Here is a 56,860-nt window from a genome sequence, read left to right as displayed (position 1 = left end):
TGAACGCCATCATGTCGCCGCCGCGCATCGCGCCGACGAATTCGAGCATGAATTTTTCCGCCGACATCAGGATGATGTTCGCGGTCGGGTGCGCCGTGGCATAATCCTGCGCCATCGCCTGCAGGAGATGCGTCTTGCCCTGCCCGGTGCCCGAGCAGAGATAGAGCGGGTTGAACTGCGGTGTCTCGACCATCGCCATGCGGCGCGCGGCGTTGGCGGCGAGGATGTTGCTGCGCGCGACGACGAAGCGGTCGAACGACAGGCGCGGGTCGAAGCCCAGCAGCGCGGGATTGGCGGCGGGTGTCGGCGGCGGCGCGTCAAAGCTCGGCAACGGCGAGGCTGCGAGCACCGTGGCGCGATCGTCGGCGGCAGCGCCGCCGCGCACCGTGACGCCGCGCACTGCGGGCAGCTGTTGGCGCCATGCGAGTTCGAGCCGGTCACCGAAACGCTCGTTGATCCAGTTCGCCGAAAAGCGGCTGACGGTTTCGAGCGTCACCACGCCCGACAGCGTGCAATAGTCGGCAAAACGCACGGGCTTCAGCCAATGATCGAAGGTACGCACGCCAAGGTCGCGGCGCAGCCCTTCGGCCACGCGCGGCCAGAGCGTCGCGGCATCACCGCTCATTGCTCCGCCCTTTGCGTCATATCCATGCCGATTGCTGCTTTCTATCACGCCGTGCCGCCCCCTCAGGTCCCCGCGCGCCGCACGATCGGGCGGCCGACCACGCGCCGATTCGTCGCCTGCGCAGGACGCAGGCATACTATCCGGGGCAGATAGCCCGAGAAGATGCGAATCATGTCGATGTGGCGGCCACCGGCGAAGGCCGACGACGCACCCTGTCTAGTCAGGCCGCGCCGAGTCGATCAAGGTCTGGCCGTGTAAAAATACTGAAATAAAAATCTTGACTCACTAGGGGGGCCGGAATCGCGCCAGAACGTCATTTTATGACTGTTTTTCAACAGTTTAAATATGACATTCCGGTGACCAAACAACGAATCGCCGTAAATCCGTCACTTACCGCGCTGCAACACTATTGCCATCGCGCTGTCACAATATCCGACGCAAAAAAGGACCCGCGGGCATGAAGCCAGCGGGTCCTTTTTGTTCCCTTTCGGGACGAAGCGAATCAGGCGATCGCGTTCACGCTCTTGGTCAGGCGCGAGAACTTGCGTGCCACGGTGTTCTTGTGGAGCACACCCTTGGCAACGCCGCGCGCCATTTCAGGCTGCGCCGCCTTGAGTGCGGTCGCGGCCGCGTCCTTATCGCCGGCGGCGACGGCGTTTTCGACCTTCTTCACCAGCGTGCGGATGCGCGAAACGCGATTCTTGTTCACGACGGTGCGCGCGGTGTTGCGGCGGATGCGCTTTTTTGCCTGCGGCGTATTGGCCATAAATTCCTCGGTTTCCAAACGGTCTAAGTCAGTCGGAGCGCAGCGTCACCGGAGCAGCCGAATCGCGCAAACAGGCGAATCAATGTCCGGATACGGCCGGTTCCGGTAACCCGGACCCTGCTCGAAGGGTGCGCGCATAGCCAGCTTGGCCCTTTTGGTCAATGCCTATTGCGGGAAAGCACACGCATTACCGCTGGCATTTCGGACAAAAGAAGGTCGAGCGCCCGCTCTGGACGATCCGCGCGATCGTTCCGCCGCATTCGCAAGCCTCGCCCTCGCGGCCATAGACGCGCCAGTCCTTGGCGAAATAGCCGAGATCGCCCTCGGGGCTGAGGAAATCGCGCAAGGTCGAGCCGCCCGCCGCGATCGCCGCGATCAGCACCTCCTTGATCGCGGGCACCAATGCCGCGAGCTTCGCCCTGGACACATCGGCTGCGGGCTTCGTCGGCGCGATGCGCGCCATGTTGAGCGCTTCGCACACATAGATATTACCGAGCCCCGCGACGAGCGTCTGGTCGAGCAGCATCGCCTTGATCGGCGCGCGGCGCGCGGCAAGCGCCTTCGCGAGATAGGCTGCGTCGAAGGCTTCGGACAAGGGTTCGGGACCCAGCGTCACGAACGCCGGGAACAGCGTCAGCGGATCGCCGCTGACGAGGTCGACCGACCCGAAGCGCCGCGGATCGTGGAGGAACAGCCGGTGTCCCGCGGTTTCGAGCAGCAGATGATCGTGCTTGCCCGCCTCGCCGCCCTCGGTCCGCCAGCGCCCCGACATGCCGAGATGGAAGATCATATGATCGTCGCGGTCGGTCGAGATGACACCATATTTGGCACGGCGTGACAGGCCCGTGACCGTCGCACCGGTCAGCCGCTGCGCAAGGTCGGCGGGAAAGGGCCGGCGCAGATCGGGGCGAAAGGTGGTGACCGCCGTCAGCCGCTGGCCTTCGAGGAAGGGCGCAAGGCCGCGAACGGTGGTTTCGACTTCGGGCAATTCGGGCATATCGCGCATCGGGCTACGCGCCATTTGCCTGCACGGCAAGGCCCGGCTAAAGGCCGACGCAACACACCATCTCCCCGCAAAGGCGCGCACTCCATGGCCACTCCCGACACCGTCAGCTTCGGTTATGAACAGGTTCCCGCGGGCGAGAAGACCGCGATGGTCGGCGAAGTGTTCAGCCGCGTCGCGCGCAAGTACGACATCATGAACGACGCGATGTCGGGCGGCATGCACCGCCTGTGGAAAGACCGCTTCGTGCGCCGCGTGAAGCCGCGCGAGGGCGAGACGATCCTCGACATGGCGGGCGGCACCGGCGACATCGCCTTTCGCATGGAACGGTTCGGCGCGAGCATCACCGTCGCCGATATCAACCCCGACATGCTCGGCGTCGGCGTCGAACGCGCGGCCGAACGCGGTATCGACAGCCTCGTCTGGTCCGAACAGAATGCTGAGAAACTGTCGTTCCCCGACCAGTTTTTCGACGCCTATACGATCGCCTTCGGCATCCGCAACGTCACCGACATCCCGGCGGCGCTCAGGGAAGCGCACCGCGTGCTGCGCTATGGCGGGCGTTTCTTCTGCCTCGAATTTTCGACGAACGAATGGCCGGGCTTCGCGCAGGCCTATGACGCCTATTCGCACCACCTCGTCCCCAAGCTCGGCAAGCTGATCGCCGACGACGAGGACAGCTATCGCTATCTGATCGAATCGATCCGCCGCTTCCCGCCGATGCCCAAATTTGCGCAGATGATCCGCGACGCCGGCTTCACCGCGGTGAAGGTCGAGCCGATCCTCGGCGGCCTCGTCGCGATCCACAGCGGGTGGAAAGCTTGACCCGTCCCGTCATCCACATATTGCGCCTGCTGAAATGGGGCCGCATCCTCGCGCGCCACGGTGCGCTGCGCGGGATCGAAGCTGCGCCCGAAACGCCGGCGGGGGTGAAGCGTCTGTGCCGGATTGCACGGCTGGGCACGATCCAGCCGAAAATCCCTGATTATGCCACCGCATTTCAGGCGATCGGCCCCGCCGCGGTGAAACTCGGCCAGACGCTTGCGACGCGTCCCGACCTTGTCGGCGAAGAAGCGGCGCGCAATTTGCTGAGCCTGCAGGACGCACTCGCGCCCGTCGATTTCGACCGCATCAAGCAGGAAATCGAGGCGGTCTTCGAAACGCCGCTCGAAAGCCTCTACAGCGAATTCGATCCCGAACCCGTCGGCTCGGCCTCGATCGCGCAGGTCCACCGCGCGGTCACGACCGACGGCCGCAAGGTCGCGGTGAAAGTCCGCCGCCCCGGCATCGACAAGCAGTTCGCGCGCGACATCGACACCTATGAATGGGCGGCGGCGCATCTCGAGGCGCTCGGGGGCGAAGCGACGCGGTTGCGCCCGCGCGAAGTGATCGCCAATTTCCGCCGCTGGACCTTGCGCGAGCTCGACCTGCGCCGCGAGGCCGCCTCGGCGTCCGAACTCGCCGACGCGATGGTCGGGGTGCCGACTTATCAGGTCCCCGCGATCGACTGGGACCGCACCGCGAGCCGCGTGATGACGCTCGACTGGATCGACGGCATCAAGATTTCGCACCGCGAGCAGCTGATTGCCGCGGGGCACGACATGGAGGCGCTGTCGGCGAACCTCGTCAACGCCTTCTTGCGCCAGGCGATCGCCGAGGGTTTCTTTCACGCCGATATGCACCAGGGCAATTTGTTCGTGAAAGCCGACGGCACGATCGCCGCGGTGGACTTTGGCATCATGGGGCGGATCAACCGGCAGGCGCGCTACTGGCTCGCCGAGATCCTCTATGGCCTGACCACGGGCAATTACCGCCGCGTCGCCGAAATCCATTTCGAAGCGCAATATGTGCCCGACTATCATAATGTCGAGGAGTTCGCGACGGCGCTCCGCGCGGTCGGCGAGCCCATGCGCGGCAAGCCGGTGAGCGAGCTGAGCGTCGGGCAGATGCTCGACGGGCTGTTCGCGATCACGCGCGATTTCGACATGCAGACGCAGCCGCATCTCCTCCTCCTCCAGAAGACGATGGTGATGGTCGAGGGCGTCGCGACGATGCTCAATCCGAAGATTAACATGTGGGACGTGTCGGGGCCCTTCGTCAGCGAATGGATCCGCGACGAACTCGGCCCCGAGGCCGCGCTCGCCGACGGTTTGCGCGAACAGGGCAAGACGCTGGCGCTGATCCCCGACATCATCCGCCGCCTCGACGCGCAATTGCCGAAGAAAGGCGCCGCGCCGCCCGCCCCGCCGCTGCCCGACATCGCGCTGATGTGGGACGTGGGCGAGAAAAAGCGCTGGTGGCGCTATGCGCTGACCGCGCTCGCGGGCGCCGCGGCGGGCGCCGGCATCCTGAACTGGCTGGGCTGACCCTCGTTCATCGGGCCGGGAATTAGCTGGTTACCGGACATTTACCTTAAATCGTTAAGCGTGGACCTCGACCAACCCGGACGTGAAATCCGGACAGAACCGAGGTTTCATGCGCCACGACATCCTGATTGCCGACAAGATCCTGCCGGTCGACACCCTGCCTCTCGAGGTGGCGGTCGTGGTGCCGACGCTCAACGAAGCCGCCAATGTCGAAAAACTGATCGAAAAACTCTCGGTCGTGCTCGCGGGGCGCGGCTGGGAAGTCGTCTTCGTCGACGATAATTCGCCCGACGGGACGAGCGAACTGGTGCGCCGCATCGGCCGCGGATCGCGGCATGTGCGCATCGTCCAGCGCGTCGGCCGCCGCGGCCTGTCGTCGGCGGTGGTCGAGGGCATATTGGCGACCGCCGCGCCCGTGGTCGCGGTGATGGACGGCGACCTCCAGCATAGCGAGGACGCGCTGCCACGGCTGATCGACGCGATCGCGGGCGGAGCCGATATCGCGGTGGGCACGCGCTATGTCGCGGGCGGCGGGATCGGCGAATGGGACCAGGACCGCGCGCGGATGAGCCGCCTCGCGACGCGCGCCGGACAGATCGCGCTCGGCACCGATGTGTCCGATCCGATGAGCGGATTCTTCGCGGTTCGCCGCGATGCCTTCGAACGCGCGCTGCCGCGCCTCTCGGCGATCGGGTTCAAGATATTGATCGACATATTGGCGTCGAGCCCGGCGCCGCTGAAGGTCGCCGAAATCCCCTATCAATTCCGCACCCGCGAGGCGGGCGAGAGCAAGATCGGCGCGCGCGTGATCGCCGAATATGCCGAGCTGATCGCCGACAAGACGATCGGCCGCTTCGTCCCCGTCCGCCTGCTCAAATTCCTGATGGTCGGCGGGCTCGGCGTGTTCGTCCACCTCGCCGTCCTGCGCACGATCCTCGGCACCGGCAGCGCCTTTGTCACCGCGCAGACCAGCGCCGTGATCACCGCTATCGCGTTCAACTTCTTCCTCAACAACAGCTTCACCTACGCCGACCGCAAGCTGAAGGGCTGGCGCCTGGTCGGCGGCCTTGCCAGCTTCTATGCGATTTCGGCGCTCGGCGCGGTCGCCAATATCGGCATCGGCACCTGGATGGCCGGGCATGACGAGCGCTGGTGGGTGGCGGGGGTTGCGGGCGTGCTGGTCGGTGCGATCTGGAACTTCGCGATGTCGTCGGCGCTGACGTGGCGCAAATGATGGCGAGCGCGCCGGTCTGGAACCGCTTCGCCGGGGTTTCGCGCCCCGTCGCGGCGGCGGTTCTGGGCCTGCTGGCGCTGCTGATGGTCTGGGGCGCGGCGGGCGGCGTCGGCCGCGATCATGTCGCGGTCGCAAAGCCCACGTCGGCGCAATTCGACGGCCTCATCGGCGACCATGCGCTCTACGCGCGCATCTCGGCGCGGGTCGATGCGGGCGAAGCCTATTACGCCGCGGCCGCCGCCGAACACCGCGCCGGCGATTATCCGCTGCGCCCCTTTGTGACGGTCCGTTTGCCGGTGCTGGCCTATATCGTCGCCGCGCTGGGCGAACGGAAGGCGATGCTCCTCTTCGTGATCATCGGCGGCGCGGCGATCCTGGCCTGGTACCGGCGGCTGCGCACCGAGCCCGCGCTCCCCCGCTACGCCGCGATCGGCGCGTTGTTCGTCGCGGCGAACCTGACGCAGCTCGCCGCGCGCGAGTGGCTGTTCATCCACGAAGCCGCGGCGGGCGTGCTCCTCGCGCTCGCGCTTGCGCTCTATCGCCCCGCCCGTCCGTGGTGGACCATGGCGATCGTCGCCGCAGCGCTCGCGATCCGCGAGACGATACTTCCCGTAGCGATGCTGTTCGGGCTTTTCGCGCTGATCGATCGCGACTGGCGCGCCGCAGCGGGCTGGCTGGCAGTCGGGCTATGCTTCGCGGCGGGCCTCGCGGCGCATATCGCGGCGCTGGCGGCGGTGACGACCCCCGCCGACGCCGCGAGCCAGGGCTGGAACGGACAAGGCGGCTGGATCGCCTATCTGTCGTTCGTCCAAGCATCGTCGCTGCTGCGTTTTTTCGCGGGATGGGTCGGCGCGCTGCTCGTGCCGCTCGCGCTGCTCGGCTGGGCGGCATGGCGCTCGCGGCTCGGGCTCGCTATGCTGCTGATCCAGCTCGGCTATGCGGCGCTGCTGATGCTCTTTGCGCGCCCCGCCAATTTCTATTGGGCGATGCTCGTCACGCCGACCTTGTTCATCGGCCTCGCCTTCGCACCCGCCGCGCTGACCGCTTTAATACGATCGTTGCGACAGCCGATGCGCGCGATTCCCGCTGCTGCGATTTAGGCGTCCGCTTGAACTGAAGCGAGGAAGCGCATAACTGATGCGCGAAGGAGACGGCGATGAATCAAACCCAGTCGATCGCCGCCCGCTCGCGGCAGGCTTGCCACCGCTGATGTCCGCTCCGCGCATTCTTTTGATCATCGGCGGCGGTATCGCCGCCTATAAATCGATCGAGCTCGTCCGCCTGCTGCGCAAGGCGGGCTATGTCGTGCGCTGCGTCATCACGCGCGCGGGCGAGCAGTTCGTGACGCCGCTGACACTCGCGGCATTGAGCGAGAACAAGGTCTATACCAACCTCTTCGACCTCAAGGACGAGGTCGAGATGGGGCATATCCAGCTCAGCCGCGAGGCCGATCTGGTCGTCGTCGCGCCCGCCACCGCCGATCTTCTCGCGAAGATGGCGGCGGGGATCGCCGACGACCTCGCGACGACATTGCTGCTCGCGACCGATAAGCCGGTGCTCGCGGCGCCCGCGATGAACGTGCGAATGTGGCTGCACGCCGCAACGCGCCGCAATATCGCGACCTTGCGCGGCGATGGCGTGACCGTGATGGAACCCGACGAGGGCGAGATGGCGTGCGGCGAATATGGCCCGGGCCGCCTGCCCGAGCCGGAGGCGATCAAGGCCGCGATCGAAGCGGCGCTCCAGTCCCCCTCCCGCTTGCGGGAGGGGCTAGGGGAGGGTCTGTCCCGGTCACCCAACCCAACAAGCCCTCCCCCGACCCCTCCCGCAAGCGGGAGGGGAGAAATGGACGGCCAGCCCGACTTCGCCGACGAAAATCACCGCCCGCTCTATGGCCGCCGCATCCTGATCACCGCGGGGCCAACGCACGAACCGATCGACCCGGTACGCTACATCGCCAACCGGTCGAGCGGGAAGCAGGGCTTTGCGATTGCCGCCGCCGCCGCGGAAGCCGGCGCCGAGGTGCTGCTGATCGCCGGCCCCGTGCCGCTGCCGACCCCGCCCGGCGTGATCCGCGTCGATGTCGAGACCGCGGTCGAGATGGCCGCCGAAGTGCAGCAAGGCCTGCCCGTCGATGCCGCGATCATGGTCGCCGCGGTCGCCGACTGGCGCGCCGCCGACACTGCGGTGCAAAAGATCAAGAAGGACGGTAGCGGCGCGGTCCCGCCGCTTGCGCTGGCCGAAAACCCCGACATTCTCGCCGGCCTTGCCAAATCGCCCGAACGCCCGAAATTGTTGATCGGTTTTGCCGCCGAAACCAACGATGTCATCGAACATGCGCAGGCCAAGCTTGCGCGCAAGGGATGCGACTGGATCGTCGCGAACGACGTCGCGGCCGACCCGATGGGCGGCGAAAACAACCGGGTGCATATCGTTAGCAAAGACGGCGTAGACAGCTGGGACCGGCTTCCCAAGCAGGCCGTCGCCCGCAAATTGATGGAAAAGATCGCCGATGAGCTCGAAAAAAATTCACCCCTTGAAAGAGATTGAGATCGCCATCCAGCGGCTGCCCAACGGCGGCGGCCTGCCCCTGCCCGCCTATGCCAGCGATGGCGCGGCGGGAATGGACGTCGTCGCGGCCGAGACGCTGACGCTGCGCCCCGGCGCACGCCACGCGGTCGCGACCGGCTTCGCAATGGCGATCCCGGCCGGTTATGAGGTCCAGGTGCGTCCACGCTCGGGCCTCGCGCTCAAACATGGCGTCACCTGCCTCAACACGCCTGGGACGATCGACAGCGACTATCGCGGCGAAGTGAAAGTGATCCTCGCGAACCTCGGCGACGAGAGTTTCGAGATCAAGCGCGGCGACCGCGTTGCGCAGCTCGTCCCCGCGCCCGTCCAGCGCGCGGCCTTTGCCGAAGTCGAGACGCTTGATGAGACCGTGCGCGGCGCGGGCGGTTTCGGATCGACCGGGGTCGAGAGCGATGCGGTCGACGAGACCGCGGACATGGCGGGCCTCGCTTCGCTGTCGGGCATCAAGCTGCGGCGGCCGGTCGACTAGTTTGCTGAGCGACGCCGAACTCGACCGCTATGCCCGCCAGATCATCCTGCCGGCCTTTGGCGGCGCGGGACAGGCGAAGCTGAAGGGCGCGCATGTCGCGATTATCGGCGCAGGCGGGATCGGCTGTCCGGCGATCACCTATCTGGCGGCGGCGGGCGTAGGCAAGCTCTCGATCATCGATCATGACGTGATCGAGCTGTCGAACCTGCAGCGGCAGCCGCTGTTCACCGATGCCGATATCGGCGCGCGCAAGGCCGATGTTGCGGCAGGCGCGGCGCGGCGGATCAATCCGCATGTCGATGCCATCGCGGTCGCCGAAAGGCTCGATTCGAGCAACGCCGAGACGCTGCTGGCGGGCGCAAGCCTGATCCTCGACGGCTGCGACAATTTCGGCACGCGGCTCGCCGCGAACCGCGCCGCCGTCGCGCTGCACATTCCGCTGCTCAGCGCCGCGATCGGCGCCTTCGAGGGGCAGGTCGCGCTCTACGAAGGCTGGCGCGCGGAGTGCGCCTGCTATGCGTGCCTGGTCGGCTCCGATCCCGACCGCGAAGGCACTAATTGCGCCGAAACCGGCGTGATGGGCGCGCTCGCGGGGATGATCGGCACGATGGCGGCGCTCGAGACGGTGCGCGCGCTCACCGGCCTTGGGTCGTCCTTGACCGGCCGGCTCGCGATCGTCGATATGCTCGACAGGCGCTGGCGCGAGGTTGGCGTACCGAAGGATCCGCTATGCCCGGTCTGCCGAGCCTGAACATCATCGTCGCAGTCGCCGAGGGACGGCGGCTTTACGCCGCGCTCGAAGCGGGGATGGCGGCGGCGGCGCTGGGCCGGCCGGTGCGGATCTTCCTGCAGGGCGAGGCCGCGGCGCTGCTGCGCGACCCGGTGTCCTTTTCGGGCGACGAAGCGCGCCGCGCCGCCGGACAGCCCGATCTCGCCTGGCTCGTCGAAGAGGCGATCGCGATGGAGGTCGACCTTTTCGTCTGCCAGTCGGGCATGGCGCTCGTCGGCATCGCGGCAACCGAACTGGTGCCGCATGTTCGCGCTGCGGGACTGGTCAGCTTTCTCGCCGAGGTCGGCGCCGAGGACCGGCTGATCGTTTATTGATCTGGATCCTCCCTGTGCCGAAGGCATGGGGAGGTGGCAGCGCGAAGCGCTGACGGAGGGGCTAATGGCGCGACGTCGCTGCCCCTCCACCACCGCTACGGCGGCGGTCCCCCTCCCCACGGCTTCGCCGCAGGGAGGATCAAAGCGTCACGGATTATCGCAGACCTTGATCGCATCGGGCTCGGGACGCCTGCCTTCGGGCTCGAAGCGTGCGAGGTAGCCCCCGGCATGCTGCTTGTCGTCGTAGGAGACGAGCTTGTAGCCCACCGCCTCGAACTCGCAGACGAGCAGGCGGAAAGGCGTGCCGTGCTGCGCGATCGGGCGGTCGCCGTCGACGACGAGCACCTGCCCGCCCTTGCGCAGCGCCGGACGCAGCCGCCACAGAAAGGCGTAAGGTTCGCCGATCTCGTGATACATATGGACCATGAACACGCGGTCGAAGCTCGCGGCGGGCAAACGCGGATCGTCGACCGCACCGAGTTTCAGCGAGACATTGTCGAGCCGCTCGCGCGCAACGCGGTCGGCGAGCCGCTCGATCACCTCGGGAATGATGTCCTGCGCGAGCACGCGCCCGCCGACGCCGACGCGCTGCGCGAGGCGCACCGTATAATAGCCGTCGCCCGCGCCGATGTCGGCGACGGTCATGCCGGGCCGCACGTCGGCCGAGTTCATGACGTCCTCGGCCTCGTTGACGCGGTCGCGCGCTTCCTCGGTCGACCATTTGGTCGAGACGGTCGGCGCGACCGGCCGGTCGGCGGGCGGAAACTCCCGCGCGGTCTCGGCGCGGTCGCTGCCATCGTCCCACGGCGCGTCATCGCAGCTGCCGAGCAGCGGCAACAGCGCCAGCGCGGCAAGAGCGGCGACGCGCTTCATCAGTCGATATCTTCCACTTCGACCTTCTCGCCCGTCACCTTCTGCGACAGCGCCGCCGCCATGAAGGGGTCGAGCGCGCCGTCGAGCACGTCGGACGGTGCGGTCGAGGTCACGCCGGTGCGCAGGTCCTTCACCAGCTGATACGGCTGGAGGACATAGGAACGGATCTGGTGGCCCCAGCCGATCTCGGTCTTCGCCTGATATTCGCCCGACGCCGCCGCCTCGCGCTTCTGGAGCTCGGCTTCGTACATCCGCGCCTTCAGCATTCCCATCGCGGTCGCGCGGTTTTTGTGCTGCGAGCGGTCGTTCTGGCTCGCGACGACGATGCCGGTCGGGATGTGCGTGATACGCACCGCCGAATCGGTCGTGTTGACGTGCTGGCCGCCCGCGCCCGAGGCGCGATAGGTGTCGATCTTAAGGTCGCCTTCGTTGATCTCGATATCGATATTATCGTCGATCACCGGATAGACCCAGACGCTCGAAAAGCTGGTGTGGCGCCGCGCCGAACTGTCATAGGGCGAGATGCGGACGAGGCGGTGGACGCCGCTTTCGGTCTTGGCATAGCCATAGGCGTTTTCGCCTTTCACCAGCATCGTCGCCGATTTGATGCCCGCCTGTTCGCCCGCCTGATATTCGACCAGCTCGACCTTCAGCCCGCGCTTTTCGGCCCAGCGGCTGTACATGCGCTGGAGCATTTCGGCCCAGTCCTGGCTTTCGGTGCCGCCGGCGCCCGCATGGACTTCGATATAGGCGTCGTTGGCGTCGGCCTCGCCCGCGAGCAAGGCCTTGATCTTGTCCTCTTCGGCGCGCGCCGCAAGAACGCCGAGCGACGCGACGGCCTCGTCGACCATCGCCTCGTCGCCTTCCATCTCGGCAAGCTCGATCAGCTCGGCGGTATCGGCGCATTCGGTTTCGATCGCGCGCGTCGCATTGATCGCTTCGTCGAGCCGGCGACGTTCGCGCATGACCTCCTGCGCCGCCTTGGCGTCGTTCCACAGCGTCGGGTCCTCGACCTTCGCATTGAGTTCGTCGAGCCGCCGCACCGCGCGGTCCCAGTCGAGAAAGCGGCGCAGCAGCGCCAGCGCGGCGCCAATCTTGTCGATATGATCCTGCGCTTCGGCGCGCATGTCCTTGCTCCTGAAATATGTTGATCCCGCCCTTACGGCTTCAAGCGCCGCAGGGGAAGGTGGTCCAAGCCGTCAGATAATGCCGCCGCGGTCGTCGAGGAAGTCGCTGTCGGTGCGGCCGGTCGATCCCTTTTGCGACGCGCCGCCGGTTGCCCGCCGCTGCGTCTTGATCGGCTTGATTTCCTCTTCGCGGATCGTGCGGCGCGGTTCGCTTTCGGGCTTGAAGGCTTCCCAGATGATCGACGCCTTCGGGTCGGTCCCCGGCCAGCTGCCATAGACGCGGCGCCCCGACTGACGGTCGATGCGGACCATGCGCACGCCCTTCGGCGCCGAGAAGGGAATCGGCTGGCGGTCGGCGAGCGCGGCGAGCGCGAAATCCTTGAAGATCGGCGCGGCATAGCTGCCGCCCTGCGCATAACCGCCCATGCTGCGCGGCTGGTCAAAGCCGATATACATGCCCGCAATCACGTCGGGGGTGCCGCCGACGAACCAGACGTCGTTCGGGCCCGACGTCGTGCCGGTCTTGCCGAACAGCGGCACGTCGAGGTCGCGCAGCCGCACCGCGGTGCCGCGCTGGACGACGCCTTCGAGCATATGCACGACCTGATAGGCGGTGATCGGGTCCATCAGCTGTTTGCCCGACCTCGCGAAGCGCGGCATCGGCCGGCCGTCCCAATCCTTCTTGTTGCAGCCCTCGCACGGTTTCCAATTGGCGGGGAAGACCACCTTGCCGCGGCGGTCCTGCGCATAGTCGATCACGCGCGGTTTCAGCGCGCGGCCGTGGTTGGCGAGCATCGCGTACGCATTGGTGATCTTTTCGACCGTCGTCGTTCCGGCGCCGAGCGCGGTCGAGAGATAGGGTTCGTGCTTGCCGATGCCCATCGTCTGGATCGTTTCGACCACCGGCTCCATGCCGACCTGGCTCGCGGTGCGCACCGTCATCAGGTTGCGCGACTGTTCGAGACCCCAGCGCATCGTATGCTCGCCCGACCCGCCCGCGCCGCCGAAGTTGCGGAAGCATTTGTTGCCGAGGCTCGCGCCCTGATAGACGCAGAAGGGCCCGTCGACGATCATCGTCGCGGGGGTCATGCCATTGTCGAGCGCGGCGGCATAGACGAAGGGCTTGATCGTCGAACCCGGCTGGCGTTCGGCCTGCGTCGCGCGATTGAAGGGCGACAGGCGGACGTCGAAGCCGCCCTGCATCGCGTAGATGCGGCCCGAATGCGGGCTTTCGACGACCATGCCGCCCGAGACTTCAGGAATGTTGCGCAGCGCATAGCTGCTGCCGCCGGTCGATTTGACGACGATCAGCTGGCCGGGGCGCATTGCCGAAAAGGCACTGCCGCCGGTCTTGCGATAGCCCATCGTCGCGGCGCTCGCGGGCAGCGTGCCGGTGTCGCCGTTGGAAAAGCCGATCCGCGCCGCGCCCGCCGACTTCGACAGCACCGCGGCGACGCGCCAATTGTCGTAATCGATACCGATGAAGCTCGACGCGAGGCGGCTCTGCCACTGGTCGTCGGCCTCGATCGTCGCGATCGGTCCCGACCAGCCCTTGCCCGCGTCGTAGCGCTGGAGCCCCTTACGCAGCGCCATCGTCGCGCCTTGCTGCATCTTGCCGTCATAGGGCGTGCGCACCCAGAGGCCGCCGGCATAGACGCTGTGCGGACCCTTGTCGGCGGTTTCGCCGAACTGGGCGATCAGCTGGCGCCGCACCTCTTCCATATAATAGCCGCCGACCTGCGCGATCGCGGTGTTGCCCGTGTTGGTGAGGCCGAGCGGCATCGCGCGCGCCGCGTCGCGCTGCGCGGTGCTGATCCAGCCATTGTCCTGCATCGACCCGAGCACGAAATTGCGCCGCGCCAGCGCCTCGCGCTCAAAGCGCGCGCGGCCGTATTTCTCGGGCGCCTTGGGCAGGATCGCGAGGAAGGCCATCTCGTGCAGCTGGAGCTGGTCGACATCCTTGTCGAAATAGGCGCGGCTCGCCGCCTGCACGCCAAAGCTGCGGCGGCCGAGCGGGATTTCGTTGAGATACAGCTCGAGAATCTGTTCCTTGGTCAGCGCATCCTCGATGCGCATCGCGAGGATCGCCTCGCGCACCTTGCGGCGATAGCTGAGCTCGTTCGTGAGCAGCAGGTTCTTCGCGACCTGCTGGGTGATCGTTGAGGCGCCGATGGGGCGGCCGCTGTTCGTCAGATTGGTGACGATCGCCGAGGCGATCCCCGGATAGTCGATGCCGCCGTGGCTGAAGAAGGTCTTGTCCTCGGCCGCGAGGAAGCTGCGCACCAAAAGCTGCGGATATTCGCTATATTCGAGCTGGACGCGGCGTTCGCGGGCATAGCTGTGCACCGGCTTGCCTTCGCCGTCGCGGACCATCGTCGGCAGCGGCGGTTCATAGTCGCGAAGCTGGTCGACCGACGGCAGGTCGCGCGCGAAAACCACCCAGATCAGCGCAAGAAAGAGAACGCCCGCGAGCGCGAGATAGCCGAGCCAGCGGAACCAGCGCCGCGTCCACATATCGCTCAGCCATGCGATGACGGCATTGCTGTCGCGGCGCAGGCGCAAGCGGAAATCGGGCGGACTGTCAGCGGCCATATGTCCCCGCCTCTAAAGCCTGTGTCGACGAAAGGGAAGCGTGCTTGCGGCGAGGTGCGCGACTAGGCACTTCGGGTCAGGTCGAGCAACGCCGAACGCAGCATCGCGGCCACTTCGCCGTGCACCGCGCCCGCCGAAACGCGGTCTTCCTCATACAGCATTTCGTCGGCGGCAAAGCCAAGCTCGACCGCCAGCCGCAGCCGCGACCAGAGTATTTTGCGCTCGATGCCAGGAAGGTGCGGCGTACAGGCATCGGCGAGCCGGCCGGTCACATGGCGATGCGATTCGAGCCGGACATGCACGAGACGCGGAGTCGCGTGCAGCGCACGCAAGATCCACACCGCCCCCGGTTCGGCGCGCGTCACCGCGGCATTTTCGGCCAGGAGATCTCCGATATGATCCGCCATGCCCGCGACCCCCGCGGGCGCATGACGCGCGATCCAGCTTTCGAGCACGGCGTTCTGGCGCTCCATCAGCCGCCGCCCGAGCGCCTCGATCACCGCATATTTGTCGTCGAAATAACGATAGAGCGCGGGCGGGGTCAGCCCGGCGCGCGCGGCGATCATGTTGGTCGAAATCCGCTCGAGCCCGACCTCGGCGAGCAATTCGCCCGCGACATCGAGCAGGCGTCCCTGCGTCTGCCGCGCGCGATCCTGCTTCGGCGGCTGGCGGGCGGCGGCGATCACCGCGCCCGGCCGCGCGCGCTGACCGGCCAGATGTCGACGAGCGTGTCGCCCGCGACGATATGATAGAAATCATAGAGATTCACCGTCGGGTCGCAGTGCGGCACGGTCAGGCTGACCGGATCGCCGGGCGCAAGCTGCGTTCCGATTTCGGGCGCGATCAGCGCGGCATGCTCGTCGCCCATGAAGGCGAAAAAGGCGGTTTCGGGCGCCCCGCGCTGCACCACAGCGACCCCGCCATCGGTCGACAGCGACTTATATCCGGCATCGATCGTGACGAGCCCGCTGTGATTCGCGCTGACGACGCGCGCGTCGACCGACAGCGAAACCTCGAACGGCGGTTCGGCGCCATCGGCGATGTCGCAGTCGAGATATTGCTTGTCCATGAAGACATAGGAACCCGCCTGCAATTCGGTGAAGACGCCGAGCTCGAGGTCGATCCGGTGCGTGCCGGTGCCCGACCCGGTGATGATCGCGGGCGCGAAACCGGCTTCGGTCAGCGCAGCGATCACCGCCTGCAGATAGGCGGTGCGTTCGACGATCGCGGCGCGGCGCTCGGCGTAGCTTTCGATATGCTGCTGCGACCCGCAGTAAAATTGCACGCCGCGATATTCGAGGTGCGGCGATGCGGCGATGGTCTTCGCCAAGGCCACGGCTGCCTCGGCCGACGCGACGCCGGTGCGCGCGATGCCGGGGTCGATGTCGATGATCACGTCGAGCTTCGCGCCCGCCGCCGCCAGCGCCGCGTCGATGCGCTCCGCAACGCCCGGATGATCGACGACCGCCATCAGCCCATCGTCGGTGACCGCGAGTTTCGCCAGCCGGTCGATCGCGGCGGGAGCGGCGACGGGCGAGGTGATGAGGATGCCGGTTACGCCACCCTCGGCGAGCACCTCGGCCTCGCCGATCTTGGCGCAGCAAACGCCGACCGCCCCTGCCGCGAGCTGGCGCTTGGCGATGTCGACGCTCTTATGCGTCTTGGCATGCGGGCGCAGCGCGACGCCATGCTGCGCCGTGAGCGCGGCCATGCGCTGAATATTGCGGTCGAGGGCGTCGACATCGAGGACAAGCACCGGCGTGTTGAGGTCGGCGCGCGAACCCTGCCGGCCGATCAGATGGTCGTGCAATTCACGGTCGGTCGTCATGCGAACAATGTCTCCAGATGCGGATTGAGGAATTTGCCGTGCGGGTCGGCGGCGCGGCGCACCGCTGTATAGCGCGCCGCCATCGGGTAAAGCGCCGCGACGTCGGCACGGCTCAGCCTGTGGCGCTTCGCCCAGTGCGGGCGCCCACCGGCGCCGCGAAAGATCGCCTCTGCATCGGTGAAAAGGGCCGCCCAGGGCATTTTCGCATATTGGTGCATCGAGATCGCGGCGACCGGCCCGGCGTTCATCGGGCTCATCCAGATATCGTCGGCAGCAACGGTGCGATATTCGAAGGGAAAGGTCACAGGCAGCCGTTTCTTGCGAATCCAGCCGACGACTTCGTCCAGCGTATCAAGCCCGGCGGCGCGCGGCATTTCATATTCCATCTCCTCGAACCGCAGCGTCCGGTCGGACGGGAAAATGGCGTGCGCGGGGCCGCGGCGCCGGCCCGAAATGCCGCTTTTCATCATCAGGCGCTGAAGAAAAGGGGTGAGGAACGGCAGCCGCGCCGAAATGTCGAGGATGCGGCGAAAGGTCGCCTCCTCCATGTCGGTCGTACTCGGCGGCGGGTCGCACGGGTCGCATAGGTCGAGTGTCTTCAGGATCACATGGTCGCTGTACGGAAAGAACCAGAATTCGATATGGCGGTGCCGCTGCGCCAGCTCGTCATAGCTTTCGCGAATCTCGGCCCAGCGGCGCTTTTCGATGCGTTCGGCGAGGTGGAAGGCGGGGACGACCGCGACCTCGATTTCTGTCGCCACGCCGAACAGCCCCAGCGACAGACGCTGCGCCTGATAAAGATCGGCGTTGGTGTCGGCATCACACCAATGCGCCTCACCGTCGGCGCCGACGAGGCGGAAACCGCGTGCAAAAGTCGCGAGCGAGCCGAGGTCGACGCCGGTGCCATGCGTCCCCGTCGCCATTGCGCCGGCTAGCGACTGCGGATTGACGTCGCCCTGGTTGGCGAGCGCCAGCCCCTCGTCCCACAGCGCAGCGGTCAGCCGGCGGATGCTCCAGCCCGCCGGGATGCGCGCGGTCCGGCGGTCGGCGGCGATATGGATCGCACCCGCCATATCGTCGAGGCTGACGATGAGCTCGGCCGATTCGCAGAGCGGCATGAAACTGTGCCCCGCGCCGGCGACGCGCAGCCGGTTCGCGCTGCGAACGAGCGCCGCCAGCTCATCCTCGCTTTGCGGGCGCGCGACCTCGCCGCTTGCGGTGACGCTGCCCGACCAGTTGCTCCACGCCATGCTTCCCTCCCGCAGCGAGCACGTCGAAGCTGTGCGCCGCAACAAAGTTAGTCAAGACTATATTTTAGCAGTCGCGGACCTTCTCTTTCATCGTCACCCCGGACTTGATCCGGGGTCCCGCTTGAAACCCAAGCTGGTCGATGCTCCAAAAAGCGGGATCCCGGGTCAAGCCCGGGATGACGAGAGGGGGTCGCGACTCCCCACCCCGCAACAGACATCGACGCCAACCTACCAATTGGCGCGAAGCGTCGCTCAACGTGCCGTGATCCGCCGCGCGAAATGGATCTGCACCGCGTCGCGCACCCCGCGCGCGACCTTTTTCTGGCCCGCGGGCGAGGCGAGGAATTCGCTATCCTCCTTATTCGAGATGAAGCCCGTTTCGAACAGGACCGACGGCGTGTCGGGCGCCTTCAGCACGATGAACGAGGCGAAGCGGTGCGCTGTGGTGCGGAATTTGACGTCGCCCGACGCCTCGCGCTGGAGCAGCCGCGCGAAATCCGACGCGACATTCATCGTTTCGCGCTGGGTGAGGTCGAGCAGGATCGCCGACACATCGCCGCTGTGTGCGCCCAGATCGACGCCATTGATGACATTCGCCTTGTTCTCGCGTGCCGCAAGCCGCGCCGCCTCGCGGTCGGAGGCGACCTCGGACAGCGTGTAGATCGACGCACCGCTGGCCTGCTGATTCTCGGCGGCATCGGCGTGGACCGAGATGAACAGGTCGGCCTTCAGCCGCCGCGCGATGCCATAGCGCTCCTCGAGCACCAGGAAACGGTCGTCCGCGCGCGTCAGCGCAACGCGCACGCGGCCCGAGGCGAGCAGGTCGTCGCGGATCGCACGCGCGAGCGCGAGGGTAATGTCCTTTTCGCGCTTGCCGCTGTGCGGGCTGATTGCGCCGGGGTCGTGCCCGCCGTGCCCCGCGTCGATCACGACGAGCGGCAGGCGGCTGTTCGCCGGCCCCTCGATGCGCGGCAGCGCCACCGAAGGCTTCGGTTTGCCGATCGGGACGGTGACGCTGTAACGTTTTTCCGGCCGTTTGGCGCGGAACTGGGCGGGCGACTGCAATTGGGGGCGCAGGCCGCGCGATGTGCGTTCGAACCGGTTTACCGAATCGCCGATCGGGCTCGCGTCCGCCTGCCCCGTCAGCGCCGGCGCCGGGGTCGCAATCATGCCAAGCAGGACGAGCAGCGGGCTCATGGGGCGTCTATGCCGCCCGATGCGCGCGATGGTCCAGCGCTTATTCGAAACATGGCGCCCCCGGCCGCAAAACATGGTGAAGATATCGTTAGCCGTGAGGCGTGAAAGGCCGGTTAACTGCCGAATAATGACGTTTGATACGGCGTGCATAATTGCAACACCCCGGCGCCATCCTATCTTTGTACGGTGGTTGTGGTTGCCGTCGGCACATGCCGATGCTAGCACGCCCTCACTGACGGTGTCGTTCCCGGTGCCGTCCGGCCTTTTGAGGGGAGGGCCTGCTCCGCGAATATGCGGAACATGGCCGCCTTGGCGCCGGACTTACGGGGAAGGGCGACCTGCCGCCAGTCCACCCGGTTGACCGGACAGTCGGGGCGTGCGCATCACGCCCGCCCTGCCCGCCCGCTCATCCCGTAACAGGTTGATGCCGCATGAGGCTTGCCATGCCCTCTTCACTCCGCGACGCGGGCGCTTTCGCCCCGGCCGTCGCCGGATTTGAAGACCGCATGCGCGTCCAGGACCGGACGCAGGCTCCTTTCGGCAATAACGTCTTTTTTCTTTTCACCCGTATCCGCCGCGGCCCGCCCTCGGGCAGGTTCGCGGGATTTTTTGATGGCGCGCTGAGGCGCGCTTGGAGTGTATCTAATGACCACGCGCATGTTGATCGACGCGCGGCACCGGGAAGAAACCCGGGTCGCCGTCACCAAGGGCAACCGAATCGAGGAGTTTGATTTCGAGTCCGCCGAGCACAAGCAGCTCAAGGGCAATATCTATCTGGCCAAGGTTACCCGTGTCGAACCGTCACTTCAGGCGGCGTTCGTCGAATATGGCGGCAATCGCCACGGCTTCCTCGCGTTCAGCGAAATCCACCCCGATTATTACCAGATTCCGAAGGAAGACCGCGACGCGCTGCTGCGCGAAGAGGCCGAGCACGCCGCCGCTGCGGCGCAGCGCGCCGAGGAAGACCTCGACGAGCTCGAAGGCGATGTCGCCGACGTCGAATATCACGACGAAGACGATAATGGCGACAATCGCGCCGATCGCGACGATGACCGTGACGATCACGACGATGGGCACGATGACCATGATGATCGCGACGACCATGGCGATGCCGAAAATGGCGACGCCCAAGAGGGCGCCGAGGGCTCCGAAGAAAATAAGGATGGCCGCGGCGATCGCCGGGGCCGCGGGCGCGGACGCGGAAACAACAATCGCAAGGGCGGCCGCGGACGCAGCCGCCGGGGCGACGACGAAGACGGCGAGAACCGTATGTCGCTGCGCCGCCGTTACAAGATCCAGGACGTTATCCGTCGCCGTCAGGTGATGCTGGTCCAGGTCGTCAAGGAAGAACGCGGCAACAAGGGCGCCGCGCTCACCACCTATTTGTCGCTCGCCGGCCGTTATTGCGTGCTGATGCCGAACACGATGCACGGTGGCGGCATCAGCCGGAAGATTTCGAACGGCGCCGATCGCCGCAAGCTGAAGGCGATGATCGACGAGCTCGCGCTGCCGCCGACGATGGGCTGCATCGTCCGCACCGCAGGGATGAGCCGCACCAAGGTCGAGATCAAACGCGACTTCGACTATCTCGCGCGCCTGTGGGACGAGATCCGCGAAAATACGCTGGGCAGCTCGGCACCGGCGCTGATCCATTCGGACAGCGACCTGGTGAAGCGCGCGATCCGCGACATCTATCATAAAGACATCGAGGAAGTGCTCGTCGAGGGCGACGACGGCTACAAGGCTGCGAAGCAGTTCATGAAGCTGTTGATGCCCAGCCACGCGCGGCGCGTGAAGCAATATGCCGACCCCGTGTCGCTCTATCAGCGCTACGGCGTCGAGGATCAGCTCGCGGGGATGCTCAATCCCGTCGTCCAGCTGAAATCGGGCGGCTATCTGGTCATCAACCCGACCGAGGCCTTGGTGTCGATCGACATCAACTCGGGCCGCTCGACGCGCGAGCATAATATCGAGCAGACCGCGCTCAGCACCAACCTGGAAGCCGCGGCCGAAATCGCGCGCCAGCTGCGCCTGCGCGACATGGCCGGGCTTGTCGTGATCGACTTTATCGACATGGATCATGGCTCGAACGTCCGCAAGGTCGAGCGCGCGATGAAGGATGCGCTCAAGAACGACCGCGCGCGCATCCAGGTCGGTCGCATCTCGGGCTTTGGCCTGATGGAGATGAGCCGCCAGCGCCTGCGCACCGGCGTGCTCGAAGCATCGACGCGCCCCTGCCCGCATTGCGAAGGCACCGGCCTCGTCCGTACCGCCTCGTCGGCGGGGCTCAGCGCGCTGCGCCTGATCGAAGAGGAAGCCGCACGCGGCAAGGGCAATAAGATCACTCTGCGCGCCAGCCAGGAAGCGACCTTCTACCTCCTCAACGAAAAGCGCCGCGAACTGCGCGAGATCGAAGAGCTTTACGGCGTGACGGTCGAAATCCTGCCCGACGGCGAGACCGAAGGCGCGCGCATGGCGGTCGAGGTCAGCGGTCCGCCGCCGATCGCGCGCCGCAGCTTCGCCCCGATCGCACCGATCGAAGATGACGACGACGAAGACTATCCCGACGACGAGGAAGAAGAAGCCGAAGAAGAGGCCGCCGAAGAGCGTCCGGCGCGTTCGCGTGACCGCGAAGAAGGTACGCGCGACCGCGAGGAAGGCGATGCCGACGGCGAAGGCCGCAAGCGCCGCCGCCGCCGCCGCCGTGGCCGCCGCGGTCGCCGCGACGACGAAGGCAATGAAATCGCCGAGGGCGGCGAAGGCGGCGACGATCGCGATGGCGACAGCGCCGAGGCCGACGAAGGCGAGACCGCACCGGCCGAAGCCGTCGAGGCTGCCCCCGACGTGGATGCCGAGGAAGCCGAAGCCGAAGCCAAACCGCGCCGCCGCCGTGGCGGACGCGGCCGCAAGAAGGCCGATGCGGTGGAGACGACCGACGACGCTGCGGTCGAAGCTGAAGTCGCTCCGGTAGAGACGGTCGAAGCCGCCGAACCGGTTGCCGAAGAAGCGCCGATCGCCGAGGAAAAACCGAAGCGCAAGCGCGCGCCGCGCAAGACCAAGGCTGCTGCGGCCGCCGAAGCCGAGGCTGCGGATGCCGCCGAGGCGCCGACCGTCGAAGCGCCCGCCGTCGAAGCACCCGCTGCCGAAGCTCCGGTTGAAGCGGAAGCGGAAGCCGAAGCCGCCAAGCCCGCACCCAAGAAGCGTGCGAGCCGCGCGAAAAAGGCCGTCGCCGCCGAGGCGGCAGCACAGCCCGCGACCGCCGGCGAAGCCGAACCGGTTGCGGCCGATGCCGACGGCGAGGGCGAAGGCCCCGACGGCGAACCGCGCCGCGGCTGGTGGCAGCGTACGTTTGGCAATTGATGCCCAGCACTGAGTAAGATGCCGTGTGTCCCCGCGAAGGCGGGGACCCATCTCCTGATGGCTCGAAATAGCACCCACCGGTGATGGGCCCCCGCCTTCGCGGGGGCACGCGGACTTCGCAGACCGCTCCTGATTCTCAAACGCGCGGCCACCCGTCGTAGAAATTGCAAGCTGACCTTGCGTCCGCGCGCACTGATCCCCAATAAGCCCGCATGGCTTCACTCGGGGTTCAGGCGCGCGGCGCAAGAGAGGCGGGGATGACCGCTTTCCCGCCGCAGCCCGCGTTCGGGGCGCACAGTCTGCGCTCCCTTTTCCGTATCGCGCTGACATTGCTTGCAATGTTCGCCATCGCGCTGCGCCCGGCAGCGGCGCAGTCGATCCTGCGCGACGCCGAAACCGAAGCTTTGTTCCAGGACATGATGGACCCGCTGCTCGTCGCCGCGGGGCTCAGGCCCGGACAGGTGCGTGTGCACCTGCTCGGCGACCGCAGCATCAACGCCTTTGTCGCCGGCAGTCAGGACATCTATGTCTTCAGCGGGCTGATCGAGGCCGCCGACAGCGCCGAAGAGGTGCAGGGCGTGCTCGCGCACGAACTCGGCCATGTGATGGGCGGCCACGCGATCCGGGTCAACGAAGGCGCCAAGACCGCAACAGGCATCTCGCTGCTCAGCCTTTTGCTCGGCGCCGCGGCGATCGCGGCGGGCGCGGGCGAGGCCGGCATGGGCGTCATGATGGCGGGCCAGCAGGCCGCGCTCGGCAAGTTCCTCGCGTTCAGCCGCGTCCAGGAATCGACCGCCGACGCCGCGGGCGCGCAATATCTGTCGAAGGCCGGGATCAGCGGCCGCGGCAGCCTCGCCTTTTTCAAGAAACTGCAGAATCTCGAATTCCGCTACGGGGTCAAGCAGGACGACGATCAGGCCTATGGCCGCACCCACCCGATGTCGGGCGACCGCATCCAGACGCTGCGCGAAGTCTATGTCATCGATCCGGCATGGGAAAAGCCCGCCGACCCGAAAATCGAGGCGCGCTTCCAGCGCATCAAGGCGAAGCTGTCGGGCTATATGGCCGAGCCCGAGCGGACGCTGCGCAAATTCCCCGAAAGCAACAGCAGCATTCCGGCGCGCTATGCCCGCGCCTATGCGTGGCACAAAAGCGCCTATCCGCAAAAGGCGCTGACCGAAGTCGAGGGTCTGCTCGCGACCAATCCCAGCGACCCCTATTTCCTCGAACTCGAAGGTCAGGTGCTGCTCGAATCGGGGCGCCCGAAGGAAGCAATCCCGGCGCTTCGCAAAGCCGTCACCAACTCGCGGTCGCAGCCGTTGATCAGCGCGACGCTGGGCCATGCACTGATCGCGACCGAAGATCCGGCGAATTATGCCGAAGCCGAAGAGGTGCTGAAAACCGCGGTCGCGCTCGACAATCAGAACCCGTTCGCCTGGTATCAGCTCGGAATCGTCTATGCGAACAAGGGCGATCAGGCGCGCGCGGCGCTCGCCTCGGCCGAACGCTACAGTCTTGAGGGTGGACAGTCGGGGCTTGCGCTGCGTAATGCCGAAATGGCGATGCAGGGTTTGCCCCAAGGCTCGCCCGACTGGATCCGTGCACAGGATATTTCGTTGGTGGCTCGCGCCGAGGTGGAACGCGAGCGCAAACGGCGTTAGTTTCGGGTGAAGACAGGGGCGACGCGTCGCATTTCCGTGATGCTCGAGGGCGATAAGTGACTGACAAAAAAGACGATTATTACCAGCCATGGCTGCGCGACCCCGCGCCGACGCCGACGGGCGGTGCGCCAGCGCCGGGCGAAGGATTGGCGAAGCCGAAGGACGAGCCTCCGGTCGGCATCGACCTTGCGCGATACAGCGCCCCCGAAAAGCCGCGCGATCCGCTGGTGAAGCCCGAGGCGATCAAGGCCGGCGCGGCGAACCTGTGGGACCGTATCCAGCGCGGCGCCGAAGCCTTTGCCGACTGGACGATCCGTGTCGGCGACCGCGCCGACATTCCGGCGCGCGTCGAAGCGATGGAAATTCCGCGCCGCTCACGCGCACTCGCGGCAAAGACGGGTGCGCTGACCGCGCGCGCCGCGCGCGCGGCGGGGCGCGGATCGGCGCAGGCCGGCCGCGCCGCCGCCAAGGCGAGCGGCGAGGCGTGGGAGAAGATGGCGCTCGGCGACAAGGCCCGGAAGCTATCGAGCGAGGCCGGGCGCGGGCTCGGCGAAGTCGCGGGCAAGACCAAGGCGGGCGTTGTCGACATCGCCAAGGCGAGTGGCGAAAGTCTTCGCGACGGCATCGGCGATGCCGCAAGCAAGCTCCGCCCCGCGCCGCGCGAGGAGCTGGCGCCGCCGCCCTCGGGGCTCGAACAATTGCTCGCGCGCGAGGAAGCCGCTGCCGCGCAGGCGAACGCACCTGCCGCGCCCGACTTGCCGCTGTTCGCCGGCGACGCCGCGATTCCGGCTGTCGCGAAGCCCGCACCGGCGGCGAGCGCGATGGAAGGCGACGATCGCTCGCCGATTGCGCCGCCAATGAAAAAGACCGCGAATGCCAAGGCGATGCCGGCGCAGGGCTTGCCGCAGGTGAAGGGGACGGGAATGGACGGCGTTTCAACGCGCACATGGGGTTTGGCGCTTGGCGGCATATTGCTCCTCGCCATCGTCTTCTGGCTCGGCGGCCGCTTCGGCGGCGGGATGAGCAAGAGCGAGGTCGAAACGATCGTCGCCGATTATATCAAGGCGAACCCGCAGATCATTCCCGCGGCGCTCGAAGCGCAGCGCAATGGCGAAATCGCCAAGGCGATCGACGCGATCCGCCCCGCGCTCGAAAAACCCTATGCCGGGGCGTGGGCGGGCAATGCCGACGGCGATGTGACGCTGGTGGTGTTCACCGACTATGCGTGCGGTTTCTGCCGCGCGAGCGTGCCCGACGTCGACCGGCTGATCCGCGAGGACAAAAGGCTGAAGGTCGTGTTCCGCGAACTGCCGATCATCGCGCCGCAAAGCCGCGACGCCGCGATCATGGCGCTCGCCGCGGCGCGGCAGGGCAAATATGACGCCTTCCACCACGCGATGTTCGCGGCGGGCTCGCTCGACAAGGCGGCAATCGCCGCGGCCGCCGAAAAGGTCGGCGTCGTCACCGACGGCACCGCCGATGCGACCGCGAACGAGGCGTTGTTCCAGCGCGAACTCGACAGCAACCTCGCGATCGCGACCCAGTTGCAGCTCAACGCCACCCCGACCTGGATCGTCGGCAACCAGCTGTTCCAGGGGCAGATCGGCTACGACGCGTTGAAGCAGGCCGTCGCGAAAGCCCGCGCGGCGAAAAGCTGAGGGAGATCGAGGGGGAAATGATCGACAAGGTGCCGGAATTTCCCTCCTCGTCATTCCCGCGCAGGCGGGAATCCCGCTTCTTCCTGTCGTTTCGCAATCGAGCTTCGGTGAAGGGTGCCCGGCCGCAGAGCGGGATTCCCGCCTTCGCGGGAATGACGAAATTTTCGCGATGACCGCGACCGTCTCGCACGATGAAGCGCTCGCCAACGTCCGCCGCCTGCTGAACGGCGAGCCCGGCGCCGCGCTGGCGCAGGCGCAGGCGATCATCGAGGCGGTCCCGACATCGGCGGCGGCGCACCGGCTTGCCGCGCATGCGCTGCGGACGTTGAACCGCGAGGCGGAAGCCCAAGCGGCATCGCTCGCCGCGGTGACCGCAACGATCCACGATGAAGCGATGGTCGACGCCGCGCTCGCGCTCGCCGAGGACCGGCTGCCCGATGCCGAGGGGGCGCTGCGCCAGCGGCTCCGCGAAGATGCGACCGATGTCGCGGCGATCCGCATGCTCGCCGAGGTGGCGGGCCGGATCGGACGTTATGAGGACGCCGAAAAATTGCTGTCGCGCGCGCTGCAGCTTGCGCCCGGTTTCGGCGCCGCGCGCGCCAATCTCGCGACCGTCTATTACAAGCAGAACCGCTTCGCCGACGCCGCCGAGACGCTCGATGCGGTGCTCGGCGACGATCCCGACAACCCCGCGCACGCGAATTTGCGCGCCGCAGCGCTTGGCCGCATCGGCGGCTATGACGAGGCGCTCGCGCTTTATGAAGAGCTGACGCGCCGTTTCCCCGATCATGCCAAGCTGTGGATGAGCTATGGTCATATGCTCAAGACCGTGGGGCGGCAGGACGACAGCATCGCCGCCTATCGCCGCGCGCTTGCCGCCGATCCGGGGCTCGGCGAAATCTGGTGGAGCCTCGCGAACCTCAAGACGATCCGTTTCGACGCGGAGGACCGTGCCGCGATGGAAGCGGCGCTGGTAGCGGCCGAGCCCGACAGCGATGCCCGCGCCGACGACCGGCTGCACCTGCATTTCGCGCTCGGCAAGGCGTATGACGATGCCGCCGAACATGAGCCCGCGTTTCGCCATTATGCCGCGGGCAACGCGATCCGCTCCGACCAGCTCGGCTATCGCGCCGCCGAAACGAGCGCGGCGGTCGACGCGATCATCGCCGCCTGCACCCTCGAATTCTTCGCCGCGCGTGCCGACGCGGGCGATCCGGCGCCCGACCCGATCTTCATCCTCGGCATGCCGCGCGCCGGATCGACGCTGATCGAACAGATCCTTAGCTGCCATTCGGCGATCGAAGGCACGATGGAACTGCCCGACATCCCCGCGCTCGCGCTCGGCCTCGGCCGCGAGGCGTATGACGACGGCCGCCGCTGGATCGAGGCGCTGGCCGAGACGCCGCGCGAACGGCTCGCTGAGCTGGGCGCCGCCTTCCTCCAGCGCACCGCGGTGCAGCGCAAGACCGACAAGCCCTTCTATATCGACAAGCTGCCGAACAACTGGCTCTACACCGCTTTCATCCGCCTGATCCTGCCGAATGCGAAGATCATCGACGCGCGGCGGCATCCGCTCGACTGCTGCTTTTCGAACTTCCGTCAGCATTATGCGAAGGGGCAGGCGTTCAGTTACGGCCTCGCCGACGTCGGCGGCTATTACCGCGATTATGTCCGCCTGATGGCGCATATCGACGCGGTCCAGCCCGGCCGCGTCCACCGCGTGATCCACGAGGCGCTGCTCGATGCCCCCGAAACCGAGGTTCGCGCCATGCTCGCCTTTCTGAACCAGCCCTTCGAAGCCGCCTGCATGGCGTTCCACTCCAATGCGCGCGCCGTGCGCACGGCGTCGAGCGAACAGGTGCGCAAACCGATCAATCGCGACGGCGTTGGGCAATGGCAACCCTATGGAAAATGGCTCGATCCGCTGAAGCAGGCGCTCGGCCCCGTGCTGGGCGCCTATCCCGCTATTCCCGCCGATTTCGGCTAGGCCCACGCGACAAAACGTTGCCTTTCGGCAACAGCCGACGACATTTTCGACCAACGACCGCACCGCCCCGCCAACAATGCTTGCGCTTGCGCGGCGGTGCGTCATGCTCCGTCACATGGCTGTCATGTGAGGGGGATTCCATGCGGAAACTATCGGCAGTATTGACCAAAAGCGGCGCGTTCCTGCTCGGCAGCACGATCCTGTGCACATCGGGAACCGCGCTGGCCCAGCAAAACAACACCAACGACGACCGCGATATCGTCGTCACCGCGTCGAAGCGCGAAGAAAATCTGCAGGACGTGCCGCTCGCGATCACCGCGATCGGGACCGAGCGGCTCGACGAGCTGCAGGTCAAGGAATTCCAGGACGTCGTCAAATTCCTGCCGTCGGTGACGATCCAGACGCTCGCGCCGGGGTTCAGCCAGGTCTATTTCCGCGGCGTCGCGTCGGGCGAGAACGCTAACCACTCAACCTCGCTGCCGACCGTCGGCACTTACCTCGACGAAATGCCGATCACGACCATCCAGGGCGCGCTCGACATCCACGCCTATGATCTTGCGCGCGTCGAGGCGCTCGCGGGGCCGCAGGGCACGCTCTATGGCGCGAGCTCGATGGCGGGCACAATCAAGCTGGTCACCAACAAGCCCGATACCAGCGGCACCTATGGCTCGGTCGGGCTCGAACTCAACAGCGTGACGCGCGGCGGCATCGGCGGCGTTGCCGAGGGCTTCATCAACGCCCGGATCAGCGATCGCGCGGCGCTCCGCCTCGTCGGCTGGTATCGGCACGATGCGGGCTATATCGACAATATCGCGGGGACGCGCGTCTATCCGATCAGCCAGAACACCGACACCGACGGCGACGGCGAGAATGACACGGTCATCAACCTTCCCGGCGACGACATCACGCAGAACAACGCCGATCTGGTCGAAAAGGACTATAACACCGTCGACACCTATGGCGCGCGCCTCGCGCTCGGCATCGAACTCGACGACGACTGGACGATCCGCCCGACGCTGATGGGCCAGATCCAGAAAGCGAATGGCAGCTTCGCGCAGGAACGCTCGTCGGCGGTAACGCGCAGCCTGCAGACGGTGCAGTACAACCCCGAACGCAGCGACGATAAATGGATCCAGGCCGCGCTGACGATCGAGGGCAAGATCGGCAATTGGGACCTGACCGTCACCGGCGGGCATCTGCGCCGCAAGACGCTGACCGACAGCGACTATTCGGATTACGCCTATTTCTACGACGCGCTCTTTGGATCGGCGGTCTATCTTTACGACAATGCCGGCGACCAGATCAGCCCGAACCAGTATATTCAGGGCATCGACCGCTATCGCCGCAACTTCGGCGAAATCCGCGTCGCCTCGCCCGCCGACGCGCGCATCCGCTTCATCGGCGGGCTGTTCTATCAGCGCCAGTCGCACAATATCGAGCAGCATTATATCATCGACAATCTGTCCGACGATCTGCAGGTCCCGGGCACCGTCGACAATATCTGGCTGACCAAGCAGCTGCGCGTCGACCGCGACTATGCGGCGTTCGGCGAGCTCAGCTTCGATATCACCGACAAATTGACGCTGACCGGCGGCGGCCGCCTGTACAAGTTCGACAACAGCCTCGTCGGCTTCTTCGGCTACAGCAACCCCGGCTACAGCAGCAATCCGGTCTACGCGTGCCAGGGACCGGCGGTTGTCGACGGATCGCCTTGCACGAACCTCGACAAAAGGACGAAGAAGACCGACTTCATCCACAAGCTGAACCTGACGTACAAGTTCACCGACGATGTGATGATGTATGCGACCTGGTCTCGCGGCTTCCGTCCCGGCGGCATCAACCGGCGCGGCTCGCTGCCGCCCTATGGCTCCGACACGCTCGACAATTACGAGCTCGGGTGGAAGACCAGCTTCGGTCCGGTTCGGTTCAACGGCGCGGTGTATCAGCAGGATTGGAAAAATATCCAGCTGTCCTTCCTCGGCGCCAACGGGCTGAGCGAAGTGCGCAACGCCGGCATCGCGCGGATCCGCGGGGTCGAAGCCGACGTCAGCTATCGTTCGGGCGGCTTCTCGCTCGGGATGGGCGCCAGCTATAACGACGCGACGATCCGCCGCGATTTCTGCGCCATCGCCAATGCCGATTTCGATTGCACGACAACGGACAACAGCCTGCTCGCGCCGTCGGGATCGCGCCTTCCGGTCACCGCGAAGTTCAAGGGCAATGCCGTCGCGCGCTATGAATTCCCGATCAGCGGCCTCGACGGCCACGTCCAGTTCGCGGTCAACCATATCGGCAAAAGGCGGTCCGATCTTCGCACGCTTGAAAATGACATCGTCGGCAATTTCAAAGCCTATACGACCGCCGATTTCAGCATCGGGGTGAAGGGAGAGGGCTGGGATGCCGAACTGTTCGCAACGAACCTGTTCGACAGCCGCGGCGTGATCAACAGCGCGGTCCAGTGCGGCGAGACGGTGTGCGGCGACGGCGATGGCCTGACCCCGGGCGGCGGGGTCTTCTATGACAATGTCATCCGCCCACGCCTGATCGGCATCAAGGTGAGCAAGGACTTCTGAGCGGCCCATTGAGGGGACGGCGCAACGCGCATCGCGCCGCCCCTCGGCTCTATCCCCCACGCGGGGGATGGACGAACAGACCCCGATCGGACGGTATCGGCACCCGGGTCGATCGCGATCGGGGATAGAGGATGGGAACCAGCTTCGCATGGCAGAAGAGATGACCGCAGGCGTCAGGCCCGCCCAAAAGCTCGGCCTTGCAATGTGCGTCGCGCTCGTCATGGGCAATATGATCGGATCGGGGGTGTTCCTCCTCCCCGCCAGCCTTGCCCCGTTCGGGTGGAACGGCGTCGCAGGGTGGGTCATCACGATCGCCGGCGCGCTTGCGCTCGCGGTGGTTTTGGCGCGGCTGACCGTCGCCTTTCCGCACGCGAGCGGGCCGACCGCCTTCGTCCAGCTCGCCTTCGGGCGCATTCCCAGCTTCATGATCGGCTGGGCCTATTGGGTGTCGGTGTGGACCGCCAATGTGACGCTCGCGGTCGCCGCGGTCAGCTTTCTCAGCCTCTTCGCGCCAGCGCTCGGCGACCATATGGCGCTCTCGACGCTCGCGCTGATCTGGATCGTCACCGCGATCAACTGGCGCGGCGCGCGCGCGGCGGGGCGTTTCCAGATCGTGACCCTGCTCATTAAGCTGATCCCGCTGCTGACCGTAATCGTCCTGATACCGATCGCATTCGGCAGCGAGACCCCCGTCGTCACGACACCCTTTCCGGCCGAGGGACTGTCGCTGACCGCGGTCAGCGGATCGGCGATCCTCACTTTGTGGGCGCTGCTTGGTTTTGAATCGGCGAGCGTCGCGACCGACAAGGTCAAGGATCCGGTCGTCACCATCCCGCGCGCGACGATCATCGGCACGCTGGCGACGGGCATCCTCTACCTGATCGTCTGTTCGGCGGTCGCGCTGATGCTGCCGGCGGACAAGGTCGCGACGTCCGACGCGCCGTTCGCCCTGTTCGCCGAAACCTATTGGGGGCACGGGCCGGCGCTGTTCATCGCCGCCTTTGCCGCGATCAGCGCGATCGGGGCCTTGAACGGCTTCACACTGATCCAGGCCGAGCTGCCGGCAACGCTCGCACGCCAGGGCCTGTTCCCCGCATGGTTCGCGCGCACCAACCGCCACGGTACGCCCGTTGCCGCGCTGCTGATCGCGAGCGGCCTCGCGACCGCGTGCGTCGTGCTGAACAGCAACAAATCGACCGCGGAGATGTTCACCTTCATGGCCATCTTGTCGACCTCGGTGACGCTCTGGCTCTACCTCTCCTGCGCCGCCGCCGCGCTGCGCCTGCGCGTGGCGATACCGGTCGCCCTGATCGGCCTCGCCTATTCGGTCTGGACGCTGTGGGGCGCCGGGCTGAACGTCAGCGCGATGAGCCTGATCCTGATGGTCGCGGGGCTGCCGCTCTATTGGTGGACGCGCGGATCGGCGCCAGCCTCAACGCCATCGGGGAGCGAAGAAACCCCGGTCGCGTAGGATCACCTGCGCCGCATTATGCCCCGGCGCGCCGGTGACCCCGCCGCCGGGATGCGTGCCCGCGCCGCACATATAAAGGCCCTTCACCGGCCCGCGATAGGCGCCGTTGCCGAGCACGGGGCGTGCCGACCATAGCTGGTCGAGGCTCATATTGCCGTGCATGATGTCGCCGCCGACCAGCCCGAACTTGCGCTCGAGCCCCTTGGGGCTGAGGATCTGGCGCCCGACGATCGAGGCGCGAAAGCCGGGGGCATAAGCCTCGACCGTGTCGATGATCGTATCGGCGGCCTTCCCCTCCTCGGCGTCCCAGTCGCGTCCGTCTGGAAGCTCGGGCGCGAATTGCTGGCAGAAGAGGCTGGCGACATGCTGCCCCGGCGGCGCGAGGCTGTCGTCGACGGTCGACGGGATGAGCATTTCGACGATCGGCTTCTTCGACCAGCCGTACTGCTTCGCGTCGAGGAAGGCGCGGTCCATATAGTCGAGCGTCGGGGCGAGAATGATCCCCGACTGATGATGCTCGCCCGGTTCGGGAAGACAGGTGAAGCGCGGCAACTCGCTGAGCGCGACATTCATGCGGAAGGTGCCGCTGCCCGCCTTGAACGCCTTGATCCGGCGGCGGAACTCGGGCGCGATATCGCCCTCGTCGAACATCCGTTCGTAAAGCAGCTTGGGCCCGACATTGGCGATGACGCGCGCCGCGACGATTTCCTCGCCGCTGACCAGCTTGACCCCGACGGCCTTGTTTCCATCGACCAATACGCGCGCGACGGGCGCTTCGAGGCTGATCTCGACGCCGAGCTGGGTGCACACCTTCGCCATCATCTGGGTAATCGCGCCCATGCCGCCGACGCTGTGGCCCCACGCGCCCTTCTTGCCGTTCACCTCGCCGAAGACATGGTGGAGGAGAACGTAAGCGCTGCCCGGCGTATCGGGGCTGGCGTAGTTGCCGACGACCGCATCGAAACCGAAAGCCGCCTTGACCGCTTCGCTTTCGAACCAGCTGTCGAGGAAGGTGCGCGCCGACTTGGTGAAGAGTTCGAGCACGTCGCGCTGCTGCGACAGGCTGAGTTTGGTGAGGCCGCGCCCCTGCCGCGCGGCGTCGAGCAACGTCTTGAAGCCGTCGCCGACATTCGGCGGCGATTTCAATGCGAGGTCGCGCAGCACATCGGCCACGCCCTCGAGCATGTCGTAATATTCGGGGAGGCGCGCGGCGTCGTGCGCCGAGAAACGCGCAAATTCCTTTTGCGTGCGTTCGAGCCCGCCGCCGAGTTTCAGATAGCCGCCATCTTCCTGCGGCAGGAAATTGCTGATCGGCCGCTCGATGACGCGGTAGCCATGATCGGCCAGCTTCATGTCGGCGATGACCTTAGGCTGAAGCAGGCTGACCGTGTAGCTCGCGACCGAATTGCGGAACCCCGGCGCGAACTCCTCGGTCACCGCGGCGCCGCCGACGACGTCGCGCGCCTCGACGATGCGCACCTTCAGCCCCGCCTTGGCGAGATAGAAGGCGCAGACGAGGCCGTTGTGGCCGGCGCCGATAATCAGGGCGTCATAGGCTTTGGTCATTGAAACTCTTTCGCAAGCGGGGATTGGACATGCTGGCGGCCGAAGCCGAGGCCGAGGACGCGGCCGGGGATGCGGCGGAGCAGCGGGAAACGGTCCAGCAATCGGACCGCGAGCGGGACGCGCGTGATTTCGCCGCGCAGCATCGGTTCGATGATATTCTGATGCGCAAAACGCTGGATCGTCTGCATGCGCGTCGTTGGCGCCCAGCGGCGGTCCTGCACCTTGGCGAGCAGCGGATCGGGATTGGCGCCAGCCGCAAGCGGCGAGGCGAGGATATTCGCGGTCGCAACGGCATCCTGCACCGCGAGGTTGATCCCGACGCCGCCGACGGGCGACATCGCGTGCGCGGCGTCGCCGATCGCGAGCAGCCCGGGGCGCGACCAGCGCGTGAGACGATCGAGCGCGACCGAGAGCAGTTTGACATCGTCGAAGCTCTGGATCGCGTCGATCCCGGCGGCGAGACCGGGAGCGATTGCAACGATCTTGTCGCGAAAGGCCGCGATCCCGCGCGCTTGGATCGGCGCGAAGGCGCCCTTTTCGATGATCTGCGCGCATTGCCAATAGTCGCCGCGCGGGATCGCGACGACCATGCCGCCCTTGTCGATCGTGCCGAGCGCGACTTCGGACATGTCCATGCCTGCGGGAACGGGGATGCGGAACCACAGCACGTCCATCGGCGCGCCCAGATCTTCGAGCGGCAATTGCGCGGCATCGCGCAGCACCGAACGACGCCCGTCGGCGGCGATAACGAGCCGCGCGGGCAGGGTCGCGCCACTCGCCAGCGTCACGCCGCTGACGCGGCCGTTTGCGTCATAGGTGAGCCCAGTCGCCTCGGTCGACATGCGCAGATCGAAGGTCGGATATTTCCGGCCCTTCCCCGCGATAAAATCGAGCAGATCCCATTGCGGCATCATCGCCACGAAGCGCGCCGCGACGGGCAGATGTTTCATCGTCGCGATCGTATAGCGCCCGCCGAGCAGGTTGAGCGTCATCGTATCGATGGCAGCGTGCGGTTCCTTGAGCAGCTCTTCGAGCAGACCGATCTCGTGAAACAGTTCGAGCGTCGAGGGATGCACGGTGTCGCCGCGGAAATCGCGGAGGAAATCGGCGTGTTTTTCGAGGATAGTGACGGGAACCCCGGCGCGCGCAAGCAACAGGCCCGCGACCATGCCCGCGGGTCCGCCGCCAACGATGATGACATGGTGAACCTCAGCCATAACAATCTCCGTTCGTGTCGAGCGAAGTCGAGACACCGCGAGGCCGTGCGCTCGCGATGGGCATCTCGACTTCGCTCGATGCGAACGGGGATATTATTGTCATGCCCGGCTCCAACCCGGCGGCGGGGCTCGCTCCAACCGCGCTTCGGGGATGAGCTCGCGCATTCGCGAACAGAAATGCTTGAGGCAGACCTCCTTGTCGCTGAGCGGTCCCATCGTGAAGCTTTTCGACGCCATCCCCTGCTGGACGCGCGTGATCAGTTCGGTGTCCTCGGCGTTGACCTGGCGGTTGATGCGCCAGTTCAAATAGCGTGCGGCCTTTATTTCGCGGCGCTCGTCGGGGAGGACATAGGAAATCTCGCGGATCAGGCACGTCGTCGGCCCCGTCGGCAGCCACTGCATGAAATCGACCTGGTCGGGATAGATGTCGAAGGCGACGTTCGGCCAGAGCTTGAAATAGAGCCAGTGGCGCTGGTTGGCCTCGGGTAGATGCGGGACCGGCGGCAGCAGCCGCTGATACATGCGTTCGGACCAGTTCACCGACGGCCGGTCGATCAGGTCGCCCCACATGCGGTCGACATTGTCCTCGGCTTCGACGCCATAGCTTTTGCCGAACAGGCGCGTCAGCCCGGGGTGCGCGACGGGAATGTGGAGCCCGTCCGAATAATTGTCGCCGACATTCTTCCAGTTCACCTCGCGCGGGCGCAGCGTGACGCGGCCGAGCGCGCCGAGTTCCTCGAAGCGGTAGGGCGCGACCTGCGCTTCATAGGGCGCCATCATCGACGCAACCGACGGGCCGCCGTCATCCTCGAGCCGCACGAACCAGAAGCCGCGCCATTGTTCGAGTCCGACGGGGACGAGCCCCGCCTTGCCCTTGTCGAGCGTCGGATAGCTCGCCGAATCGGGCACCCCGGTCAGCCGGCCGTCGAGCTCGTACGTCCACGCGTGATAGGGGCAGACGAGCTTCTTCGCGCAACCCACCGCGCCGTCGACAAGGCGCGAGCCGCGATGGCGGCAGACATTGGTGAAGGCGCGTACATTGCGGTCGGTGCCGCGCACCAGAATCACGCTCTCGCCGCAATAGTCGATGCTGTGCCAGTCGCCGACGTTCGGGATGTCGCTATTGTGGCAGACGACCTGCCAGCTCGGACGGAAGATCCGTTCCATTTCAGCGGCATAGAAATCAGGATCGCTATAGGTCCAGGCGGGCAGCGACCAGCCATCGAGCGGGTCGAGATTCGAATCGCGAAGGGGTGCAGTTGCCATATCTCGTTCCTTGTTGTACATATGTATAACAATATGACCGCCGTTCGCCAAGCCTTTACGCGCGAAAGCGCCGATGCCCGCCGGGCGGACCTGATCGAGGCGACCGCGGCGTGCCTTGCCGAGCATGGGCTGGCGGGAACCAACGTCCGCGCGATCTGCGCGAAGGCGGGTGTGTCGCCGGGGCTGCTGCGCCACTATTTCGGCGGCATCGACGATCTGGTCGCGGCGACCTATGAAGCGACGAGCGACCGCATGGACGCGATTTTCGCCGCCGCGATGGTGCAGGCGGGCAGCGATCCGCGCGCGCGGCTAACCGCTTACCTCACCGCCAGCTTCCGTCCGCCGGTGACCGATCCCGAACTGCTCGGCGCATGGACCGCCTTTTGGGCGCTCGCACGCAGCGACGCGCGCATGGCGGCGATCCACGCGGAAAGTTACGCCGGCTATCGCGCCCGGCTCGGCGAATTATTGGTCGCGTGCGGCGCGGCCGATGCCGAGCGGCTGGCGATCATGCTGACCGCGATGGTCGACGGGCTGTGGCTCGAGCTGTCGCTCGACGCCGAAAGTTTCGGCGCCGAGGCGGCAGTCGCGATGGTCGAGCGCGCGGTCTTCGCGCTCGTCTGACCCTTATTTCGACAGGTCTCGCAGCAAACTGTCCCAGTGCGCGAGCGCCGGCGCGATCGCATCGACAGGCACGCGCTCGTTGAGGCCGTGCGCGTAGCTGTCGCTCGCTTTCGAGAAGAGACCCGCGACGCCATAGCTCGGCACGCCCTGAATGCGGAAATGATAGCTGTCGGTCGCGCCCGCGCTCATCGACGGGATGATCAGCAGGCCCGGAGCGCGCGCATGCACCGCCTTCGTCACCGCCGCGACGACGTCGGGGCGCAGCGGCGAGGCATCGCTCGCGCTCGCGTCGGGATCGGTCTTCACCTTGATCGCCGGATCGGCGATCGCCTTTTCGAGCTCGGCGCGCACCGTTTCGACCGGCACGCCGGGGAAGATGCGGCAGTTGATGTTCGCGGTCGCACGCTGGGGCAGCGCATTCTCGGCATGCCCGCCCTTGACCAGCGTCGGCACGCAGGTGGTGCCGATCTGGCCGATATATTCGGGGTCGGCGCGGATCGCAGCAATGGCTTTCGCGTCCGACGGGTTCGCGGCAAAGGCTTTCAGCGCCGCGCCGATATCGCCGCCGACCTGGTCGGCGACGATCGGCATGCCGACCTTGGTCAGCTCATTCTGCTGCGGCGTGAAGCGATAGGCGCCCACCTTGGCGAGCGCGGTCGACAGCTGGACGATCGCATTGCTGCCCGACGGGCGCGAGCTGTGGCCGCCCGGGTTGGTGACTTCGAGCGTGAAGTCGGCATAGGTCTTCTCGCCCGCCTGCAGGCCATAATATTTGGGTTTGCCGTCCTCGCCGATCGTCCCGCCACCGCCGTCGCCGTTGAGCGCGAATTCGGCACCCTTATACTTCGCTGCGAGCGCGCGCGTCGTGGTCATCGAGGTTTCCTCGTCGCCCGAGAGCAGCAAGATGATCGATCGCTTCGGCTTGAAGCCGTCCTTCTTGAGCTGCGCCATCGTCGCGACCATCATCGAGACGTCGAACTTATTGTCTTCCGACCCGCGCCCGAAAATATAGCCCTCTTCCTCGACCGGCACGAAGGGGTCGCGCGTCCAGTCCTTGGGATCGGCCTCGACGACGTCCATATGGCCGAGCAGCACGATCGGCTTTTGCTTCGTCGTCCCGTGCAGCGTTGCGGCGAAGGTCGCGGTTTCGCCGATCGGGGTGATTTCGATGTCAGCGTCGGCATAGCCCGCGGCTTTCAGCACGCTTGCATAATAGGCGGCGAGCTTGGGCACCTGTCCGCGCCCCTCGACCGTCGGGATCGCGATGCTGTCCTTAAGGATTTTCTTCGCGGTTTCGGTATCGGCGGGCTTGGCGTGGACGGGCGCGGCGGCGAGCAAGGCGGCGGCGAGGGCGAGCGGAGCGGTAAGGTTGCGCATGGAAACGGACCCTAACCAGCTGTCATCCCAGCGCAAGCTGGGATCGCTATCGTTGTGGCCGGGCGGCAGCGGTCCCAGCTTTCGCCGGGACGACGATTCCTATGCCGCCTTCTTCGCCTTCGGTGCCGGCGTCTTCGGCTTGTAGCGGCAGAGGTCGACGACCGGGCAGCGCCAGCACTCAGGGGTGCGCGCCTTGCAGATATAGCGGCCGTGGAGGATCAGCCAGTGATGCGCGCCGACGCGGAACGGTGCGGGCGTATTCTTTTCGAGCTGTTTTTCGACCGCGAGCACGGTCTTGCCGGGCGCGAGCCCGGTGCGATTGCCGACGCGGAAGATATGCGTGTCGACCGCGAAGGTTTCGGCGCCGAAGGCGCAGTTCATCACGACATTGGCGGTCTTGCGCCCGACCCCGGGCAGTTCGACGAGCGTGTCGCGGTCGGCAGGCACCTCGCCGCCGAAATCGCGGACGAGAATTTCGCTGAGTGCGATGACATTCTTCGCCTTGCCGTTGAACAGTCCGATCGTCTTGATGTGCTGCTTCAGCCCCTCTTCGCCGAGGTCAATCATTTGCTGCGGGGTCTTTACCTCCTGAAAGAGCCGCCGCGTCGCCTTGTTCACCCCGACGTCGGTCGCCTGCGCCGACAGCACAACCGCGACGAGCAGTTGGTAGGTGTTGCCGAACTCCAGCTCGGTCTCGGGACTCGGGTTGAGTTCCGCGAGCCGCCGGTAGAATTCGAAGATATCGGCCTTTTTCATCGGATCAGTTAAGCCCGAGCACCTGCGGCATCGTATAGCGGTCGGGCTTCTGCTGGAGCAGCCACAGCGCCGCGCGCACCGCGCCGCGCGCGAAGATCATGCGGTTTTCGGCGCGGTGCGAGAGGGTGATCATCTCCTCGGGGCCCGCGAAGATCACGTCATGGTCGCCCGCAACCGTCCCGCCGCGCAAGGACGCGAAACCGATCTTGCCATGACCGCGCGCGCCCGTAAGCCCGTCGCGGCCGCGTTCGGAGCAGGTGTCGAGGTTGATCCCGCGCCCTTGCGCCGCCGCCTGCCCGAGCAGCAGCGCGGTGCCGCTCGGTGCGTCGACCTTCATCCGGTGGTGCATCTCGACCACCTCGATATCCCAGTCGGCGCCGAGCCGCGTCGCGGCCTCGCGCACCAGATGCGCGAGCAGCGTGACGCCGAGCGAAGTGTTGCCGGTCTGAAGCACCGCGATATCCTTTGCGGCATCGTCGATCAGATAATGATGGCGTTCCTCGAGCCCCGTCGTCCCGATGACGATCGGCGTTTTCGCCGCAACGCAGGCGTCGAGCGTCGCCTCGAGCGCCGCGGGTGACGAGAAATCGACAAGAACGTCGGCGTCGCTGGCGAGCCTCAGAACATTGCCGCCCCGGTCGACGCCGCAACTGCGCTGCCCCGCTTCGGAGATCGCGGCGGCGAGCGCGACGCCCATCCGCCCTTCGCTGCCGATAATGCCGATGCTGGTCATATGCCGTCCCCTAAATTGCCGCTCCCTTTAGCCGCTCGTGTCGAGCGAAGTCGAGACACCCATCAAAATGACGCAATGCCGATGGGCATCTCGACTTCGCTCGATGCGAGCGGATAGAGAGGAGTCATGCGTGACATCCAGAATATCGTCATCCTGACCGGCGCCGGCGTTTCGGCCGAAAGCGGCATCGACACCTTCCGCGACAGCGGCGGCCTCTGGGAACAGCATCGCGTCGAGGATGTCGCGACCCCCGAAGCCTTTGCGCGCGATCCCGACCTTGTCCTGCGCTTCTACGATATGCGGCGCGAGGCGATCCAGACCAAGGCGCCGAACGCCGCGCATGAAGCGCTCGCGCGGCTCGACGCCGCTTGGCCGGGCGAACTGCTGATCGTCACGCAGAATGTCGACGACCTGCACGAGCGGGCGGGCGCGAAACGGCTGATCCATATGCACGGCGAGCATCTCAATGCCTGGTGTACCGCATGCGACGCGCGAGTGCCGTGGACGGGGCCGTTGCTCGACCGGCCAGCGTGCAGCGCGTGCGGCATCGTCGGCACCCTGCGCCCCGACATCGTCTGGTTCGGCGAGATGCCGTACCGGATGGAGGACATTTACCACGCCCTGAACCGCGCCGACCTGTTTGTTTCGATCGGCACGTCGGGCGCGGTCTATCCCGCCGCGGGCTTCGTGCGCGAGGCGCGCGCATCGGGCGCGCGGACGCTCGAGCTCAATATGGAGCCGAGCCAGGGCAGCTACTGGTTCAACGAGGCGCGGCAGGGTCCGGCGACGCGGCTGGTGCCCGAGTGGGTGGCGGAGATGTTGAAGGAATAACGTCGCCCCTGCGAAGGCAGGGGCCGCCGTGGGCATAGCGCTGAATCTCTCGCGGCCCCTGCCTTCGCAGGGGCGACGGTAGGTTTCTACCGCCGCGCCACGAAGAAATCTCTGAGCAGCGCCGCCGCTTCATCTTCGCCGATGCCGTCGTAAATCTCGGGCCGGTGGTGGATCGTCGGCTGCGCGAAGGTGCGCGGGCCGTGGACGACCGCGCCGCCCTTCGGATCGTCGGCGCCATAATAGAGGCGCGCGATGCGCGCGTGGGCGATCGCGCCGGCGCACATCGCGCAGGGCTCGAGCGTCACATAGAGGTCGCAGCCATCGAGCCGCTCGTTACCGAGCTTGGCCGCCGCGGCGCGAATCGCGACGATTTCGGCATGCGCGGTAGGATCGTGCGATTCGCGCGGGCGGTTATGGCCCTCGGCGATAATCGCACCGTCCTTGACGATCACCGCGCCGACGGGCACTTCGCCCCATTCCGCGGCGATGCGGGCGAGATCGAGCGCGCGGCGCATCGGTTCGGGGAGCGGAAACTGAGCCATAAAAGCGGCCTATGCGCTTGACGAATCTCCTGCAAGCCGATAAGCGCGCGCCTTTCCCGGCTCACTCCGGTTCTGTATTCCCCGTTTTGCGGGAAGTGCCCGGACGCCGACCTGAAATTTTTTGACGAGGACGAAGACCATGTCGCGCATCTGCGAACTGACCGGCAAGGGCCGCCAGGTTGGCCACAATGTGAGCCACGCCAACAACAAGACCAAGCGCACCTTCCTGCCCAACCTGCAGAATGTGACGTTGCTGTCGGACGCGCTCGGCAAGGGTGTGAAGCTGCGCGTGTCGACCCACGGCCTGCGCACGGTCGAGCATAATGGCGGTCTCGACAACTGGCTGCTGAAGGCCGGCGACGACCAGCTGTCGACTTCGGCGCGCAAGGTGAAGAAGGAAGTCGCGAAGAAGCTGGCCGAAAAGGCCGCTTAAGCGCTTTCGAATCGCTAAAAGCAATCAGGCCGCCGGATCACCGCGCGGCCTTTTTGCTGTCCGGCCTCTTTTTCGGCGGCAGGCCCACCAGTTCAAATTGCAGCAGCAGACTGCGTTGCCAGACATTGAAATTATTGTCGGCAACGAGCCATAGCCAAGTCCGCCCCTGCTCGACCGAAATCGCCGCGCCTTCATAATTTTCGGCGAGCGCCGCCGGGACGCGGCCGATCGTCCGTGATCGCACGACAGCGCCCTTCTTTATGTCCGCGGGGTCGACGACAGCGACGATCGTCGTGAAAACGGGGTCGAAGCCGAGCCGCCGGTGCACGATCAGGATGCGCCCGTCGGGCAGCGCCGCGGCATCACTGACCAGCCCGCGCCCCGCCGAATCATAAAAGAAGCGAATCGGCGCGGGACCGGGCGCGGCCGGATCGCCGGTGTAGATCAACGCCTCGCGCCCGCGCGGATCGTCGTTGGCGTCTTCCAGAAAGACCACCGTCCGGCCGTCCGGCAGCCGCGTCATCGCCTCAGGCCCGCGATTCCTGGGCCAGCGCGCCGGTTCGGGCAGCTTGCGTCGCGACTCGATTGCCGAAAGACCGGCATCGAGTCGCCAGATTTCGTTGATCCCCTCGAGCGCGATCCAGCTCTTGCCGCTTTCGGGGGCGACAAACATCGCCTCGGCATCGACCATGGATTTGCGTTGCGGCCGGCCGTCGGGCGTCGGCAGCGCGCGAATCCGGACATCCGAAACCGAACCGCGCGCATCGAGCGTCAGGCGCACTCCATAACCATTGTCGCCGATCAGCTGAAACCGGTCCGGCCCCATCCGCGCGAGCGCCGAAAAGCCGCCGAACCGGCTGTGCGGGCTGACGAGATGCCAGCCGCGGACGAACCGCATCGCACCCGAAGCCTCGGGCGCGAAAACCAGCGGACGCGCGGCGGCGCCTTCGGTCATGTCGCCCTTCGGAAAGCGCATGACGGTGCCGGGCACCGGACCGACGGCAAGAAAGATCAGGGCAGCGAAGAGCAAGCGGCGCATCGCCGCGGGTTAGGGCGGCGATACGCGAAAGGGAAGCGGTTCGCCGCAGAAAGCTGAACATCAGCCAACAACCATGTTCAGGCTTCGCTCAATGCGAATCAGGCAAAACCTGTTTCATCGACAAAGCCCAGTCGGGCCAATGACGACGAAGGAGAACGACAATGAAAAAGATGGTGACCCTCTCGATCGCCGCCCTGATGTCCGCCGCGACGCTGGGCATGGCGGCTCCCGCCGCGGCGCAGAACGGTTATTATGACCGCGACGGCTATTCGAGCTATTACAGCGGCTACGACCGCGACGATCGTCGCTACGACCGCTATGACCGCCGCGACTATCGCCGCGACCGCCGCGATTACCGCAATGATCGCCGCTATTACCGTGGTGACCGCCGCAACTATCGCCAGTGCGACAAAGGCACCGGCGGCACCGTGATCGGTGCGATTGCAGGCGGCCTTGCCGGTCATGAAATCGCCGGCCGCGGCGACCGCACGGTCGGCACGATCATCGGCGGCGCTGTCGGCGCCCTCGCCGGCCGCGCGATCGACAAGGGGAATGACGGCTGCCGTTAAGGGCTGTCCCGACCCCCAATAATTTCCTTCCCTCCTCCACCCCGCCCGGCCCCGCGCCGGGCGGGGTTTTCTTTGCGCCCAGCAGGCCGGGGAGGAGGCCTTGCCATAATGGCCGGGAAAGCCTAGGTTTGCTGCCAAGTGCACGCCTGCGGTCTTGCGGGCGCGTGAGCAGAACAGGTTACGATAGCCATGCGGCAAATGGCAGCGCCATCAGGGCGACCGCCGCGGCCAGGCCCGGCGGTAAAAGGACGAAACAAGGCGGGTGGCGAATCGCGTCCGATGCCGATCACGCGGCCGCGCAGCTATGCCGCGATCGACCTTGGCACCAACAATTGCCGGCTTTTGATCGCCCGCCCGCAAAATGGCGAGCTCGTCGTCATCGACGCTTTTTCGCGCATCGTCCGCCTCGGCGAAGGCTTGCACGGCAGCGGCCGCATCAGCGACGCGGCGATGGACCGCACCGTCGCGGCGCTGTCGATCTGCGCCGACAAGCTGCGCCGCCGCCACGTCTCGCTGTCGCGCGCGGTCGCGACCGAAGCGTGCCGCCGCGCGAGCAACGGCGAGGAACTGGCCGAGCGTGTCCGCCGCGAAACGGGCATCGTCCTCGACATCATCTCGGCCGCCGAAGAGGCGCGGCTCGCGGTGCTCGGCTGCCACAATCTGATGGAGCCCGGCGAAGGCCCGGCGCTGATCTTTGACATCGGCGGCGGTTCGACCGAGCTGATGCACGTCGATGTGTCGGACCATGACGTCAAGATCCACGACTGGATCAGCGTGCCGTGGGGCGTTGTCTCGCTGACCGAACATGCGCCGCTTCCCGACGACAGCCTCGCCGGCCGCCAGGCCGCCTATGCACATATGCGCGAAGTGACGCGCGAAGCTTTTGCCGCCTTTGCCGGGCGCGCCGAACGCTTTGCCGGTCAGAAGCTGCGCCTGCTCGGCACCAGCGGCACCGTGACGACGCTCGCCAGCGTCTTCCTCGACCTGCCGCGATACGACCGACGCGCGGTCGACGGGCTGGTGGTCCCATCCGATGCGATGCGCGACATCAGCCGCCGCCTTGCCGACGCGAGCATCGCCGATCGTGCCGAAATCGCATGCATCGGCCGCGAGCGCGCCGACCTGGTCGTCGCGGGCTGCGCGATCCTCGAGAGCATCATCGACCTGTGGCCCGCCGTGCGTGTCGGTGTCGCCGACCGCGGCATCCGCGAGGGCATCCTGCGCACGCTGGCGATGCAGGGCCGCGACATCCCCGTCACCCGCCGCGAGTATCGCAAATGAGCGGTGCCGGCGGAAAGGGTGGCAGCGGCCGCGGCGGTCTCCATGTGCGCGTCAAAACCGCGCGCAAGCGCAGCGTCTCGTCGACGCGCTGGCTGCAACGCCAGCTCAACGATCCCTATGTGCGCCGCGCGCAGGCCGAGGGCTATCGCTCGCGCGCCGCATACAAGCTGATCGAGCTCGACGAGAAATTCGGCTTCCTCAAGAAATCGCGCGCGGTCGTCGACCTTGGCATCACGCCCGGCGGCTGGTCGCAGGTCGTACGCAAAGCGAACCCCCGCGCGCGTATCGCGGGGATCGACCTGCTCCACTGCGAGCCGATCGAGGGCGTCGAAATCCTCGAAATGGACTTCATGGACGATGCGGCGCCGGGCGCGCTGATCGAGGCGCTCGGCAGCGCCCCCGACCTCGTCATTTCGGACATGGCGGCGAACACTGTCGGCCATCAACAGACCGACCATCTGCGCACGATCGGCCTTGCCGAAACCGCCGCCGATTTCGCGGTGCAGAATCTGCTGCCCGGCGGCGCGTTTGTGGCCAAGGTGTTCGCGGGCGGGGCGGATCACACACTGCTGACTCTACTAAAACGTCACTTCACAACGGTAAAGCACGCCAAACCGCCGGCGAGCCGCAAGGGGTCGCCCGAACTTTATGTCATCGCCCAAGGCTTCAAGGGCCGGAGCAAGGACGCGGAATAAACAGTGTAATGGGTCGATCCGGGGGAGAATTTTGATGGCCAAGTCGGGGCAGTCGGTCGCGGCTGTGACGCTCGCCGCGCTGATGCTCGCATCGTGCGGCGGCGGGGGTGGTTCGAGCACCCCCGGAAGCGGCGGCGCCGTCACGGTCACCCCAACGCCAACCCCTACCCCGACCCCGACCGCCACTTGCGCGCTGGCGTCGCGCCAGGCTTTTGCGAAAGCGGTGATCGACGAATGGTATCTGTTCCCCAGCGACATCGCGAACGTCAGCGCGGCGAGCCATAGCAATGTCGAATCCTATATCGACGCGCTCGTCGCCCCGGCGCGCGCGCTGAACAAGGATCGTTTCTTTACCTACATCACCTCGATCGCCGAGGAGAACGCCTTCTACGCCAGTGGGTCGAGCGCGGGGTTTGGCGTCCGCATGACCTATGATGCGGCGGGTCAGCGCATCCTCATTGCCGAAGCCTATGAGAGCGCGCCGGCTTTTGCTGCCGGGATCGACCGCGGCACCGCGATCGTCGCCATCGGCACGAACAGCGGAAATTTGCGTAGCGTGGCGAGCATCGTCGCCGCCGAGGGGACCGCGGGCCTCACCAATGCACTCGGCCCGAACGACCCCGGGGTCAGCCGCGTGCTGCGCATCACCGACGCGGCCGGAACGCGCGACGTCACCGTCGCCAAGGCCGACTATTCGCTCGATCCGGTTTCGGACCGCTATGGCGCAAAGATCATCACCGAGGGCGGCCGCAGTTACGGCTATCTGAACCTCCGCACCTTCATCTCGTCGGCGGACGACCAGTTGAAGGCGGCCTTTGCCGATTTCGGCGCACGCGGCGTGACCGACATCATCATCGATTTCCGCTACAATGGCGGCGGCCTCGTTTCGACGGCCAATCTAATGGGCGACCTGATGGGCGCAAATCGCGCCGGGCAGCTCTTCTCGCAGACCCGTTTTCGTCCGAACAAATCCGCAGAGAATGACGAGCATCGCTTCGCACCAGTGGCGCAGTCGATCGCGCCGACGCGCATCGCTTTCATCGGCACCGCGTCGACCGCATCGGCGAGCGAACTCGTGATCAATTCGATGCTGCCCTATCTCGGCACCAATATGACGCTGGTCGGCGGCAACACCTATGGCAAGCCGGTCGGCCAGATCGCGCTCGACAAGGCCGAATGCGACGACCGCATGCGCGTCGTCGCATTCGCGACGGCCAATTCGACCGGCGCGGGCGACTATTATGACGGGCTCGCCCCGAAAATCACGAACAGCTGCGCCGCGAGCGACGACCTGACCGTCCCGCTCGGCGACCCGCGCGAGGCATCGATCCGCGCCGCGATCGGCTTCCTGTCGGGCACCGCCTGTACCACGCGCATCGCCGACGCCAGCGCGGGTGCGGCGGCGCGGAGCCGCAGCGCCCGCATGCTCGCCGAGCCCGAGATGCTCACCCCCGAGCGGCCGAGCGCGGCGCAGCGCGAACTGCCCGGACTATTCTGATCGCCCCCTGCTGCATCGCAGCAATTGACCGCGGCCCGAAAAAGGGGCTAACGGCCGCGGCAAGCGACAGGTTCCCCGGCGACGGGGACTAAGAGGGAACGGGAAAACCCCGGCTGCCCCTGCAACTGTACGCGGCGAGCCATCGGCCACTTGCCATTGGGATTCCGGTCCCGAGAAGGCGGCCGACCGGCGCTGACCCGCAAGCCAGGAGACCTGCCCGTCGCCGTCGTCTTTCGCGCGGACAGGGTGTGCCGGGCGGACGGGGGTGAACCCGCATGACGACAAGCTTGGCTGCGCATGGGCGCGGGCGATGTCGTGTGTCCCCGGGACAACCGCATCGACCGTGTTCGTGAGCGGCATTGTCGAGGGGTTATCCTGTGTTTAAAGTGTTTTTCCGAAGTTCGATCTGCCTCGCCGCCGTTGCGGCATCCTCCGCTGCGTTCGCCGACGAAGCGTCGACCGCGCACGCTGTCGCCGCCGACGGCGACAGCATCATCGTCACCGCGACGCGCGCGCCGCTGACGCTCGACGAAGTGCCGTCGTCGATCGCCGTGCTCGACAAGGAAGCGATCGATCGCGCGCAGGATATCGGCGTCACCGAACTGCTGCTCCGCACGCCCGGCATCAGCATTGCGCGCAACGGCGGCTACGGCACCTCGACCTCGCTGCGCATCCGCGGCGCCGAATCGGAGCACACCGTCGTCGTGATCGATGGGGTGAAGCTCAACGATCCGTCGTCGACCGGCGGCGGCTTCAACTTCGCCAACCTGCTCATCGGCGATATCGACCGGATCGAGGTGCTGCGCGGCCCGCAATCCATCCTGTGGGGCAGCCAGGCGATCGGCGGGGTTGTCAACGTCGTCACCGCCTCGCCCGAAAAATCGCTCGAAGGCAGCTTCGACCTCGAGGCCGGGTCGCGCGAGACCGTCAGCGCGCGCGCGGCGATCGGCGGCCGTACCGGCCCGCTCGCCTGGCGCCTCGGCGGCCAGCGCTTCACCACCGACGGCATTTCGTCGCACGCCAAGGCGTTCGGCGGGGTCGAGCGCGACGGCTATCGCAACACTAATCTTTCGGGCCGCGCCGAACTGGCGCTCGCCGACAATGTCAGCACCGAGGTCCGCGGCTATTATTCGAGCGGCCGCGTCGAATTCGACGGCTTCAATACCGACAGCAACGACTATGGGTTCAACAAGGAATTCGTCGGCTATGCGGGGCTCAATTTCGACCTCGTCGACGGGCGGTTCCGCAACCGCGTCGCTTTTGCCTATACCGACACCAACCGCGATAATTTCAACCCCGACCGCGCACGCCCGCAGAGCTTCGAGGCCGACGGCCAGAACAAGCGCTGGGAATATCAGGGCAGCTTCGATTTTACCGATCGCATCACCGCGATCTTCGGGGTCGAGAATGAACGCTCGGACTTCCGCAGCCGTTCGCCCTCGGCATCGCTGGCGACCCCGCTTCCGGCGTTCGTGCGCGGCAAGGCCGAACTCACGAGCGCCTATGGTCAATTGAGCATCGAGCCGATCGACGGCCTGACGCTCAATGGCGGCGTCCGCTATGACGATCACGACCGCTACGGCGGGCAAACCTTGTTCGCGGCGGGCGGCGTCTGGCGTCTCGCCACCGGCACCGTGCTGCGCGCCAGCTATGGCGAAGGCTTCAAGGCGCCGTCGCTTTATCAGCTGTTCAGTGAATATGGGAATGTCGGGCTCGATCCCGAAGAAGCGCATGGCTGGGAAGCCGGGATCGAGCAGCATCTGTTCGACCGCAAGCTCGTCGTCGGCGCGAGCTGGTTCGACCGCACGACGACGAACCAGATCATCTTCAACAGCTGCAGCTTTCCGACCTCGACCGATCCGCTCTGCACGGTGCCCGGCAGCAGCCCGGCGACCCCGCGCTTCGGCTATTATCTGAATGTCGCGCGCAGCGAAGCACATGGCGTCGAGGCGGCCGCGGCGCTCACGCTCGGCGGGCTGACGCTCGACGGCAATTACAGCTGGATCGTCGCCGAGGACCGCTCGGAAGGCACCGCCAATTTCGGCAAATGGCTGCCACGCCGCCCGCGCAACACCGCCAACGCCTCGGCGAGCTATGCCTTTGGCTTCGGACTCGAACTCGGTGCGGCGGTGCGCTGGTCGGGCAAGAGCTATGACAATGCGAGCAATGCGACGCGGCTCGACGATTATACGCTCGTCGACCTGCGCGCCGAATATGCGCTGTCCGATGCGGTGAAGCTGTTCGCGCGCGCCGAGAATATCTTCGACGAGCAATATATGACGGCGTTCCGCTATGGCTCGCTCGGCCGCAGCATCTACGCCGGCATCCGGGGTCGCTTCTGATGGCCGCGCTGTCGGACCGGGGCGCCTCGGCGCTCTGGGTCTCGCTGCTGACGGCAGCGAGCACCGCGACGACACTCGCGCTCGCCTGCGCGACCCCCTTTCCGGCGCTTGCGGCGCTCGCGGCGGTCCATATGCGCCGCCGTGACGGCGTGGCGCTGATGCTGCTCGCCTGGGCCGCGAGCCAGTTCGTCGGCTTCTTCCTGCTCGGCTATCCGCGCGATGGAAGTACCCTCGGCTGGGGCGCCGGGCTCGGCACCGCCGCGGTGGGATCGGCGCTCGCAAGCTATGCGGCGCTGCGGGCGCTCCCATACCGCTCGGTCGCGGCGCGGCTCAGCCTCGCCTATGCGGCGGGGTTCACGGCGTTCAAGGGCATCATCCTCCTATGGGCGCTTGTGCTCGGCGGGCTGCACACCGCGATGGCACCCGACCTGCTCGCCGAACAGTTCGTGCGCAACGGTGCGATCCTGATCGGGCTTTACGCCCTGTATCGCGCGCTCGTCGCGGTTGGCGTCCCGGCGCCGCCGCAACCGGCAACGGCGGCATAATGCTGACGCGCGTCGACCCGGGGCCCGCGGTCGTGGTGTGCAACACCTGCCGCCACAGCCGCGAGTCCCGGGACGACGCGACAGGCAAACGCGGCGGCGCGCGGCTCGTCGAGGCGCTGAAACAGCATAAGGAAGGCGATCCGCGCTACGCCGGCATCGCGGTGCAGGAAATGGCGTGCCTGTTCGCATGCCAGGACCATTGCACCGTCCACCTGCGCGCGCCCGACAAGGTCGGCTATGTCCTCGGCCGGTTTCAGGGCGATGAAGAGTCCGCGCGCGCCATCCTCGACTATGCGGTCCATTATGCGACAAGCGAGCATGGCCGCGTCCCCTTTTCGCTTTGGCCCGAAGGCGTCAAAGGGCATTTCATCACCCGCACCCCGCCACCAGGATTTGTCGCCGAATGACCAGCTTTGCCTCCGTCCATGCCTTCGAGGCCGCGCTTGCGAACCTGCGGGATCCCGATGCCGGGGCCGCCGCCGACGCGCGGGTAAGACAAGGCGAGTTGACCAAACCCGCCGGATCGCTCGGGCGGCTCGAGGATCTGGCGATCTTTTTCGCCGGCTGGCAGGGCCGCGCGCGACCGCGGATCGCCCGCGCCCGCGCCGCGATCTTCGCCGGCAACCATGGCGTCACCGTCCATGGCGTCAGCGCCTTTCCGCCGAGCGTCACAGCACAGATGGTCGCCAATTTCGCGAACGGCGGCGCCGCGATCAACGCTTTGTCGGGCGCGGCGGGGCTCGAACTGACCGTCGTCGCGCTCGATCTCGACCGGCCGACCGCCGATTTCACCGTCGATGCCGCGATGAGCGAGGCCGAATGCCTCGATGCGTTGAACCGCGGCGCGGCGGTGGTCGACGCCGACCTCGACCTGATCGTCCTCGGCGAAATGGGGATCGGAAATTCGACCGCCGCCGCCGCGCTGTGCGCGCGCAGCTTCGCAGGCGGCGTGGCGGGATGGGTCGGGCCCGGCACCGGGGTCGACGGCCACGGCGTCGCGCGCAAGGTCGAGGTGATCGAGCGTGCGCTCGCCTTTCACATCGATGCGCCGCGCTCGGCGTTCGAGACACTGCGCCGCGTCGGCGGGCGCGAGATTGCGGCGATCGCGGGCGCGATCGTGCGCGCACGCCAGCTTGGCGTTCCGGTGTTGCTCGACGGCTTCATCTGCACCTCGGCCATCGCACCGCTTGCGGCCGAGAATCCCGCGATCGCGGACCATATCATCGCGGGCCATTGCTCGGCCGAGCCGGGACACAAGCGTCTGCTCGACCTGCTCGGCCTCGCCCCTCTGCTGTCGCTCGACATGCGGCTGGGCGAAGGCAGCGGCGCGGCGGTCGCCGCGAACATCATTCGCAGCGCCCTCGCCGCGCACGACCAAATGGCGACCTTTGCCGAAGCGCAGGTTTCAGCGTCGCTGTGAGCGGCTTCGCGCTCCATCTGCTGCGCCACGGCGCGCCCGAAGCGCCGGGTTTGCTGATGGGACGCACCGATGGCGCGCCGACCCCCGAAGGCATCGCCGCTTGCGTGGCGCAAGCCGAAACCCTCGGCATCGAACGCCTGATCGCATCCGACCTTCGCCGCAGCCGCGCGGCCGGCGAAGCGATCGGCGCGGCGATCGGCGTGCCGCTCATCATCGATCCGCGCTGGCGCGAACTCGATTTCGGCGACTGGGACGGCCAAGCGGCGAGCACCATCGACCGCGACGCGCTCGGCCGCTTCTGGAGCGATCCCGACGCCAATCCCCCGCCCGGCGGCGAACGCTGGTCGGTGTTCGCCCGGCGCGTGTCCGCCGCCATCGCCGACCTTGCGCCGGTTCCAACATTGATCGTCACCCACGGCGGCGCGATGCGCGCCGCGCTCCATGCGCTGTGCGGGTTCGACCAGCGCCAGCTCTGGGCGTTCGACCTGCCCTACGCCGCGCTGCTCTCGCTCTGCGTCTGGCCGGGCGAACCGCCCAGCGCGCAGATCGCGGGGCTCTATCGATGAAGGGGCTCATCGTCGCGATCCAGTTCCTGACGCGCCTCCCCACCCCGCACATTTCGGTGTCGAGCGACGAATTCGCGGCGTCGATGCGCTGGTTTCCCGCAGTCGGGCTGATCGTCGGCGCGATTGTCGCTGCAGGCGGCTGGGCCGGCGCGCGGATCGATCCGTGGACCGGCGCCTCGTGCGCGCTCATCCTCTGGGTCGCAGTGACCGGTGCGCTGCACCTCGACGGGCTCGGCGATATCGCCGACGCAAGCGGGGCGGCGCACAAGGACCGCGAACGCCTGCTCGGCGTCCTCTCCGATCCGCATGTTGGCAGCTTCGCGGTGGTGACCATCGCGCTGCAACTGATCGCCAAGCTGGTGCTGCTCCACGCGCTGCTCGATCGCCAGATGTTCGCCGCCATCGCGCTCATACCCTTTGCCGCGCGGATCGGCCCGCTCGCATGGTCGCGCGCGCTGCCCGACCTTCACGCGGGACTCGGGTCGCGTTTCCGCAATGCCGTGCGACCAGTGGACTTCGTCATCTGGGGCTTGGCTCTCGCCGCTGCGGCGTGGGTATCACCCTCGCTGCTCATCGCACCCCTGATCTTCCTCCTCTGTGGCTGGTGGCTGCTGCGCAGGATCGGCGGGATTTCAGGCGATGGCCATGGCGCGGGAATCGAGATCTCCGAAAGCCTGCTGCTCGCCGCGGCGCTGCTGCTGGCGCATCTTGCATGAGCAGCCCATGGACCTGGCACGGCGGCGGGCTCGAAGCCGCGAAGCGCGCGTTCGGGAATGGCGACTGGATCGACCTGTCGACCGGGATCAATCCGCACCCCTGGCCCGGCGCGGCCGCGATGGTTTTCGACTGGCACCGGCTGCCCGACCCCGACGCACTCGCGCAGCTCGAAGCCGTCGCCGCCGCCTGTTTCGGTGTCGACGCCCGCCATGTCTGCGCCGTGCCCGGAAGCGAGATCGGCCTGCGCCTGACCGGGACGCTGATCGAAGGCCTCGCACGGCATATCGCGCCGAGCTATCGCACCCATGGCGAAATGGTCGCGGGAAGCACGCCGATCGCCCCCGAAGCGGCATGCGGCCACGACGGCACATTGATCCTCGCCAACCCCAACAATCCCGACGGCCGCGCGACCGGCGCCGCGGCGATGCAGGCGCTGCTGGACGGGCGCGGACCTGGCGGCTGGCTGTTGGTCGACGAAGCCTTTGCCGACACCGATCCGGCCACGAGTATCGCGCCGCTGGTCGATGACGGCAGAAGGCTGATCGTCTTTCGCTCCTTCGGCAAATTTTTCGGCCTCGCGGGCATCCGGCTCGGCTTCGTCGTCGCGCCGCAAGCCATCGTCGCGGCGCTGCGCGAACGGCTTGGTGCATGGCCCTTATCCGCGGCCGCGATCGCGATCGGAACCGCCGCCTATGCCGACCGCGACTGGATCGCCGCCGCGCGGCGCCGGCTCGCCGATGAAGCCACCGCACTCGACACCCTGCTGGTGCGCCAGGGTCATCGGCCGACCGGCGACTGCCCGCTCTTTCGCCTGATCGAAACCGGCGACGCGCATGCGCTGTTCGAACGGCTCGCGCGGCGCGCGATCCTGACGCGTCCCTTCGCCGACCAGCCGCGTTGGCTGCGGATCGGCCTCCCCGCCCACGCCGCCGCGCGCGCGCGGCTCGAAGCGGCGCTAACCGATGGCTGAGCCAGTCGCGCTCACCGCACTCGCGCTCGACGCAGCGTTCGGCTGGCCGCGCGCACTCTATCGCCACATCGGCCACCCCGTCGGGCTGTTTGCGCGGATCATCGACAGTTGCGAGGGGCGGTGGAACCGTCCCGAATATAGCTTCGGCGCACGGCGCGCGCTCGGCGTCCTGACCCTGCTCGTCCTGCTGACCCTCGTTGCCGGCTCCGGCTGGGCGCTTCAGCGCCTGCTACTCGCGTCGCTCGGCGGCTGGGGCTGGATCGGCGTGGCGATCCTTGCCTGGCCCGCGCTCGCGCAGCGCAGCCTGTTCGATCATGTCCGCGCGGTCGGCGAGCGGATCGATGCCGGCGACCTCGCCGGCGCGCGCGGTGCGGTCGGCATGATCGTCGGCCGCGACACCGCCGCGCTGGGCGAAGCTGGCGTCGCCCGCGCCGCGATCGAAAGCCTTGCCGAAAGCTATTGCGACGGCGTCGCGGCACCGCTCTTCTGGCTGCTCCTCCTCGGCCTGCCGGGCGTGTGGGCGTATAAGGCGGTGAACACCGCCGACAGCCTGATCGGGCACCGCGAGGAGCGCTGGCGCGCCTTCGGCTGGGCGGCGGCGCGTTTCGACGATCTTCTGAACTGGATTCCGGCGCGGCTGGCCAGCGTGCTCATCTGCCTGGCGGGCGGTGGCGGCTGGCGTGTATTGTGGCGCGACGCGCGGCGCCACGCTTCGCCCAACGCCGGCTGGCCCGAAGCGGCGATGGCGGGCGTACTCGGGCTTCGGCTGGCGGGCCCGATCGCCTATGACGGCGTGATGCACGACAAACCATGGATCGGCGATGGGACCAGCGACGCGGGCGGCGACGAAATCGACCGCGCGCTCACCATCTATATCCGCGCCTGCCTGCTGCTGTGGCTGATCGCGGGGGGCGCCCCGTGGCTGCGCTGATGTTGCAGGGCACCGGCTCCGACGTCGGCAAGTCGGTGCTCGTCGCCGCGCTGTGCCGCGCGCTGACCAATCGCGGCCTTCGCGTCCTTCCCTTCAAGCCGCAGAATATGTCGAACAATGCAGCTGTGACGACCGACGGCGGCGAGATCGGGCGCGCGCAGGCGCTGCAAGCCGTCGCGTGCCGCGTCGAACCGCACAGCGACATGAATCCGGTGCTGCTGAAACCGCAGGCCGATCGCACCTCGCAGCTGATCGTCCACGGCCGCGTGCGCGGCACGCTCGGCAGCGGCAATTTCCGCGAGGCGCGCGGTGCGCTGATGGCCGAAGTGCTCGAAAGCTATGAACGCCTCCGCGCCGCCTCGGACATCGTCATCGTCGAAGGCGCCGGATCGCCCGCCGAGATCAACCTGCGCGCGGGCGACATCGCGAACATGGGTTTCGCGCGCGCCGCGAACGTGCCCGTCGTGCTGATTGGCGACATCGACCGCGGCGGCGTGATCGCCTCGCTCGTCGGGACGCGCGCGGTGATCGACGTCGAGGACGCCGCGATGATCCGCGGCTTCCTGATCAACAAGTTTCGCGGCGACCCCGCGCTGTTCGAGGACGGCTATCGCGAGATCGAGAAGCGCAGCGGGTGGCCGGGGTTCGGCGTGATCCCGTGGCTGAGCGCCGCCTCGCGCCTGCCGAGCGAGGATGCGGTGATCCTCGAACGCCCGGCCGACCCACGCGAGGGGCGTAAGATGATCGCCTGCCCGATCCTTCCGCGCATCTCGAATTTCGACGATCTCGATCCGCTGAAGCTCGAGCCCTGGGTCGAGATTGTGATGGTGCCGCCGGGCCGGCCGATCCCAGCCGAGGCGGCGATCATCGTGCTGCCGGGATCGAAGGCGACGATCGCCGACCTCGCGGCGCTGCGTGCCGAGGGCTGGGACATCGACATCAAGGCGCATCACCGGCGCGGCGGGATGATCGTCGGGCTGTGCGGGGGCTATCAGATGCTCGGGCGCCGGATCGCCGACCCGCTGGGGCTCGAAGGCGCGCCGGCCGAAGTCGAAGGACTCGGCCTGCTCGACGTCGAAACGATTCTTTCGCCTGCAAAGACGTTGCGTCACGTGCAGGGCACCGCATTGGGTGCAGCGGTGGAGGGATATGAAATGCATATGGGCGAAACCAGCGGCGCCGGCACTGCGCAGCCATTCGCCGTTCTGGAGGACGGTGCGCGGGATGGGGCGATCAATCGCGAAGGCAATGTCATCGGCTCCTATCTCCACGGCCTGTTCGCTTCGTCCGACTTGCGCCGCGCGTTGCTGGCGCGGATCGAGGTAGCGGGCGGCGGGCGCGACTATGCCGCCGACGTCGATGCGGCGCTCGACGACATCGCAGCCGAGTTTGCGGGGCATGCCGATATCGATGCGATGCTGCGCATCGCGGGGATCGGCGCATGAGCGGATCGTCGCTGTTCGTGCTCGGCGGCGCGCGATCGGGCAAGAGCCGCTATGCGCAGGCGCGCACCGAAGCTGCGGGCGGCAGCCCGGTCTTCGTTGCGACCGCCGAAGCGTTCGACGACGAGATGCACGAGCGGATCGCGCGCCACCAGGCCGACCGCGACGCGCGCTGGCGCACGGTCGAGGCGCCGCGCGACCTGCCCGCCGCTATCGATGCGCTGGATGCCGAAGATGCGGTCGTGCTGGTCGACTGCCTGACGCTCTGGGTCTCGAACCTGCTGCTCGCCGACGCCGACATTCCGCGTGCGGGCGGCCAATTATGCCATGCGATCAACCGCTTCAAAGGGACGCTGATCCTCGTCGCGAACGAAGTGGGCCTCGGCATCGTGCCCGACAATGCACTCGCACGGGCGTTTCGCGACGCAGCCGGGCAGCTCAACCAGTCGGTCGCGGCGACGGTGGACGAAGTGGTGCTGCTCACCGCCGGACTGCCCCTGACACTCAAGCCGCGCGGGGCATAGCCCTCGCTTTCCGAAACGTGCTGAAGGCTGTGTTTACTATCGTCATGAAGCATATCCTCACGCCGCCCCGGCAAATCGGGCCGCATGAGAAAGCATGCCCATCTTGTCGCTGGCGATTCGCGATGGCTTCCTGTCTCCATCGCGCTTGCCGCCGCAGCGCTGACGCCGTCGGTCGCGCACGCCTCGTCGAAGCTGCTCAACGCCAAGGCGTTGGCGGGCAGCAAGACCGCATGCCCCGTCGCGGCGAGCTATGCGCCGCCGGCCAGGGCCGACATCTCACGCGCCATATTGGGCGGAGCGCCGAGCGCGCTCGAGCGCATCCGGGCCGACCAGCAGGGAATCGCGGCGTCCGAAGCCGCTGCCGCTGTACCGATCACCGCCGGCCTCGCCGCTTTCCCGGTTCGGCAGGCGCTCGAGCCTGCCAGCCGCACCCCGATCGCTTTCCCCTCGTCCGAGGACTGCGGTGCGCCGTCGATTTTCGTACCGCTCGTTGAAACCGCCGAATATGATCCGGCCGCCGAACTCGGCACCCGCGCGATCCCGGTCAAACGCACGCGTTTCGACGACCGCTGGGATCATGTCCGCCGCGCCGCGCCCGCCGGGCTGATGCAAAGCAAGCTACGCCGCGCGAACGCTTCGCCGGGGCTGGCCGAGCAGGACCTGCTCGCGCGGGTCAATCAATGGGTCAATCGCGAGATCGCCTATGTGAACGACGACCGCAATTACCGGCAGCGCGATTTCTGGGCGACCGCCGAGCAAACGATCGCGCGCGGCAAAGGCGATTGCGAGGATTTCGCGATTCTGAAAATGCAGATGCTGCGCGCCGCGGGAGTCGACGCCGACCGCATGAAGCTCGTCCTCCTTCGCGACCTCGCCGCGAACGCCGACCATGCCTTCCTGCTCGTCCAGACCGACGCCGGGAAGGTCGTCCTCGATAATGTGACCGACCGGCTTTACGACGGCAGCCGGGCCAATGCGGTGCGTCCGGTGTTGTCGTTCAGCGAGAACCGCCGCTGGGTCCACGCCTATCGCGGCACACAGCCGTCGGCGAATTTCGCGGCGATCCCGGCGTCGCAAAAATCCTACGCGCTGGCGCTGAACAATCAGCGTTCGGTAAGCGCCGATCCGCTGACCTTCAAGACGGGCTTGAGCAAATAACTCAGCACCGACTTTTTCCCGGTCACGATTTCGACGTCGCATAGCATGCCGGGGGTGATCGGCAGCCGCCGACCGTTCGACG

52 protein-coding genes and 1 riboswitch (2 of these 53 only partly in view) are annotated in these 56,860 nt (G+C 66.7%); of the genes, 33 read left to right on the top strand and 19 right to left on the bottom strand.

Features of this window, described 5'->3' with window-relative positions; genetic code table 11:
- The 3 genes from dnaA to mutM form a co-directional block, all read right to left on the bottom strand.
- On the bottom strand, nt 1-625 hold the start of the coding sequence (dnaA, locus tag ATE70_RS14950; RefSeq protein ID WP_058538695.1) for a chromosomal replication initiator protein DnaA. The gene continues 740 nt to the left of window position 1, outside the view; only the first 625 of its 1,365 coding nucleotides appear in the window; its start codon is at nt 623-625; its stop codon lies beyond the left edge, outside the window.
- 502 nt (nt 626-1,127) lie between these two features.
- A complete protein-coding gene (gene rpsT, locus ATE70_RS14945) occupies nt 1,128-1,391 on the bottom strand; it encodes a 30S ribosomal protein S20 (protein WP_037514171.1) in 264 nt (87 codons plus the stop codon).
- Nucleotides 1,392-1,578: 187 nt separating this feature from the next.
- Nucleotides 1,579-2,388, bottom strand: coding sequence for a bifunctional DNA-formamidopyrimidine glycosylase/DNA-(apurinic or apyrimidinic site) lyase (mutM, locus tag ATE70_RS14940; RefSeq protein WP_058538918.1), 810 nt, complete (start codon nt 2,386-2,388; stop codon nt 1,579-1,581).
- 93 nt (nt 2,389-2,481) lie between these two features.
- Between mutM and ATE70_RS14935 the strand changes: the two genes are divergently transcribed.
- From ATE70_RS14935 to ATE70_RS14900, 8 genes are all read left to right on the top strand, one after another.
- Nucleotides 2,482-3,219, top strand: coding sequence for a class I SAM-dependent methyltransferase (locus tag ATE70_RS14935; protein WP_058538694.1), 738 nt, complete (start codon nt 2,482-2,484; stop codon nt 3,217-3,219).
- Nucleotides 3,216-4,760, top strand: a complete 1,545-nt coding sequence (ubiB, locus tag ATE70_RS14930; RefSeq protein WP_058538693.1) for a 2-polyprenylphenol 6-hydroxylase — start codon at nt 3,216-3,218, stop codon at nt 4,758-4,760. Before ATE70_RS14935 ends, ubiB begins: the two co-directional genes overlap by 4 nt.
- Nucleotides 4,761-4,869: 109 nt before the next feature.
- Nucleotides 4,870-5,994: a glycosyltransferase gene (locus ATE70_RS14925; RefSeq protein ID WP_058538692.1), complete on the top strand. Its 1,125-nt coding sequence runs from the start codon at nt 4,870-4,872 to the stop codon at nt 5,992-5,994.
- Nucleotides 5,982-7,094, top strand: a complete 1,113-nt coding sequence (locus ATE70_RS14920; RefSeq protein ID WP_156419653.1) for a hypothetical protein — start codon at nt 5,982-5,984, stop codon at nt 7,092-7,094. Before ATE70_RS14925 ends, ATE70_RS14920 begins: the two co-directional genes overlap by 13 nt.
- A gap of 109 nt (nt 7,095-7,203) precedes the next feature.
- Entirely contained in the window at nt 7,204-8,544 is a 1,341-nt protein-coding gene (locus ATE70_RS14915; protein ID WP_058538917.1) for a bifunctional phosphopantothenoylcysteine decarboxylase/phosphopantothenate synthase, read from the top strand.
- A complete protein-coding gene (dut, locus tag ATE70_RS14910; RefSeq protein WP_058538690.1) occupies nt 8,507-9,055 on the top strand; it encodes a dUTP diphosphatase in 549 nt (182 codons plus the stop codon). The genes ATE70_RS14915 and dut overlap by 38 nt, the downstream gene beginning before the upstream one ends.
- 1 nt (nt 9,056) lies before the next feature.
- A complete protein-coding gene (locus tag ATE70_RS14905) occupies nt 9,057-9,806 on the top strand; it encodes a HesA/MoeB/ThiF family protein (RefSeq protein ID WP_058538689.1) in 750 nt (249 codons plus the stop codon).
- Nucleotides 9,785-10,159 (top strand): DsrE family protein, encoded by a 375-nt coding sequence (locus ATE70_RS14900; RefSeq protein ID WP_058538688.1) that lies wholly within the window; start codon nt 9,785-9,787, stop codon nt 10,157-10,159. The genes ATE70_RS14905 and ATE70_RS14900 overlap by 22 nt, the downstream gene beginning before the upstream one ends.
- Before the next feature lie 147 nt (nt 10,160-10,306).
- Here the strand turns inward: ATE70_RS14900 and ATE70_RS14895 are convergent, their stop codons facing one another.
- The 7 genes from ATE70_RS14895 to ATE70_RS14865 form a co-directional block, all read right to left on the bottom strand.
- Entirely contained in the window at nt 10,307-11,032 is a 726-nt protein-coding gene (locus ATE70_RS14895) for a class I SAM-dependent methyltransferase (RefSeq protein ID WP_058538687.1), read from the bottom strand.
- Complete coding sequence (prfB, locus tag ATE70_RS14890; RefSeq protein ID WP_056372785.1) at nt 11,032-12,159, bottom strand: peptide chain release factor 2; 1,128 nt, start codon at nt 12,157-12,159, stop codon at nt 11,032-11,034. Before prfB ends, ATE70_RS14895 begins: the two co-directional genes overlap by 1 nt.
- Before the next feature lie 72 nt (nt 12,160-12,231).
- Nucleotides 12,232-14,751, bottom strand: a complete 2,520-nt coding sequence (locus ATE70_RS14885; protein ID WP_058538686.1) for a penicillin-binding protein 1A — start codon at nt 14,749-14,751, stop codon at nt 12,232-12,234.
- 62 nt (nt 14,752-14,813) lie between these two features.
- Complete coding sequence (locus ATE70_RS14880) at nt 14,814-15,437, bottom strand: TetR/AcrR family transcriptional regulator (RefSeq protein WP_058538685.1); 624 nt, start codon at nt 15,435-15,437, stop codon at nt 14,814-14,816.
- Nucleotides 15,434-16,579 (bottom strand): DSD1 family PLP-dependent enzyme, encoded by a 1,146-nt coding sequence (locus tag ATE70_RS14875; RefSeq protein ID WP_058538684.1) that lies wholly within the window; start codon nt 16,577-16,579, stop codon nt 15,434-15,436. Before ATE70_RS14875 ends, ATE70_RS14880 begins: the two co-directional genes overlap by 4 nt.
- On the bottom strand, nt 16,576-17,829 hold the full coding sequence (locus ATE70_RS14870) for a D-arabinono-1,4-lactone oxidase (RefSeq protein ID WP_058538683.1): 1,254 nt from the start codon (nt 17,827-17,829) through the stop codon (nt 16,576-16,578). The genes ATE70_RS14875 and ATE70_RS14870 overlap by 4 nt, the downstream gene beginning before the upstream one ends.
- A gap of 252 nt (nt 17,830-18,081) precedes the next feature.
- Complete coding sequence (locus ATE70_RS14865; protein WP_231732667.1) at nt 18,082-19,026, bottom strand: N-acetylmuramoyl-L-alanine amidase; 945 nt, start codon at nt 19,024-19,026, stop codon at nt 18,082-18,084.
- A 645-nt stretch (nt 19,027-19,671) separates the two neighbouring features.
- Between ATE70_RS14865 and ATE70_RS14860 the strand changes: the two genes are divergently transcribed.
- The 7 genes from ATE70_RS14860 to ATE70_RS14835 all read left to right on the top strand — a co-directional run bounded on the left by ATE70_RS14860 (nt 19,672) and on the right by ATE70_RS14835 (nt 31,736).
- Nucleotides 19,672-22,386, top strand: a complete 2,715-nt coding sequence (locus tag ATE70_RS14860; RefSeq protein ID WP_197411468.1) for an Rne/Rng family ribonuclease — start codon at nt 19,672-19,674, stop codon at nt 22,384-22,386.
- Between the two features lie 257 nt (nt 22,387-22,643).
- Nucleotides 22,644-24,047: a M48 family metalloprotease gene (locus ATE70_RS14855; protein WP_058538682.1), complete on the top strand. Its 1,404-nt coding sequence runs from the start codon at nt 22,644-22,646 to the stop codon at nt 24,045-24,047.
- A 56-nt stretch (nt 24,048-24,103) separates the two neighbouring features.
- Nucleotides 24,104-25,705 (top strand): DsbA family protein, encoded by a 1,602-nt coding sequence (locus tag ATE70_RS14850; RefSeq protein ID WP_058538681.1) that lies wholly within the window; start codon nt 24,104-24,106, stop codon nt 25,703-25,705.
- Nucleotides 25,706-25,722: 17 nt separating this feature from the next.
- Nucleotides 25,723-25,878 carry a hypothetical protein gene (locus ATE70_RS24875; protein WP_156419744.1) on the top strand — a complete coding sequence of 52 codons (156 nt, stop codon included), beginning with the start codon at nt 25,723-25,725 and terminating at the stop codon, nt 25,876-25,878.
- Nucleotides 25,875-27,692, top strand: coding sequence for a tetratricopeptide repeat-containing sulfotransferase family protein (locus ATE70_RS14845; protein WP_058538680.1), 1,818 nt, complete (start codon nt 25,875-25,877; stop codon nt 27,690-27,692). The genes ATE70_RS24875 and ATE70_RS14845 overlap by 4 nt, the downstream gene beginning before the upstream one ends.
- Before the next feature lie 140 nt (nt 27,693-27,832).
- Nucleotides 27,833-30,265, top strand: a complete 2,433-nt coding sequence (locus ATE70_RS14840; RefSeq protein ID WP_058538679.1) for a TonB-dependent receptor — start codon at nt 27,833-27,835, stop codon at nt 30,263-30,265.
- A 148-nt stretch (nt 30,266-30,413) separates the two neighbouring features.
- Nucleotides 30,414-31,736 (top strand): amino acid permease, encoded by a 1,323-nt coding sequence (locus ATE70_RS14835; RefSeq protein ID WP_058538678.1) that lies wholly within the window; start codon nt 30,414-30,416, stop codon nt 31,734-31,736.
- Here ATE70_RS14835 and ATE70_RS14830 read toward each other — a convergent pair.
- From ATE70_RS14830 to ATE70_RS14820, 3 genes are all read right to left on the bottom strand, one after another.
- Complete coding sequence (locus ATE70_RS14830) at nt 31,698-33,302, bottom strand: phytoene desaturase family protein (RefSeq protein ID WP_058538677.1); 1,605 nt, start codon at nt 33,300-33,302, stop codon at nt 31,698-31,700. The genes ATE70_RS14835 and ATE70_RS14830 overlap by 39 nt on opposite strands.
- Entirely contained in the window at nt 33,299-34,519 is a 1,221-nt protein-coding gene (locus tag ATE70_RS14825; RefSeq protein ID WP_058538676.1) for an FAD-dependent oxidoreductase, read from the bottom strand. The genes ATE70_RS14830 and ATE70_RS14825 overlap by 4 nt, the downstream gene beginning before the upstream one ends.
- A 99-nt stretch (nt 34,520-34,618) precedes the next feature.
- Nucleotides 34,619-35,785, bottom strand: coding sequence for an aromatic ring-hydroxylating oxygenase subunit alpha (locus ATE70_RS14820; RefSeq protein ID WP_058538914.1), 1,167 nt, complete (start codon nt 35,783-35,785; stop codon nt 34,619-34,621).
- Nucleotides 35,786-35,818: 33 nt separating this feature from the next.
- Between ATE70_RS14820 and ATE70_RS14815 the strand changes: the two genes are divergently transcribed.
- Nucleotides 35,819-36,409 (top strand): TetR/AcrR family transcriptional regulator, encoded by a 591-nt coding sequence (locus tag ATE70_RS14815; protein WP_231732666.1) that lies wholly within the window; start codon nt 35,819-35,821, stop codon nt 36,407-36,409.
- A 3-nt stretch (nt 36,410-36,412) separates the two neighbouring features.
- On the opposite strand, the gene ATE70_RS14810 is transcribed toward ATE70_RS14815, so the two are convergent.
- The 3 genes from ATE70_RS14810 to dapB all read right to left on the bottom strand — a co-directional run bounded on the left by ATE70_RS14810 (nt 36,413) and on the right by dapB (nt 39,275).
- A complete protein-coding gene (locus tag ATE70_RS14810; RefSeq protein ID WP_058538674.1) occupies nt 36,413-37,786 on the bottom strand; it encodes a M20/M25/M40 family metallo-hydrolase in 1,374 nt (457 codons plus the stop codon).
- Between the two features lie 99 nt (nt 37,787-37,885).
- Nucleotides 37,886-38,542 (bottom strand): endonuclease III, encoded by a 657-nt coding sequence (nth, locus tag ATE70_RS14805; protein ID WP_058538673.1) that lies wholly within the window; start codon nt 38,540-38,542, stop codon nt 37,886-37,888.
- A 4-nt stretch (nt 38,543-38,546) separates the two neighbouring features.
- Nucleotides 38,547-39,275: a 4-hydroxy-tetrahydrodipicolinate reductase gene (gene dapB / locus ATE70_RS14800; RefSeq protein WP_058538672.1), complete on the bottom strand. Its 729-nt coding sequence runs from the start codon at nt 39,273-39,275 to the stop codon at nt 38,547-38,549.
- 126 nt (nt 39,276-39,401) lie between these two features.
- On the opposite strand from dapB, the gene ATE70_RS14795 reads away from it, so the two are divergent.
- A complete protein-coding gene (locus ATE70_RS14795) occupies nt 39,402-40,106 on the top strand; it encodes an NAD-dependent deacylase (RefSeq protein WP_058538671.1) in 705 nt (234 codons plus the stop codon).
- Nucleotides 40,107-40,192: 86 nt separating this feature from the next.
- Here the strand turns inward: ATE70_RS14795 and tadA are convergent, their stop codons facing one another.
- Nucleotides 40,193-40,648, bottom strand: a complete 456-nt coding sequence (tadA, locus tag ATE70_RS14790; protein ID WP_058538670.1) for a tRNA adenosine(34) deaminase TadA — start codon at nt 40,646-40,648, stop codon at nt 40,193-40,195.
- A gap of 139 nt (nt 40,649-40,787) precedes the next feature.
- Here tadA and rpmB point away from each other — a divergent pair, with 139 nt between their 5' ends.
- Complete coding sequence (gene rpmB, locus ATE70_RS14785) at nt 40,788-41,081, top strand: 50S ribosomal protein L28 (RefSeq protein ID WP_037517097.1); 294 nt, start codon at nt 40,788-40,790, stop codon at nt 41,079-41,081.
- A 37-nt stretch (nt 41,082-41,118) separates the two neighbouring features.
- Here the strand turns inward: rpmB and ATE70_RS14780 are convergent, their stop codons facing one another.
- Nucleotides 41,119-42,120 carry an esterase-like activity of phytase family protein gene (locus ATE70_RS14780; RefSeq protein WP_058538669.1) on the bottom strand — a complete coding sequence of 334 codons (1,002 nt, stop codon included), beginning with the start codon at nt 42,118-42,120 and terminating at the stop codon, nt 41,119-41,121.
- Nucleotides 42,121-42,281: 161 nt separating this feature from the next.
- Here ATE70_RS14780 and ATE70_RS14775 point away from each other — a divergent pair, with 161 nt between their 5' ends.
- The 15 genes from ATE70_RS14775 to ATE70_RS14705 all read left to right on the top strand — a co-directional run bounded on the left by ATE70_RS14775 (nt 42,282) and on the right by ATE70_RS14705 (nt 56,778).
- Nucleotides 42,282-42,689 (top strand): glycine zipper 2TM domain-containing protein, encoded by a 408-nt coding sequence (locus tag ATE70_RS14775; RefSeq protein WP_058538668.1) that lies wholly within the window; start codon nt 42,282-42,284, stop codon nt 42,687-42,689.
- A gap of 189 nt (nt 42,690-42,878) precedes the next feature.
- On the top strand, nt 42,879-43,970 hold the full coding sequence (locus ATE70_RS14770) for a Ppx/GppA phosphatase family protein (protein WP_058538667.1): 1,092 nt from the start codon (nt 42,879-42,881) through the stop codon (nt 43,968-43,970).
- Nucleotides 43,967-44,665, top strand: a complete 699-nt coding sequence (locus ATE70_RS14765; protein WP_058538666.1) for an RlmE family RNA methyltransferase — start codon at nt 43,967-43,969, stop codon at nt 44,663-44,665. Before ATE70_RS14770 ends, ATE70_RS14765 begins: the two co-directional genes overlap by 4 nt.
- Nucleotides 44,666-44,699: 34 nt before the next feature.
- Nucleotides 44,700-46,163, top strand: coding sequence for a S41 family peptidase (locus ATE70_RS14760; protein ID WP_058538665.1), 1,464 nt, complete (start codon nt 44,700-44,702; stop codon nt 46,161-46,163).
- 51 nt (nt 46,164-46,214) lie between these two features.
- Nucleotides 46,215-46,398, top strand: a riboswitch (cobalamin riboswitch).
- 142 nt (nt 46,399-46,540) lie between these two features.
- Nucleotides 46,541-48,505, top strand: a complete 1,965-nt coding sequence (locus tag ATE70_RS14755) for a TonB-dependent receptor plug domain-containing protein (protein ID WP_156419746.1) — start codon at nt 46,541-46,543, stop codon at nt 48,503-48,505.
- Nucleotides 48,505-49,050, top strand: a complete 546-nt coding sequence (locus ATE70_RS14750; RefSeq protein WP_058538664.1) for a hypothetical protein — start codon at nt 48,505-48,507, stop codon at nt 49,048-49,050. Before ATE70_RS14755 ends, ATE70_RS14750 begins: the two co-directional genes overlap by 1 nt.
- Entirely contained in the window at nt 49,050-49,457 is a 408-nt protein-coding gene (locus ATE70_RS14745; RefSeq protein ID WP_058538663.1) for a DUF1636 domain-containing protein, read from the top strand. Before ATE70_RS14750 ends, ATE70_RS14745 begins: the two co-directional genes overlap by 1 nt.
- Entirely contained in the window at nt 49,454-50,470 is a 1,017-nt protein-coding gene (cobT, locus tag ATE70_RS14740) for a nicotinate-nucleotide--dimethylbenzimidazole phosphoribosyltransferase (RefSeq protein ID WP_058538662.1), read from the top strand. Before ATE70_RS14745 ends, cobT begins: the two co-directional genes overlap by 4 nt.
- On the top strand, nt 50,467-51,036 hold the full coding sequence (locus ATE70_RS14735) for a histidine phosphatase family protein (RefSeq protein WP_058538661.1): 570 nt from the start codon (nt 50,467-50,469) through the stop codon (nt 51,034-51,036). Before cobT ends, ATE70_RS14735 begins: the two co-directional genes overlap by 4 nt.
- Complete coding sequence (locus ATE70_RS14730) at nt 51,033-51,752, top strand: adenosylcobinamide-GDP ribazoletransferase (protein WP_058538660.1); 720 nt, start codon at nt 51,033-51,035, stop codon at nt 51,750-51,752. The genes ATE70_RS14735 and ATE70_RS14730 overlap by 4 nt, the downstream gene beginning before the upstream one ends.
- Nucleotides 51,749-52,723: an aminotransferase class I/II-fold pyridoxal phosphate-dependent enzyme gene (locus tag ATE70_RS14725; RefSeq protein WP_058538659.1), complete on the top strand. Its 975-nt coding sequence runs from the start codon at nt 51,749-51,751 to the stop codon at nt 52,721-52,723. The genes ATE70_RS14730 and ATE70_RS14725 overlap by 4 nt, the downstream gene beginning before the upstream one ends.
- A complete protein-coding gene (cbiB, locus tag ATE70_RS14720; protein ID WP_058538658.1) occupies nt 52,716-53,654 on the top strand; it encodes an adenosylcobinamide-phosphate synthase CbiB in 939 nt (312 codons plus the stop codon). Before ATE70_RS14725 ends, cbiB begins: the two co-directional genes overlap by 8 nt.
- Nucleotides 53,642-55,099, top strand: coding sequence for a cobyric acid synthase (locus ATE70_RS14715; protein WP_058538657.1), 1,458 nt, complete (start codon nt 53,642-53,644; stop codon nt 55,097-55,099). The genes cbiB and ATE70_RS14715 overlap by 13 nt, the downstream gene beginning before the upstream one ends.
- Complete coding sequence (gene cobU / locus ATE70_RS14710; protein ID WP_058538656.1) at nt 55,096-55,620, top strand: bifunctional adenosylcobinamide kinase/adenosylcobinamide-phosphate guanylyltransferase; 525 nt, start codon at nt 55,096-55,098, stop codon at nt 55,618-55,620. Before ATE70_RS14715 ends, cobU begins: the two co-directional genes overlap by 4 nt.
- A gap of 84 nt (nt 55,621-55,704) precedes the next feature.
- Nucleotides 55,705-56,778: a transglutaminase-like cysteine peptidase gene (locus tag ATE70_RS14705; RefSeq protein ID WP_058538655.1), complete on the top strand. Its 1,074-nt coding sequence runs from the start codon at nt 55,705-55,707 to the stop codon at nt 56,776-56,778.
- On the opposite strand, the gene ATE70_RS14700 is transcribed toward ATE70_RS14705, so the two are convergent.
- Nucleotides 56,724-56,860, bottom strand: the final stretch of a protein-coding gene (locus tag ATE70_RS14700) for an HlyD family type I secretion periplasmic adaptor subunit (protein WP_037517121.1). 1,120 nt of this gene lie beyond the right edge of the window; 137 of the gene's 1,257 nt are visible here — the last part of the coding sequence; its start codon lies beyond the right edge, outside the window; its stop codon occupies nt 56,724-56,726. The genes ATE70_RS14705 and ATE70_RS14700 overlap by 55 nt on opposite strands.

The organism is Sphingopyxis sp. H053 (assembly GCF_001468225.1).
Lineage (GTDB): Bacteria > Pseudomonadota > Alphaproteobacteria > Sphingomonadales > Sphingomonadaceae > Sphingopyxis.
This window is presented reverse-complemented; position numbering and strand designations above follow the sequence as displayed.

Excerpts from the sequence above, each read along its gene's own strand:
- rpsT (WP_037514171.1), bottom strand. The coding sequence starts at position 1,391 with ATGGCCAATACGCCGCAGGCAAAAAAGCGCATCCGCCGCAACACCGCG.
- mutM (WP_058538918.1), bottom strand. The coding sequence starts at position 2,388 with ATGCCCGAATTGCCCGAAGTCGAAACCACCGTTCGCGGCCTTGCGCCC.
- ATE70_RS14935 (WP_058538694.1), top strand. The coding sequence starts at position 2,482 with ATGGCCACTCCCGACACCGTCAGCTTCGGTTATGAACAGGTTCCCGCG.
- ATE70_RS14925 (WP_058538692.1), top strand. The coding sequence starts at position 4,870 with ATGCGCCACGACATCCTGATTGCCGACAAGATCCTGCCGGTCGACACC.
- ATE70_RS14915 (WP_058538917.1), top strand. The coding sequence starts at position 7,204 with ATGTCCGCTCCGCGCATTCTTTTGATCATCGGCGGCGGTATCGCCGCC.
- dut (WP_058538690.1), top strand. The coding sequence starts at position 8,507 with ATGAGCTCGAAAAAAATTCACCCCTTGAAAGAGATTGAGATCGCCATC.
- ATE70_RS14900 (WP_058538688.1), top strand. The coding sequence starts at position 9,785 with ATGCCCGGTCTGCCGAGCCTGAACATCATCGTCGCAGTCGCCGAGGGA.
- ATE70_RS14895 (WP_058538687.1), bottom strand. The coding sequence starts at position 11,032 with ATGAAGCGCGTCGCCGCTCTTGCCGCGCTGGCGCTGTTGCCGCTGCTC.
- prfB (WP_056372785.1), bottom strand. The coding sequence starts at position 12,159 with ATGCGCGCCGAAGCGCAGGATCATATCGACAAGATTGGCGCCGCGCTG.
- ATE70_RS14885 (WP_058538686.1), bottom strand. The coding sequence starts at position 14,751 with ATGGCCGCTGACAGTCCGCCCGATTTCCGCTTGCGCCTGCGCCGCGAC.
- ATE70_RS14875 (WP_058538684.1), bottom strand. The coding sequence starts at position 16,579 with ATGACGACCGACCGTGAATTGCACGACCATCTGATCGGCCGGCAGGGT.
- ATE70_RS14870 (WP_058538683.1), bottom strand. The coding sequence starts at position 17,829 with ATGGCGTGGAGCAACTGGTCGGGCAGCGTCACCGCAAGCGGCGAGGTC.
- ATE70_RS14865 (WP_231732667.1), bottom strand. The coding sequence starts at position 19,026 with ATGAGCCCGCTGCTCGTCCTGCTTGGCATGATTGCGACCCCGGCGCCG.
- ATE70_RS14860 (WP_197411468.1), top strand. The coding sequence starts at position 19,672 with ATGACCACGCGCATGTTGATCGACGCGCGGCACCGGGAAGAAACCCGG.
- ATE70_RS14855 (WP_058538682.1), top strand. The coding sequence starts at position 22,644 with ATGACCGCTTTCCCGCCGCAGCCCGCGTTCGGGGCGCACAGTCTGCGC.
- ATE70_RS24875 (WP_156419744.1), top strand. The coding sequence starts at position 25,723 with ATGATCGACAAGGTGCCGGAATTTCCCTCCTCGTCATTCCCGCGCAGG.
- ATE70_RS14845 (WP_058538680.1), top strand. The coding sequence starts at position 25,875 with ATGACCGCGACCGTCTCGCACGATGAAGCGCTCGCCAACGTCCGCCGC.
- ATE70_RS14840 (WP_058538679.1), top strand. The coding sequence starts at position 27,833 with ATGCGGAAACTATCGGCAGTATTGACCAAAAGCGGCGCGTTCCTGCTC.
- ATE70_RS14835 (WP_058538678.1), top strand. The coding sequence starts at position 30,414 with ATGGCAGAAGAGATGACCGCAGGCGTCAGGCCCGCCCAAAAGCTCGGC.
- ATE70_RS14830 (WP_058538677.1), bottom strand. The coding sequence starts at position 33,302 with ATGACCAAAGCCTATGACGCCCTGATTATCGGCGCCGGCCACAACGGC.
- ATE70_RS14825 (WP_058538676.1), bottom strand. The coding sequence starts at position 34,519 with ATGGCTGAGGTTCACCATGTCATCATCGTTGGCGGCGGACCCGCGGGC.
- ATE70_RS14820 (WP_058538914.1), bottom strand. The coding sequence starts at position 35,785 with ATGGCAACTGCACCCCTTCGCGATTCGAATCTCGACCCGCTCGATGGC.
- ATE70_RS14815 (WP_231732666.1), top strand. The coding sequence starts at position 35,819 with ATGACCGCCGTTCGCCAAGCCTTTACGCGCGAAAGCGCCGATGCCCGC.
- ATE70_RS14810 (WP_058538674.1), bottom strand. The coding sequence starts at position 37,786 with ATGCGCAACCTTACCGCTCCGCTCGCCCTCGCCGCCGCCTTGCTCGCC.
- nth (WP_058538673.1), bottom strand. The coding sequence starts at position 38,542 with ATGAAAAAGGCCGATATCTTCGAATTCTACCGGCGGCTCGCGGAACTC.
- dapB (WP_058538672.1), bottom strand. The coding sequence starts at position 39,275 with ATGACCAGCATCGGCATTATCGGCAGCGAAGGGCGGATGGGCGTCGCG.
- ATE70_RS14795 (WP_058538671.1), top strand. The coding sequence starts at position 39,402 with ATGCGTGACATCCAGAATATCGTCATCCTGACCGGCGCCGGCGTTTCG.
- tadA (WP_058538670.1), bottom strand. The coding sequence starts at position 40,648 with ATGGCTCAGTTTCCGCTCCCCGAACCGATGCGCCGCGCGCTCGATCTC.
- rpmB (WP_037517097.1), top strand. The coding sequence starts at position 40,788 with ATGTCGCGCATCTGCGAACTGACCGGCAAGGGCCGCCAGGTTGGCCAC.
- ATE70_RS14780 (WP_058538669.1), bottom strand. The coding sequence starts at position 42,120 with ATGCGCCGCTTGCTCTTCGCTGCCCTGATCTTTCTTGCCGTCGGTCCG.
- ATE70_RS14775 (WP_058538668.1), top strand. The coding sequence starts at position 42,282 with ATGAAAAAGATGGTGACCCTCTCGATCGCCGCCCTGATGTCCGCCGCG.
- ATE70_RS14770 (WP_058538667.1), top strand. The coding sequence starts at position 42,879 with ATGCGGCAAATGGCAGCGCCATCAGGGCGACCGCCGCGGCCAGGCCCG.
- ATE70_RS14765 (WP_058538666.1), top strand. The coding sequence starts at position 43,967 with ATGAGCGGTGCCGGCGGAAAGGGTGGCAGCGGCCGCGGCGGTCTCCAT.
- ATE70_RS14760 (WP_058538665.1), top strand. The coding sequence starts at position 44,700 with ATGGCCAAGTCGGGGCAGTCGGTCGCGGCTGTGACGCTCGCCGCGCTG.
- ATE70_RS14750 (WP_058538664.1), top strand. The coding sequence starts at position 48,505 with ATGGCCGCGCTGTCGGACCGGGGCGCCTCGGCGCTCTGGGTCTCGCTG.
- ATE70_RS14745 (WP_058538663.1), top strand. The coding sequence starts at position 49,050 with ATGCTGACGCGCGTCGACCCGGGGCCCGCGGTCGTGGTGTGCAACACC.
- cobT (WP_058538662.1), top strand. The coding sequence starts at position 49,454 with ATGACCAGCTTTGCCTCCGTCCATGCCTTCGAGGCCGCGCTTGCGAAC.
- ATE70_RS14730 (WP_058538660.1), top strand. The coding sequence starts at position 51,033 with ATGAAGGGGCTCATCGTCGCGATCCAGTTCCTGACGCGCCTCCCCACC.
- ATE70_RS14725 (WP_058538659.1), top strand. The coding sequence starts at position 51,749 with ATGAGCAGCCCATGGACCTGGCACGGCGGCGGGCTCGAAGCCGCGAAG.
- cbiB (WP_058538658.1), top strand. The coding sequence starts at position 52,716 with ATGGCTGAGCCAGTCGCGCTCACCGCACTCGCGCTCGACGCAGCGTTC.
- cobU (WP_058538656.1), top strand. The coding sequence starts at position 55,096 with ATGAGCGGATCGTCGCTGTTCGTGCTCGGCGGCGCGCGATCGGGCAAG.
- ATE70_RS14705 (WP_058538655.1), top strand. The coding sequence starts at position 55,705 with ATGAGAAAGCATGCCCATCTTGTCGCTGGCGATTCGCGATGGCTTCCT.